Consider the following 55646-nt stretch of genomic DNA (forward strand, 5'->3'; position numbering starts at 1 on the left):
GCTGACGAACGCCATGACCGTCTGGCTGTCGTTCGGCGCATTGGGCGTCGCCGCGCTCTACCCGTTCATGAAGCGCTACACCTACTACCCACAGGTCGTACTCGGCGCGGCCTTTTCGTGGGGCATGCTGATGGCCTTCACCGCCGAACGCGGCGAATTGCCGCCCGAAGCCTGGCTGTTGTTTATCGCCAATGTCGTCTGGACGGTCGGCTACGACACCTACTACGCCATGGCCGACCGCGAAGACGACCTCAAAATCGGCATCCGCTCCACCGCCATTCTGTTCGGCGACGCCGACCGGGTCATCATCGCCACCCTGCAGGGCATGGCGCTGCTGTGCCTGATCCTCGCCGGCGTGCGCTTCGAGCTTGGCCAGTGGTTCCATCTGGGCCTGTTCATCGCCGCGTGCTGCTTCGTCTGGGAATTCTGGAAAACCCGCTCCCGCCAGCCACAGGTCTGCTTCAAGGCTTTTCTGCACAACCACTGGGCGGGGCTCGCGATCCTGGCGGGGATCATCCTCGATTACGCTAATCGATCATAAAAAGCCCGTCGCGGCGTGCCGGGACGGGCTGCGGTTTGGTGACAATGCTCAGCCGTTCACCACGCGCGCGCCGGCTTCTGCGGTCTGGCCGTCTTGGGTCGGATGCATGCCGGACACACCGATCGCGCCAATCAGCTTTCCGTTTTCAATCAGCGGGACGCCACCATCCATGAGGATGGCGTTGTGCATCGACAGCAGCCGCAAGGTAGCCCCGCCAGTCGCAAGCGTTTCCTCGAAGCCTTTGGTGGTGCGCTTGAAGGCCGCTGCCGTGGCAGCCTTGCGCTGCGCCACTTCGACACTCCCGTGCGCGGCGTGGTCCATCCGCAGCAGCAACACGAGATGCCCGCCTGCGTCCGTCACAGCGATGACCATTGCCCAACCGTTTGCCTGTGCATGAGCGCGCGCAGCCTCAGCAACGCGGCTGGCTGCCTCCAGACTGATCGGCGGCCCATAGGCCAACGGAGGAGCTACAACCTGAGTAGTCATGCTGCGCTCCTCAAGGCATCGCCTGGCCGCCGTTGACGTCCAGTGTCTGGCCTGTGATGTAACCGCTGCAGGCATGCGAAGCGAGGAACAGATAAGCCGGGGCCATTTCTTCGGATGTGCCGAAACGGCCGAGCGGAATGGTGGTGTTGACCTGCGCCCTTGCAGCGTCGTCTTTGTCGGCATGGAAGGCAGTGTCGACGGTCCCGGGCGCTACGACATTGAAGCGGATGTTGTCACCGGCGAACTCGCGCACCCAGTTGCGCTGCACGTTATGCAGCCAGGCCTTGGCCGCCGCGTAGAGGCTAGCGCCCGGACCACCGCCGTTGTAGGCAGCGATCGAGCCCGTGGTGATGACAGAGGCGCTCTGCCCGCTGGCCTTCGTCGACGCTCGCAGGTGCGGGATCGCTTCTCGCGTCACCAGCAACGCCGAGCGCAGGTTCACGTCGACCATCGCGTCGAAGAAGGCATCATCAATTTTCTCAAGCCCACGCCGTTCCAGCAGCGCACCCGCGTTATTGACGAGCACATCAAGGCCACCAAAGCGCTCGACGAAGGCCGCAACGGTGTCGATGCAGTCCTGGCTGCGGCTCAGGTCGCCTGCGAAGAAAGCCGCTTCGCCGCCATTGGAAGACAATTCGGTTAGCAGTGAGTCGAGGTTTGCCGGCTGGTTGCGCGCGGTGATGCCGACATGCGCACCGAGCGCGGCGAACGCCTTGGCGGTCGCCAGACCGATGCCCATGGTGGCACCGGTGATCAGGATACGTTTGCCCTTGAGGTCGTTGAAATACATTGGAGACTCCTTAGTCAGTCAGTGCGGGACGGGGAACACGGTGCTCGCGCCAGAGGCGCAGCAGCGGTGGAATCAGCCAGACCGCCAGCGTGGTGAGCGCAAGCACCAGCGAAACGGGCCGTTCAATGAAGGCAACAAAGCTGCCGTTCGAGCGCATCATCGAGGTCACGAAGGTCTCCTCGAGCAGAGGCCCAAGCACGATTCCGAGAATCATCGGAGCCAGCGGGAAGTCGTTTTCCTCGAGGAGGAAACCGAGCACGCCGAACACGAGAATGGTCACTACGGCGAACAGACTGTTTTCGACGGCATAGGCACCGACCATCGCAAACAGCAGAATCGAGGGCATGAGGACGCCCTGCGGTATACGGAGCACCTGTTTGAATAGACGTACCGCAATGAAACCAAACGGGATCAGCAGCAGGTTGGCCAACAGGAACGCCACGAACACCGCATTGATCATCCCCGCGTTGTCCGTGAATATCGTCGGCCCGGGGTTCAGGCCCTTCATGAGCAACACGCCGATGACGATGGCGGTAAGCGAATCACCCGGAATACCGAACACGGTTGCCGGGATGAAGCTGCCGCCGACCGCGGCGTTGTTGGCGGCAGTCGCCGGTGCAATCTGTGAGACCGCGTCGTCGTCCTGCTCAGCGCCAGCTGAACCCTTACGTCGTCCCATCGCATAGGCGATGTAGGCCGCAATATCAGCTCCGGCACCCGGCAGCGCACCGATCAGCGTGCCGGTCACCGAGCCGCGAAGAATGCCGAGCTTATTGCTGAGCGCATCACGCAGAGCCCGCCAATACAATGGTTGCTGCGCAACCTGAGGCAACTCCCTTTCGCTGGCGCTGCGGGTGCAGTAGCGCAGGATTTCTGCCACTGCGAATAGACCGATGATGACCGGTATGAAGCCGAAGCCGCCAAGCAGCGCATCGCTTCCAAAGGTGAAACGGGTCTCGCCAGATACGGGGTCAATTCCGACCGCGGCCACCAACAGGCCAATCAGCAACGACACTGCACTGCGGGTGATCTGCGTGCCGCCGACCATGATTGCGGCGGTGAGGCCTAGGGTTGCCAGCCAGAAATATTCGAACGAACTGAAGTTGAGCGCAAAACGGGCCAGCAGCGGCGCACCGAACATTAGCGCCAGCACGCCAATCGCGCCGCCGATGGCCGAGGTACAGGCGCTCATCCCAAGGATGTACTCACCTCGCCCGGCCTGCGTGAAGCGGTAGGCCTGGTCGGTATAGGCAGCGGACGCCGGCGTACCAGGCATGCGCAGCAGCACAGCGGGCAAATCGCCCGCGAAAATGGCCATTGCAGCCATCGTCACGATGCCGGCAATCGCGGGGACCGGGTCCATGAAGAAGGTAATGGGCACCATGAGGGCCACCGCAAGCGTCGCGGTCAGGCCAGGTATCGCGCCGACCATCAGGCCGTACAGCGCAGCCACGACCATGACGGCCAGCACCTTGAAAGTGAACACCTGGCCAAAGGCATCGAACATTACGTCCATGTCAAAGCCCTCCGAGGCTGGCCAGCAAGCCTTGCGGCAAGGGCACGCCCATGACCTGCTGGAAGAACACATAGAGGAAGGCGACCACACCGACGGCACTGGTCAGCGCCAGCATGGGGCGCCCCGTGAAACGTAGCGCCAGCACAGCGATCAGCAGCAAACCCGTGGGCAGAAAGCCCAACGGCTCGACCAACAATAAAAATCCCAGGAGCCCGCCGATTACCAGCGCCAGGTTGAACCAGCGTGCAGGCTCGCGACACCAGGCACACAGCCCGAGCCAGAGCGGCGCCCGTTCGGCTCGGGCCGCGGCGATTCCCTTGGCCGCTAGCGTCAGTCCGCTGAGCGCGAGTAGCGCTCCGATGATGGACGGGTAGAAGCCAGCGCCGTACTGGAAGTACGGCGACTTCTCCATGCCACTGGCCACCCCGAGCACACCGAGGCCGAGCGCCAGGCAAAGGATTCCCCAAGACAGGTCGGACAGTTTCATTGCTGCGACTCCGTGCCGGCTGCGATCACATGTCCATCTTGGCGAACAGCGCCTGGACGTCACCTGTGTGCTGCTTCAGGTACTCGGCGAACGCCTCGGAGTCTCGCCACTGCGGGTTGAAGCCCCTTGCCTTCATGTCGGCCTGCCATTCGGGATTGGCGTAGATTTCCTTCATCGCCGCTTCGAGCTTAGCGCGCACGTCATCAGGCAACCCGGCCGGGGCTACCAGACCGCGGAAGGAGCCGAGCTCCATCTCCAATCCCGTGGCTTCCTTTAACGACGGTACTTCCGGAAAGTTTTCCTGCCGATCAGGCCCGAACACCGCCAGGCTGCGTACGGTGCCGGTCTTAAGCATGGCATCGGCCTCAGGCAGTGAGCTTGGAACGAAGTCCACTCCACCCGCGGCGAGATCCTGCATGGCGGCGGCCGCCCCTTGCCCCGGAATCATGCGTACCTTGGCCATATCCACACCCCAGCGGTCTAGCAGCGTAGCCACCGCGACCGGCCAAGAGCCGCCGCAGCCACCCGCGCAAGCGATGGTGTATTTGCCTGGCTCGGCCTTGATGGCATCCAATGCTTGGTTAACCGTTTTGAACGGTGAATCGGTACGAACCTGGAATCCCGCCGGATCGAAGTTGTACTGAGCGATGGGGGTGAAATCCGTTAGCTCGAAGTCGGCCTGCCCCATTTCCTTGTAATGCGCGTAATTGAACAGCACGCCAAGGGTATAGCCGTCCGGCTTCGAATTGACGATGCGGTTGATTCCAACGACACCGCCGCCCTGGCCAAGGTTGAGCACATTGAACTGCTGGCCAAACTCGTCCTTAAGGTATTTGGCGAGAATGCGCGCGGTGCCGTCAGAGCCGCCGCCGGCACCGGCCGGGACAACGATTGTAACGGGACGAGTCGGCCACTCAGCGGCCATCGCCGGCATGGCGCTCAGACCCAACAGCAGCGCCATGGCCCGGCAACCTTTACGAACCCAATGCGGGGTAGTCTTAGACATTTCAGCTCTCCTTTTATTGTTGTTGAGTACAGCTGCACGGCCTCACCGGCCTTTTAGTTGCTCCGCTCGATTACTAGCCGCTCCCAGGCCGCCACATACGCAGCAGCGTTTTCTGCGACCTCACCGACTTCAAGGCCCGGCTTGTATAAAGCCGAGCCCAAACCGAAACCTGTAGCACCCGCTTCAACGTAAGCGCCCATGTTTTGCGGCGTAATTCCACCGACCGGGACGAGCGGGCAATCCTTCGGGAAAACGGCCCGCCAGGCTTTCACCACAGCAGGACCGCATTGCTCAGCGGGAAACAGCTTGAGCAACTGAGCCCCGGCTTCTAGCGCAGCGAACCCTTCAGTGGGGGTTGCAACGCCAGGCGCGCTGACCAAACCACCCGCGCGGCTGGCTCGGATGACGGCTGGGTTCATGTTTGGTGACACGACGAGCCGACCACCAACTGCCGCTACCGCTTCCACCTGAGCTACATCCAGCACCGTACCGGCTCCAATAAGGCACTCGGAGCCGAGGTCAGTGATAAGCCTCGAGATGCTGACCGCCGCTTCCGGAGAATTCAGAGGGATCTCGATCAGACGGAAACCTGCGTCATGAAGCGCTCGCCCAACCGGAACGACTTCATCGGGTGTAACGCCTCGCAGAATGGCAATGAGCGGTAAGCGATCCATATAGGCGTCAAACACCTTGCACCCCCTTTGCGTCAACCAGCCCGGCTGCCTCAGCGATCTGCCAGAGACCAGCCGTGCCAGGGTTCTTGATGGGTTCAGCCGTCTGGACATCAAAGAACTCCATGGCCAGGCGATAGCGCGCGCATAGCGATGGATCCCCCAGCAACACCGGTACGGACGCAGACGCTATTCCACCAAGCGCACTGCGCAATTCCTCTCCGATCAGCAGGCCGGATAGGTACTCGAGGCTTTGGTTAGGTTCGAGTTCGTTACAGAGCACCAGGCTGCGCACGCCAAAGAGGCGATCAGCAATCCCGCGATAACCGCTATCACGAGCGGTCTGCACGCCGCGAGCGAAGGTGTCGGCATCGCTGATCGCTCCCGCCTCAAGCGCCGGACGCCCCAGAATTGAGTGGTCCCGCAACACGGCGAAGAGCTCACCGGTCATGAAGGTGGAAAACGCCTGAAGCCGTCCGTCACGAACCTCGACCCATTTGCTGTGAGTGCCAGGTAATAACAGCAACGCGTCGTCAGCCAGTTCAGGTTTGAGCGCTATGGCGCCGACGATTTGTGTCTCCTCACCCCGCAACACGTTGGGCCGGCTGCCGAGTTGCCGGACGCCTGGCACCAGGTGCAAGCGGCCAACGCCGGTTTCGAGGCAGACCATTGCCGCAGCAAGCGCCGAGGCATCTGCCGGGCAATCCATGTACGGCACCTCGCACCAACCCTGGCGGCTGCCGATCATGCCGGATGCGATCGCAGGCAAGCCGGGCCATTGAGCTAGCCAATCTTCCAGCAGTAGCCGGTAGGCGCGGGCAAAATCGCGGTCAGGGGTGTATTGGATCCCCCAGGGTTGCGCCCGAGAGTCGAGCAACGACGCGTCTTGGCCGAGCAGGTAGGCCCGTAAAGACGAAGTTCCCCAGTCAATCCCGATCAGACATGGCTCGCTCATCGCCCCCTCCAACCCAGCTCAGCGGAAACGTCCGCAGCGCAGCGAATCACAAGCGGGCGCAGCTCCTCCAGACGGCTTTCCGGCATATAGGGAATGGCGCTAGCGACACTCAGTGCAGCGACGATCTCGCCGCCTGCGTCTCGTACCGGAGCCGCGACGCAACGTACGCCCAGCTCGTTTTCTTCGAGGTCGAAGCTGAACCCGCCAGCGGCGTATTCAGCCATCTGGGTGTGGTACTCGTGCCAAGGCGTAAATTCTTCACGAAGGCCGCTCTGACCAGCGCGACGCTGCAGACCCTCGTCGTAAAGCATTCGCCATTCCGTCGCAGGCAGATCGAGCATCAGCGACTTGCCGATCCCCGTCAGCGCGAGCGGCATACGCAAACCAATACGAGAGCGCATCTCAAGGCCACGAGTGCTCGCCAGCTTGTCGATATAGAGGACGTCACCACTCTCACGCACACCGAGATGAATGGTGTCCTGCGTCAGGTCCGCAAGCCGCTGCAGATGGGGTCGCGCTAGGTTGATGAGCGGCATTTCGGCGCGAGCTTTGTAGCCGAGCTCGATCAGCCGTGGGCCAAGGCGATAGCCCTGGGCCTCGCTGCGCAAGTAATCCGCCTGAACCAGTGCGGCCACCAGTCGGTGAGTTGTGCTGCGCGTACAGCCAATAGCGCTGCCGATCGCTGCCAGCGAATCCGCTCCTTGAGAAACCGCGTCGATAACGGCCAAACCTCGGAAAAGTGCCTGAGCACCGAGGGGAGCTTCTTTGTTTTTATCTTGGGTCATGAGCATCTCCTACGACCCGTACGATAGGCCGTAATCTTCCTCGTCTCAATATGCGAGTTACACTCCCACATTCTGGGACAAAAACAACGCATGCTCATTTGTCACATCGTTGCAACATTTCCGTTATCTAATGCCGAGCGACAAGAAACGGACTGAGAGCGGACATGAACGGCAAATGCATTTTGATCGTCGATGACGAAGCGCCGATTCGCGAGATGATCGTCGTGGCGCTGGAGATGGCCGGCTACGAGTGCCTGGAAGCGGAAAATACGCAGCAGGCCCACGCGCTGATCATTGATCGTCAGCCCGACCTGATCCTTCTCGACTGGATGCTGCCTGGCACTTCCGGCATCGAGCTGGCAAGGCGCTTGAAGCGTGACGAGATGACGGCCGGCACGCCCATCATCATGCTCACCGCCAAGGATGCCGAGGACAACAAGATCCAGGGCCTGGAGGTCGGTGCCGACGACTACATCACCAAGCCCTTCTCGCCACGTGAATTGGTGGCACGTCTGAAAGCTGTGCTCCGCCGCGCGGCGCCGGCTGACAACGAAACGCCCATCGAAATTGGTGGGCTGCTGCTCGACCCCATCAGCCATCGCGTGACCATCGACGGGACGCCGGCCGACATGGGCCCTACCGAGTATCGGCTGCTGCAATTCTTCATGACCCACCAAGAGCGCGCCTACACCCGCGGGCAACTGCTCGACCAGGTCTGGGGCGGCAACGTCTATGTCGAGGAGCGCACAGTCGACGTGCACATCCGGCGCTTGCGCAAGGCGCTTGGCGAAACCTATGAGAACCTGGTGCAGACTGTGCGCGGCACCGGCTACCGGTTCTCCACCAAGAGCTGAACAAGCCGCAACCGCCAGGTGTCAGTGGGCGTTCATAGTGATTTCCGGTCGGCCACGGGCTGCCTCGAGGAGCGTTAGCGGTGAATCAAGACTGGCAAGGCGCCATGGTGCGCCGCCTGCTTCTGATACTGGCAGGATGCCTGCTGATCGGCCTGATCACGGGTGAATACGCCTGGGCCCTGGTGGCTGGCCTGGGCAGTTACCTCGGCTGGACGCTCTACCAGGCGCGCCGGCTGCTGATCTGGCTCGCCAGCGAACCGGCCGACCAGCCGCCGCCCGACAGCCATGGGCTGTGGGGCGAGATCTTCGATAGCCTCTACAAGCTTCAGCGCCGTGACCTGCGCCTGCGTGGCCAGCTGCAGTCAGTGATCGACCGTGTGCAAGGCTCGACCACCGCGCTGCGCGATGCGGTCATCATGCTCGACAGCGATAGCAACCTGGAATGGTGGAACCCCGCCGCCGAGCGCCTGCTGGGGCTCAAGAAGCCGCAGGATACCGGGCACCCAGTGACCAACCTGGTCCGCCACCCGCGATTCAAGGAATATTTTGACAGCGGCCGCCATGACGAGCCGCTGGAATTGTCTTCGCCGGTCAACGACCGCCTCTGGCTGCAGATCACCATCACCCGCTACGGCAACAGCGAGCACTTGATGGTCGCGCGTGACATCACCCGCCTCCATCAACTGGAGCAGATGCGCAAGGACTTCGTCGCCAACGTGTCACACGAGCTGCGCACGCCGCTGACTGTGATCGCCGGCTATCTGGAAACGATGCTCGAACACAGCGACGAAATGCCGCCGCGCTGGTCGCGGGCGCTCAATCAGATGAATCAGCAGGCCGGGCGCATGCAGCACCTGATCTCCGATCTGTTGCTGCTGGCCAAGCTCGAAGCCACCAGTTCACTGACCACGACACAGCCAATCGACGTCACCGCGTTGCTGCAGTCGATCAAGGGCGATGCGCAGGCGCTGTCAGGCGAACACAACCACCGGATCAGCCTCGAAGCCGACCCGACTCTGCTGCTCAAGGGCGCCGAGTCCGAGCTGCGCAGTGCCTTTTCCAATCTGGTCTTCAACGCCGTGAAATACACCCCGGATGGCGGCGAAGTGCATATTCGCTGGTGGTGCAATGAGCATGGCGCTCATCTGTCGGTCCAGGATTCAGGCATCGGCATAGAGGCCAAGCACTTGCCACGCCTGACCGAGCGCTTCTATCGGGTCGATTCCAGCCGCGCCAGCCGCACCGGCGGCACCGGCCTCGGACTGGCGATCGTCAAACACGTGCTGCTGCGTCACCAGGGCCGGCTCGACGTCAACAGCACCCTTGGCAAGGGCAGCACGTTCACATGCCACTTCCCGCTGTCCCAGGCCACGGTGCGCTAGGGCAGTACGACCAATCGGCGCCGGCATTTGCCATCGCCTTGAAATAACCCCGACCCGGCCTCATCCTTGGGGCCGTCTTCGACTACCCGACGCCTCAATGGACCCTTCCCCCGCGTTATCTCAAAGCTACGCCGCTTCTTCCTACTTCGCCGATGTCGGCATGATTCTCTTCGCTCTCTTCCTGGTGCTACTCAACGGTTTCTTCGTGGCCGCCGAGTTCGCCATGGTCAAGCTCCGCGCGACCAAGGTGGAGGCCATCGCCAAGCAGCACGGCTGGCGGGGGCGCATCCTGCGCACCGTGCACGAGCAGCTCGACGCCTACCTCTCGGCTTGCCAGCTCGGTATTACCCTGGCCTCGCTGGGCCTCGGCTGGGTGGGCGAGCCGGCCTTCGCGCACCTGCTCGAGCCGGTGTTGGCGGCTGCGGGCGTGCAATCAGAAGCCATCGTCCATGCCGTGGCCTTCTTCACCGCGTTCTTCATCATTTCCTACCTGCACATCGTCGTTGGCGAACTGGCACCTAAATCGTGGGCGATTCGCAAGCCGGAGCTGCTGTCGCTGTGGACGGCGGTGCCGCTGTACCTGTTCTACTGGGTGATGTACCCAGCCATCTACCTGCTCAACGCCAGCGCCAACGCCATCCTGCGCATCGCAGGCCAGGGCGAGCCCGACAGCCACCACGAGCACCACTACAGCCGCGAGGAGTTGAAGCTGATCCTGCATTCCAACCGCGCGCTCGACCCGGGCAATAGCCATATTCAGGTGCTGGCCTCGGCGGTGGAGATGAGCGAACTGGAAGTGGTCGACTGGGCCAACTCACGCGAGGACCTGCTGCAACTCGACCACGACGCCAGCCTGGCGGAGATCCTCGAACTGGTGCGCCGACACAAGTACAGCCGCTATCCGGTTTATGACGCCGAACAAGGTGAGTACATCGGCCTGCTGCACATCAAGGACCTGCTGCTGGCCCTGGCCGGGGACCCGCAACTCGCCGAGCATTTCGATCTCGACCATCTGCTGCGCCCAATGGAGCGCGTGTCCAAGCACATGCCGCTGAGCGAACTGCTCGACCAGTTCCGCCAGGGCGGCGCTCACTTCGTGTTGGTCGAAGAAGGCGACCACAAGGTCATCGGCTTCCTGACCATGGAAGACGTGCTGGAGGTGCTGGTCGGCGACATTCAGGATGAACACCGCAAGACCGAGCGCGGCATCCTCGCCTACCAGCCCGGCAAGTTGCTGGTCCGCGGCGACACGCCCCTATTCAAGCTCGAACGCCTGCTCGACCTGGACCTCGATCATATCGAGGCCGAGACGCTCGCGGGCCTCGTCTACGAAAGCCTCAAGCGCGTGCCGGAGGAGAACGAAGTCATGCAGGTCGAGGGCCTGCAGATCGTGATCAAGAAGATGCGCGGACCGAAGATCGTGCTGGCCAAGGTGTTGAAGCAATAAGCGCCAGCTGGTGCAAATCGAGGGTGAGGATCACCCTCAATCGCCACCAACCGCGAAGTTCGGCAGGCTGTTTACCGGCTGGGCGAAGTCGAAGGGGATCGACTCGACAGCCAGGCCGACGTTGCGCTGAACCACAAAGTGCAGGTGCGGGCCGGTGCTGTTACCGGTGTTGCCGGAGCGCGCCAGCAGGCTGCCCGTCTCGATACGTTGCCCTTCGCGGACGCTGACCGAACCCTGCATCAGGTGCAGGTAGACGCCCATGGTGCCGTCGTCATGCAGCACGCGGACGAAGTTGCCGGCGGGGTTGTTACCACGACCGCTTTGGGCGTTCTCGACCTTGACCACCATCCCGCCGCGCGCCGCGACGATAGGCGTACCTTCGGGCATGGCGATGTCGGCCGCGTAGCGGCCTTTCGGAGTGAAGTGGCTGTACTTGCCGTTGGCGCCCTGGGTCAGGCGGAACGGGCCGCCACGCCAGGGCAGCGGGTACTTGTAAGGCTTGGGCAGCAGGCGCGGGTCGCCAAGGGCGTGGCGCAGCTTCGGGGTGTATCGGAGCGGCTTGGAGGGGTCCAGCGGGGCCAGTGTCGCCAGGCGGATCTGGCTGCGCGGCGGCAGCACCCAGCGGATCGGCTTGTCCGGCGCGCCGACGGCATTCTGCACACCGCTTAGCTTGAGCTCGATGTCGACCGGGGCAAAGAGGTCGTTGCGCACCATCAGCGTCTCGCCCGCGGCGTGCTTGCGCGTTTCCAGCTTCACCTGGTTGTCGAGCTTCTCGACCATGCGGTCGCTGAAGGTAAACACCTTCGCGCCCGGAGCGGCCTGGTCGCTGTAGGTGACCACGCCGTTGGCGTCGGTGTACTTGTAGATGGTCAGGGCCGAGGCGGACGTGGCCAGCCAGAACGACCCGAGAGCAAGGAGGATGCGCCCGAACATAACCGCAAACTTCATGAGTTCAGAGGCCGGCAGACTAGCAGTGCAAGCACACAGGCGCGAGTCACCGACTGTCGGCCTGTGATTTTGTTCCTCACCTGACGTCGCTTTCTGACAAGCGGCAGGCCAGGCCTGCCTTGCTGGCCTCAGGCGCCGGGCGAGAAGTGCCGCTGGGCGGTGCCGCGCGCGATCAGGCGCGACAGGTAATCGAGCTTCTGCGGGTCACGGTCGACGAAGCGGAAGGTCAGCTGCAGCCATTCGCTGTCCGGCTTGGGCTCCAGCGCGGCGACGGCATGCAGGTAGCCGTTCAGTCGCGCCACTTCCCCTCCCTCGCCCTGCTCCAGGTCGAGCACGGCACTTTCCAGTACCTGCGGCAGGGTATCGCTGCGCTTGACCACCAGCAGAGCTTCCTTGAGGCTCAGCGCCTTGATTACGCAGGCCTGAGTACCGGAGGCCAACCGCAGCTGCCCCTGCCCGCGCCCACCGCTGGCCGCGTTGGGCTTGGCGGCCGATGGCTGGACCAGCGGTGCGGCAGGCGCCGCTGCCTGGGGCGCCGGCTTGATGACCTCGGCCTTGCCGCCAGTCAGCGCGGCCAGTGAGTCGTTGGCCATGCCGGTGACAACGTTCTTCACCGGCGCGCTCGCGGCCAGAGCGTCGAGCTTGCCGGCACGCGCCAGGGCCTTGCGCACCTTGGTGGTCAATTGTTCGTTGGAGAAGGGCTTGCCGATGAAGTCCGACACGCCGGACTGGATCGCCTGCACCACGTTCTCCTTGTCGCCCCGGCTGGTCACCATGATGAAGGGCACGGTCTTCAGGCGCTCCTGTGCACGGCACCAGGTGAGCAGCTCGAGGCCGGACATCTCCGGCATTTCCCAGTCGCAGAGGATCAGGTCGAAGCGTTCGCGGTCGAGCATTTGCTGGGCCTTGCGCCCATTGACGGCGTCCTCGATGTTGATGCCTGGAAACTGGCTGCGCAGCCCCTTCTTCACGAGATCGCGAATGAAGGGCGCGTCATCCACCACCAGCACGTTGACCTTGCTCATTGATAGCTCCTGACTGTCTGGTCGCCAGCATAGCGGCAGCGGCGCGATTAAAAAAAGCGCAGGTGATCGGCCAATCCGGTTTTTTACTGCCTCAGATCACAGCGCTCATCCCGGCGGTTTGCATGCTAGGCGGCACGACACGCCATCTAACGGCGCGCATACTGCCCGCTCGCTACCAACCTGAGGCCCGCCATGCATTCGCTACTCGTTGCGCACGACCTGAGCCCCGAGGCCGACCTGGCGCTGATGCGCGGTGCGGCCCTGGCACGCCTGCACGGCCTGCGCCTGGACGTCGTGCACGTGCTCGACGAGGACGCCGGGGACGACCAGGCGCAGCAGGCCCACGACGCGCTTGAAGGCCAGCTCGACACGCTTGGCCTCGGCGAGGTGCAGCCCTGGATACGTCGAGGGCGCGTGGTGGAGGCGATCCTCACCCAGGCGACAGGACTGCAGGCCGGCCTGCTGGTGCTCGGACGCCACCACCGGCATTCGCCCAGCGGCTTCGCTGGCACCACGCTCGAGCGCATCCTGCTGGCCTGCCCAATGCCCGTGCTGCTCGTTGTCGACACTCCGCAGCCATACACCCGCGCGTTGGCCGCACTGGACTTTTCACGCTGCGCCAGCCGTGCCCTGCATAGCGCCTGGCAGCTGATGGCTCCGAGCGGCGAGCTGACCGCGCTGAACATCCATGAAGTGGCCGAAGTGCTCGGTGCCGACCCGGCGGACTTGGCGTTGCAGCAGGAATTGTTCGACCAGTTGCTTGCCGACCTGCGCCACGAATTGCCGGCCAATGGCGCCCGCCTCGTCAGCTGCCTGCGCCAAGGCGAGCGCAGCCTGCGGCTGGATGCCGCCATCGCCGAATTCCGTCCTCAGCTGTTGGCGTTGGGCGGGCACAGCCGAGGCGAGATCAGCGACGCGCTGCTCGGCAGCCTGACCCGGGCGTACCTCGACCAACCTCCGTGCGACGTGCTCATCGCACGCTAAGGCCGGATCTCGCAGCCCCTCGGCCGGTTGCGCATGGCCAAACCCCTGCTAGGGTTAGTTCAACAATAAGAATTAGATGAACGCCCCATGCCCCCCAAGCGATCGATACGCCCAGTCCGGCCCCTAACGCCCCGCGTCGGCGCGATGCCGTTCCGCTTTGATCGCCTGGCCATTACAGCCCCTTCCCATTTCATTCGCACCGGGTTACCCGACCCGATCCGTTCCGTCCCCCTCGATAACCGCGGCCGCCCGCCGCGGGCGAACTGCCCGCGTCGTGCTGGCGGTCGACACCTGCAAGGAGATAGGCGATGAAGCGTCTGGCAATTGCAACGGCAGTACTGAGCGCAGCGACGGCGATACCCGCGTCAGCCGCGGAGATATCCGACGGCAAGGTGAAGATCGGTATCCTCAACGACCAATCGGGCGTGTATGCCGACTTCGGCGGCAAATGGTCCTACGAGGCGGCGAAGATGGCGGCCGAGGACTTCGGTGGCAAGGTGCAGGGCGCGCCGATCGAGATTGTCACGGCCGACCACCAGAACAAGCCGGACATCGCCTCGAACATCGCGCGGCAATGGTATGACCGAGAGCAGGTCGATTCGATCATGGAGCTGACCACCTCCTCCGTGGCGCTGGCCGTGCAGGGCATTTCGAAGGACAAGAAAAAAATCGATCTGGTGACGGGCGCGGCCACCACCGAACTGACCGGCAAACAATGCTCGCCCTACGGATTCCACTGGGCTTATGACACCCATGCACTCGCTGTCGGCACCGGTGGCGCACTGGTATCGCAGGGCGGTGACAGCTGGTACTTCCTCACCGCCGACTACGCCTTCGGCTATTCGCTTGAAGAGCAAACCAGCGAGTTCGTCAAAGCCAAAGGCGGCGAAATCAAGGGCTCGGTGCGCCATCCGCTGGCAACCAACGATTACTCGTCCTTCCTGCTGCAGGCGCAATCCTCTGGCGCGGAAGTGATCGGACTGGCTAATGCCGGCCTGGACACCGCCAATGCCATCAAACAGGCGGCGGAATTCGGCATCGTCGCCAGCGGCCAACGCCTGGCCGCGTTGCTGTTCACCCTGTCTGAGGTCCATGGGTTGGGCCTGGAAGCGGCCCAGGGCCTGACGCTGACCGAAAGCTATTACTGGGACCGTGACGACAAGTCCCGCGAATTTGCCAAGCGCTTCTTCGAGCGCACCGGGCGGATGCCGAACATGGTTCATGCCGGCACCTATTCCGGCGTCATGCAGTATCTCAAGGCGATCGACAAGGTGGGCACCGACGAAACCGAGGCCGTCGCCAAGGCCATGCACGAGATGCCGGTGGACGACATGTTCGCGCGCAATGCCAAGGTCGGCGCCAACGGCCGCCTCATCAGCGATGTGTATCTGATGGAAGTGAAGAAGCCGGACGAGAGCAAGGAGCCGTGGGACTACTACAAGGTGCTCGCCACCGTGCCCGGCGCCGAAGCCTACATCGACCCCGCCAAGAGCGGCTGTGACCTGGCGAAGTGACCGACATGGCGCCTAACGGCCACAACGCAGCCGCTGCCGAAGCACCCCGCGTGGTGCTTTCGGCGCGCGGCCTGCGCCGCGACTTCAAAGGCTTCGTCGCGGTGAACAACGTCGACCTGGACGTCCATCATGCGCGTGTCCATGCGCTGATCGGGCCGAACGGTGCAGGCAAGACCACTGTGTTCAATCTGCTGACTAAGTTTCTCCAGCCATCGGCGGGCACCATCACGCTGCTCGATCAGGACATCACCCGCACCGACCCGGCGCGGGTAGCGCGCATGGGCCTGGTGCGCTCGTTCCAGATATCAGCCGTGTTTCCCCATCTGACCGTACTGGAGAACGTCCGCGTGGCGCTGCAACGCCCGAGCGGGCTGGCGACGCAGTTCTGGCTTCCGCTGCGCTCGCTCGAGCGCCTCAACGAGCGGGCCATGGCGCTGATCGAATCGGTCGGCTTACAGGATGCGCGCAACAGCGTGGCGGCGGACCTGTCCTACGGCCGCAAGCGGGTACTGGAGATCGCCACCACCCTGGCGCTCGAACCGCGGGTGCTGCTGCTCGACGAACCCATGGCGGGCATGGGCCACGAAGACGTGCATATCGTTTCCGAACTCATCCGCGAAGTCGCCCGTGAGCGCGCCGTGTTGATGGTCGAGCACAACCTCAAGGTGGTCGCCGACCTTTGCGATCAAGTCACGGTGTTGCAGCGCGGCGAAATCCTCACCTCCGGCGACTACCGCAGCGTGAGCCAGGACGCCCGGGTACGTGAGGCCTATATGGGGACCGAACATGAGTGAGGCCACGCCCCTGCTGCGCGTACGCGAGCTGAACGCCTGGTACGGCGAGAGCCACGCTTTGCACGGCATCGACCTGGACGTGCACCAGGGTGAGACGGTGACGTTGCTCGGCCGTAACGGCGTAGGCAAGACCACCGCGCTGCGCTCGATCATGGGCATCATCCGCTCGCGCAGCGGCACCATCGAATTCGACGGCCGCGACATGATGCGCGTGCCGCTGCACCGCACCGCACATACCGGCATGGGTTTCGTGCCGGAAGAGCGCGGCATCTTCGCGACCTTGACCGTGGACGAAAACCTGACCTTGCCGCCTGTCGTTGCCAAGGGCGGGATGAGCACGGAGGAGATCTACACGCTCTTTCCGAACCTCAAGGAACGCCGCCACAGCCCGGGCACCAAGCTATCCGGTGGCGAACAGCAGATGCTGGCGATTGCCCGGATATTGCGTACCGGGGCAAAGCTGCTCTTGCTCGACGAACCCACCGAAGGGCTCGCGCCTGTGATCGTCCAGCGCATCGGCGATGTGCTGCTCACGCTCAAGGAACGCGGCATGACCATCCTGCTGGTGGAACAGAACTTCCGCTTCGCCAGCAAGGTGGCCGATCGTTTTTACCTGGTCGACCACGGCCGGATCGTCGACAGTTTTCCGATCGACGCGCTGGCCGACCGCATGGCCATCCTCAACGAAACCCTGGGGGTCTGATGACGGAGATCTTCGGCGTACCCATTCAGGCTTTCCTCGGGCAACTGCTGATCGGCCTGATCAACGGCTCGTTCTACGCAATGCTCAGCCTGGGGCTGGCTATCATCTTCGGGCTGTTGAAGGTGATCAACTTCGCCCACGGTGCGCAGTACATGACCGGTGCCTTCGCCGGCTACCTGCTGCTGGCGGTGCTCGGCATCGGCTACTGGCCGGCGCTGATCCTGGCGCCGCTGATTGTCGGGCTGGCCGGCGCGGCGGTCGAACGGTTGGCGCTGTCGCGGCTGTACAACCTCGATCACCTTTACGGACTGCTGTTCACCTTCGGCCTGGCGCTCGCGCTGGAGGGCGCCTTCCGCTACTACTACGGCTCGTCCGGCCAGCCTTACGCGGTGCCGAGTCTGCTGTCCGGCGGCTATAACCTGGGCTTCATGTTCCTGCCGAAGTACCGCGCCTGGGTGGTGGTAGCGTCGTTGCTGATCTGCCTGAGTACCTGGCTGCTGATCGAGAAGACCAAGCTCGGCGCCTACCTACGCGCCGCGACCGAAAATCCGACGCTGGTACGCACCTTTGGCATCAACGTGCCGCTGCTGCTCACCTTCACCTATGGCCTCGGCGCCGGGCTGGCCGGGCTGGCCGGCATCCTCGCGGCGCCGATCTATCAGGTCAGCCCGCTGATGGGTTCGAACCTCATCATCGTGGTGTTTGCCGTAGTGGTGGTTGGCGGCATGGGCTCGATCCTCGGTGCCATCATCACCGGGTACATGCTCGGCATCCTCGAGGGGCTGACGAAGGTGTTCTATCCCGAGGCGTCCAATATCGTGATTTTCGTGATCATGGCGATCGTACTGTTGGTGCGCCCCGCGGGCCTCATGGGAAGGGACGGCTGACATGCAGCGAACAACCGCAACCCCGGCAACCGAACGCAAGCGCTGGAACACCGAGACGACGCTGATCCTGCTCGGCGTCCTCGCCCTGGCGCTCGCCCCCCTGTACTTCTATCCCGTGTTCCTGATGAAGGTGCTCTGCTTCGCACTTTTCGCCTGTGCCTTCAACCTGCTGCTGGGCTACACCGGCATCCTCTCGTTCGGCCATGCGGCGTTTTTTGGTGGCGCGGCTTATTTCACCGCTCATGCCGTCAAGGAATGGGGACTGACGCCCGAGCTGGGCATCCTGGTCGGCGTGGCCGGTGCCGCGCTGCTCGGGCTAGTGATCGGCTTTCTGGCGATCCGCCGCCAGGGCATCTATTCGACGATGATCACGCTGGCTCTGTCGCAGATGTTCTTCTTTTTCTGCCTGCAGGCGCCCTTCACACATGGCGAGGATGGCATCCAGGGCATCCCGCGCGGCCACCTGTTCGGCCTGATCGACCTGAAAGAGCCGTTGAACATGTATTTCTTCGTGCTGACGGTGTTCCTGCTTGGCATGCTGGCGATCTGGCGGATCATCAACTCGCCCTACGGCATGATCCTCAGGTCGATCCGCGAGAACGAAAACCGCGCCATTTCGCTGGGGTACACGGTTTCGCGATACAAGCTCGGCGCATTCGTCATGTCGGCGGCGCTCGCCGGGCTCGCTGGCGGGCTCAAGGCGCTGGTGTTCCAGTTCGCGACCCTCACCGATGTCAGCTGGCAGATGTCCGGAGAAGTGGTGTTGATGACCCTGCTAGGAGGCATCGGCACGCTGGTCGGGCCGGTGTTCGGCGCCGCGCTGGTGACCACGCTGGGCAATTACTTCGCGACCTCGGAGCTGCCGGTAACGCTGGTCACCGGCATCATCTTCATGGCGTGCGTGCTGATCTTTCGCCGCGGCATTCTTGGCGAGTTCTATGCCTCTCGCCTCGGCAAACGTCTTGCGCGGTCCCGTACCGGCTGATCAGGCACTTTCCAGATGCCCGTGTAGCTCGACAAACTGCTGGCTGAGCTTGTGTCTGGGATCGAAATGAATGAGCGGCGTGCAGGCCTGGTGGGACTCGCGCATGCGCACCGAACTCATCAGGTGCACCGGTAGCACCGGCAACCCCTCGGCAATCAATTCATCGATCATCTGTTGCGGCAAGGCGGCACGCGGTTGGAACTGATTGACGACGATGCCCTCGACTTCGAGTGCTTCGTTGTGGTCCTCCTGCAGTTCTTCGATTTCATCGAGCAAGCTGTACAGGGCCTGGCGCGAGAAGCTGTCGCAATCGAAGGGAATCAGGCAACGGTCGCAGGCGATGAGCGCGGAGACGGTATAGAAGTTCAGCGCAGGGGGCGTGTCGACATAGATCCGCTCGTACTCTTCGGAGAGCGTCAACAGCAGCTTTCGCAGCTTGTTGATCTTGTGCTTGGCCTCAAGCTTGGACTGCAGGTCGGCGAGTTCAGGCGTCGCGCCGATCAAATGCAGATTGTCGAAGCGCGTTTCGCTGATCGGCGGCCGCGCTTTCTTGCCGCCAAGGCCACCCGTGAGGATCTGTTTGAAGTAGTCGGCCATGCCGGTGGGCAATGCGTCGCCGCTCAGGCCGGTGAGGTAATGGCTGGAATTGGCCTGGGCGTCGAGGTCGATCAACAACGTTCGATAGCCCTGCGCAGCGCTGACCGCGGCCAGGTTCGAGGCGATGCTGGACTTGCCCACACCGCCCTTCTGGTTGAACACCACCCTTCGCATGGTCCGTCCCTTCTGTCTGGTCTCGCTGGAGTCTATACAACGCACGCGGCAAGGGTATGACTACTTTCGGCGAGGCCGTTCGGTGGCGCTTTGCTACCCTGCGCCAAAAGAAACGACCCAGGAGTACCCCATGGCCCGACTGTTCATCGGTTTGCTGATCACCCTGCTCGCCTCGCCATTGCTGGCCCAGCCGGCACCCGAGGTGCTACGCGTGGGCATCACCGAAGTGCCGCCCTTCGTGATACAGGAAGCCGACGGCGGCTGGAGCGGCATCAGTATCGAACTCTGGCAGCAGGTTGCCGAACGCAATGGCTACAACTACGAATTCGAACCCCGAGCGTTCGACCAGTTGCTGCCAGGGCTACAGGGCGGCCAGTTGGATCTCGTCGTTGGCGCGCTGACGATGACCGCCGAACGCGAGGAGCAGATCGACTTTACCCACCCGTTCTATCGCACCGGGCTGGCGATTGGTGTGCCAGCGCAGTCAGGCAGCGGCTGGGCCGCCCTGCGTGCGCTCGTCTCGTGGCAGTTTCTCAGCCTGGTCATGGGGCTCGCCGCGCTGTTGCTCGTCGTCGGTACCGTGCTCTGGCTGTTCGAGCGTCGGCACAACCGCGCACAGTTCGGCGACAGTTCACTCCACGGTATGGGCAACGGCTTCTGGTGGGCGGCAGTGACCATGACCACGGTCGGCTATGGCGACAAGTCGCCGGTGACGTTCGGTGGGCGGCTGGTGGCGATCATCTGGATGTTCACGGCCTTGATCATGGTCTCGACCTTCACCGCGGCGGTGACGACCACCCTGACGGTCGGCAACCTGCAAGGCGGGTTGGAAGGCCCGGACGACCTGCGTCGCGCCCATGTGGCGACGGTAACCGGCACGGTCAGCGAACGCTACCTGGACGGCGAGCGCATCCGCGCCAGCCGCTACCCTGACCTGAGCCAGGCCATGCGCGCGGTGCAGGCCGGCGAAGCCGAGGCGGTGGTCTACGACCTGCCGATCCTGCAGTTCCGCAACGGTGAGCTGAACAACGGCGGGCTGCGCCTGCTACCCGGCACCTTCGAGAACCAGTCGTACGCCTTTGCAGTGCCTGGCGGGAGCCGATTGCGCGAGCCAGTCAGCCAGGCGATTCTCGAGATCACCGCCGGGCCGGCCTGGCAGCGATTGCTGGAACGCTACCTCGGCAAGCCTTAGCGGTCAGACGGCGACAGGTGCCTTGATGTGAGGATGGGCTTCGTAGTCAACCAGCTCGAAATCCTCGAAGCGGAAGGCGAACAGGTCCTTCACGTTCGGGTTGAGCTTCATGGTCGGGAGCGGCAACGGCTCGCGGGTGAGCTGCAGGTCCGCCTGCTCGAGGTGGTTGGCGTAGAGATGGCAGTCACCACCGCTCCAGATGAACTCGCCGGGCTCCAGGTCGCAGACCTGAGCGACCATCAGCGTCAACAGCGCATAGCTGGCGATGTTGAAGGGCACGCCGAGGAAAATGTCCGCCGAACGTTGGTAGAGCTGGCAACTGAGCTTGCCGTCGGCGACGTAGAACTGAAACAGCGCATGGCACGGCGGCAGGGCCATCTGGTCGACCAGTGCCGGGTTCCAGGCCGAGACGATCAGCCGCCGCGAATCGGGGTTCTTTTTGATCATCGCCAACAGGTTGGCAATCTGGTCGACCGACTCGCCGTTGGGCGCCGGCCAGCTGCGCCACTGATAACCATAGACGGGCCCGAGCTCGCCGTTTTCGTCAGCCCACTCGTCCCAAATGCGCACGCCATTTTCCTTCAGGTAGCCGATGTTGGTGTCGCCCTGGAGGAACCACAGCAGCTCATGAATGATGGACTTGAGGTGGCACTTCTTGGTCGTCACCAACGGGAAGCCATCGGCCAGATCGAAGCGCATCTGGTAGCCGAACACGCTATAGGTGCCAGTGCCGGTGCGGTCGCTTTTGAAGGTGCCGTGCTCACGCACGTGGCGCATCAGGTCGAGGTACTGTTTCATCGCGGGCTCGTCGATCAGAAGTGGCGCAATAGTAAAGGCTCGCCGCCCGGCTTGTCGCGCCGGGCGGAGCAGCGGTCAGGCGGCCGCCTTGCGCGGCTCACGGCGGTAGGCCCACAGCATCATCCCCAAGCCGATCAGGATCATCGGCACGCACAGCAGTTGGCCCATGGTCAGCCAGCCAAACGCTAGGTAGCCCAATTGCGGATCCGGCACCCGGACGAACTCGACGATGAAACGGAAGATGCCGTAGCAGATGGCGAACAGGCCGGAAACGGCCATCGTCGGCCGCGGCTTGCTCGAGTAAAGCCACAAGATGACGAACAGCGCGACGCCTTCAAGTGCGAACTGGTAGAGCTGGGATGGGTGACGCGCCAGCTGCTGCGGGTCGGTGGGAAACACCATCGCCCAGGGCACGTCGCTCGCCTTGCCCCACAGCTCCGCGTTGATGAAATTGCCAATGCGCCCGGCACCCAAACCGATCGGCACGAAGGGCGCGATGAAGTCCATCAGTTCGAAGAAACGCTTGCCGTTGCGACGGGCGAATATCCAGGTGCACAGAAGCACGCCGATCAGCCCGCCATGAAAGGACATCCCGCCCTTCCAGACCTGGAAGATCAGAGTCGGCTCGTTGAGATAGGCCGCCAGGTCATAGAACAGCACATAGCCCAGTCGCCCGCCGACGATGACGCCCATCGCCACCCAGAAGACCAGGTCGGAGAGCTTGTCTTTGTCCCAGGTCGGGTCGAAGCGGTGCAGCCGGCGCGAGGCCAGCATCCAGGCGCCGCCGATGCCGATCAGGTACATCAAGCCATACCAGTGGATTTGCAACGGCCCCAGCGACACGGCGACGGGGTCAATCTGCGGATAAGGCAGCATCCAGGTTCCCTCAGATCAAGAAATTGATACCTACGCCCAACAAGAGCAGCGCGAACAGCCTGCGCAGCACCTGAGGTGACAGGCGATGCGCGAGCAGCGCGCCGATGCGGGCGAAAAACATGCTGGTGATGGCAATGCCGGCCAGCGCCGGCAGGTATACGAAACCGACACTCCACGCCGGCAGATGCGCATCCTGCCAGCCCACCACGGCGAAACTCAACGCACCGGCGATCGCGATGGGTAAACCACAGGCGGCGGATGTCGCGACGGCTTGCTGCATCGGCACACTGCGCCAGCTGAGAAAGGGCACCGTGAGCGAGCCGCCGCCGATGCCGAAGATCGCCGATGCCCAGCCAATCACCACGCCGGCGAGCGTTAGCACCGGCTTGCCGGGCACGCCCGCGCTGGCTTTGGGCTGCAGTGAGAAACCCATCTGCACGGCCATGGCGATGGCGAACACACCAATGATCTTTTGCAGAAGCGGGCCCTGTATTGCCGCCGCGGTCAGGCTGCCAAGCGCCGCGCCGACCAGGATGCCGACCGTCATCCACAGGACGACCGGCCAGCGCACCGCACCCTTGCGATGGTGCGTCTGGATCGAGTTGAGCGAGGTGAAGACGATGGTTGCCAGCGATGTCCCGACCGCGAGGTGGGTCAGCACCTGCGGGTCGAAGCCCTGCGCGGTAAAGCTGAACACCAGCACCGGCACGATGATCAGCCCACCCCCGACACCAAACAGCCCCGCCAGCACGCCCGCGAAGCCGCCCAGCAGCAGATAAAGCGCGAACTCCATCGGACCACCCTGAAAACAAAGCGGCATGGTAGCGGAAAACAGCGCGGGAGGCTGACGCGGGCCGCGACCGGAGGTGACACGGCCGCGACTAAGGGATCGCCCGCAAGCGATGGCGGTCAGACCTGATAGGTGTCGGCTCGCTTGCTTGTAGGCAGGCCGGCCTTTCGTCTAGCCTCGAATCTCAGCTGCCTACCCGACCGCCTATGTGTCTTATCGTTTTTGCCTGGCGCCCTGAACACGCGGTGCCTCTCATCGTCGCGGCCAATCGTGACGAATTTTATGACCGCCCCAGCCTGCCACTCGGACACTGGCAGGACGCGCCTTACGTCGTTGGCGGCATCGATCTACAGGGGGGCGGCACCTGGACGGCCGTCACCGAGAACGGCCGCTTCGCCGCCCTGACGAACATCCGCGACCCGAGCGCCCCGACAGGAACGCGTTCACGCGGCGAGCTGCCCGCTCAATTCCTGCGTGGCGACCTGTCACCAGAGGCCTACCTGAACGAAGTCTCGGGCTTTATCGAGCATTACTCAGGGTTCAACCTGCTGGTCGGCAACCGCGACGCGCTGTGGTATCTCAATTCCTGCGAGGCCACGCCGCGCCAGCTTTCACCCGGAGTCTATGGCCTCTCCAACGCAGCGCTGGACAGCCCCTGGCCGAAGCTACGTCGGGCACGTGCGGCATTGCACGGCTGCCTCGACACGGCCAGTTGCGAAGCGCTGCTGGAGTTGCTCAGCGATCCGCACACCGCCGAGGATGAGGAATTGCCCGAAACAGGCGTCTCGAGAGAACTGGAGCGGTTGCTGTCGAGCGTCTTCATCACCAGCGACGACTATGGCACGCGGGCGAGTACGGTGATCATCCGTCACGCCAATGGCGCAGCAGAAATGGTCGAACGCAGCTTCAACGCTCAAGGGCCAGCAGGGGAAACCCGCATCGTCCTGCCGCCGTTTCGCGACTGAACGAGACACCGCGCCGCTAGATCGCCGCGGCGGGGTTCACCATGCGGTCCAGCCCGAGGTTGCGCAACGTCAGCTGTACGGTGGCGTGGATGACCTGCGGGCTGTCCATTTTCATGACCTTGGCCAGCAGCTCGCGGCCGGTGGCCGAGCTGATCTGGCGCAGCATCCACTTGACCTTCGGCAGGTTGGTGGCGTTCATCGACAGGCTGTCGAAACCCATCGCGAGCAGCAGGATGGCCGCCCCGGGATCGCCCGCCATCTCGCCGCAGATGCTCACCGGCTTGCCCTCGTCGTGCGCTTCGCGAACGATGCGCTGCAGGGCCTCGAGCACAGCGGGATGCAGATAGTCGTAAAGATCAGCGACGCGCGGGTTGTTGCGGTCCACGGCCAGCAGGTACTGCGTCAGGTCGTTGGAGCCGACCGAAATGAAGTCGACCTGGCGCGCCAATTCGCGCGTGAGATACACGGCGGCAGGCACTTCGATCATCACGCCGACCGGCGGCATCTCGACATCGGTGCCCTCGTCGCGCACCTCGCCCCAGGCGCGGTGGATCAGGTGCAGCGCTTCTTCCAGCTCGCGCGTGCCAGAAATCATCGGTAGCAGGATGCGCAGGTTGTTCAGCCCGGCGCTGGCCTTGAGCATGGCACGGGTCTGCAGCAGGAAAATCTCCGGGTGATCCAGCGTCACGCGGATGCCGCGCCAGCCCAGGAACGGGTTCTCTTCCTTGATCGGGAAATACGGCAGGCTCTTGTCGCCGCCCACGTCCAGGCTACGCATGGTCACCGGCAGCGGATGGAAGGCTTGCAGCTGTTCGCGATAGATCGCCATCTGCTCCTTCTCGCTGGGGAAGCGCTCCTTGATCATGAAAGGCACTTCGGTACGGTACAGGCCTACGCCCTCGGCTCCCCGCTCCTGCGCACGCACCACGTCGGCGAGCAGGCCGGTATTGACCCACAGCGGAATGCGCACGCCATCGGTGGTCTCGCAGGGCAGCTCACGCAGCACGTCGAGCCCTTCGGACAGCTGCCGCTCCTGCTCGGCAAGCACCAGATACTGCTCACGCAATACCTTGGCCGGGTTGGTGATGATCTCACCGCGGGTGCCATCGATGATCATCTCGATGCCGTCGACCTTCGAGTACGGCAGGTCGACCGCGCCCATGACCGTCGGGATCCCCATCGCGCGCGCCAGGATCGCCACGTGCGAGTTGCTGGAGCCAAGCACCGAGACCATGCCCACCAGCTTGCCCTCCGGCACCTCGCCGAGCATCGCCGGTGATAATTCTTCGCTGACCAGAATGGTGTTGTCGGGGTAGGTAAGCGTCTGCTGGTGGGCCTGCTGCAGGTAGCCGAGCAGGCGGCGACCGATGTCCTTGACGTCGGAGGCGCGCTCGCGCAGATAGGCGTCGTCCATCATCTCGAAGCGCGCAACGTGGTCGCCGACCACCTGGCGCAGCGCACCCTGCGCCCACTGGCCGGTGCGGATAACCTTGGTCACCTCGCCGCCGAGGGCGGAGTCGTCGAGCATCATCAGGTAGACGTCGAACAGTGCACGCTCTTCCTTTCGCATCTGGTGGGCGAGTTTTTCCGAGAGCGTTCGCATGTCGGCACGTACCGACTCCAGCGCCGACTCGAACAGCGCCAGCTCGGCGGGGATGTTATCGACGGTCTTGTCCGGCACCACATCCAGGTCGGCGGGCGGCAGCACCACCACGGCCTTGCCGACCGCAGCGCCCGGCGCGCCGGGGATACCAATGAAGCGCGTCTCCTGAATGCCCTTACCCTGCCGGCCGAGCCCGCGAATGGAGCCGGTGGCCTCGGCATGCGCAATGACGCCGGCGAGCTGCGCGCTCATGGTGACGAGGAAGGCCTCCTCGCCCTCGTCGAACAGGCGCTGCTCCTTTTGCTGAATGACCAGAACGCCCATCACCCGGCGATGGTGGATGATCGGCGCACCGAGAAAGGAGGCGTAGCGTTCTTCGCCCGTCTCGGCGAAATAGCGATACCGCGGGTGCTCGGAGGCGTGCTCGAGGTTGAGTGGTTCTTCCCGCGTGCCGACCAGGCCGACCAGACCCTCGTTGGGTGCCATGCTGACTTTGCCGATGGCCTTCTTGTTCAGACCCTCGGTAGCCATCAGGACGAAACGGCCGGTCTCGTGGTCGAGCAGGTAGACGGAGCAGACCTGGCTGCCCATGGCTTCCCGGACCCGCAACACGATAATGCCCAGGGCCGTCTTCAGGTCCTTGGCAGCGTTGACTTCCTGGACGATCTTGCGCAGCGTGCCGAGCATGCTCAGGGGCTTTCTCCCGTCAGTCCCGCACCAACAGGCGCGGGGCGAGTTCTTTTAACGCGCGACGGTAGACCTCGCGCTTGAAGGTGACCACCTGGCCTAGCGGGTACCAGTAGCTGACCCAGCGCCAGCCGTCGAACTCGGGCTTGCCGGTGACGTCCATGCGCACTCGCTCCTCGGCACCCGTCAGGCGCAGCAGGAACCATTTCTGCTTCTGACCGATGCACAACGGCTGGCTGTGCGTGCGCACCAAACGCTGCGGCAAGCGGTAACGCAGCCAGCCACGGGTACAGGCGAGGATCTTGACGTCCTGCTGTTCCAGGCCGACTTCTTCGTTGAGCTCGCGATAGAGCGCTTCTTCGGGTGTTTCGCGCGGATTGATGCCGCCCTGTGGGAATTGCCAGGCGTCCTGATTAATCCGCCGGGCCCAGAGCACCTGGCCGATGTCATTGGTCAGGATGATGCCGACATTGGGGCGAAAACCATCGGAGTCGATCACGGCATACAACCTCGCAAACGCATGTCGCGGCATTGTTCCACAAAAAACAGAAAAGCAGAAAGCACGCGTGGTGGCCGTTGATCCAGCGCCTCGAACAGCACCCTGGCAGGTGCCGCCGCGGTGCTAATCCCGCTATGCTGCGCCCCCACCCTCAGCCCGGAGGACGCAGCGTGCGCCTGGCTCTTTTCGATCTCGACAACACCCTCCTGGCCGGCGACAGCGACCATGCCTGGGGCGAATTCCTCTGCCAGCGCGGTCTGGTCGATGCCAGCGATTACCGCGCACGCAATGATGCTTTCTATCAGGACTACCTGGCCGGCACGCTGGACGTGAAGGCCTACCAGGACTTCTGCCAGGAACCACTGGGCCGCAACGAACTGGCGCAGCTGCAGCTGTGGCACGCCGAGTTCATGCGTGACCACATCGAACCCATCGTGCTAGCCAAAGGCGAGGCGCTGGTGCGCCAGCATCACGAGGCTGGCGACCGGGTGGTGATCATCACCGCGACCAACCGTTTCATCACCGGACCCATCGCCAAGCGCCTGGGTGTCGACACCCTGCTAGCGACGGAATGTGAAATGCAGGACGGCCGCTACACTGGCCGGATGATGGACGTCCCCTGCTTCCAGGAGGGTAAGGTCACGCGGCTCGAGCGCTGGCTGGTCGAGAACGACCAGAGCCTGGACGACAGCTACTTTTACAGCGACTCGCGCAACGACCTGCCACTGCTCGAACGCGTCAGCCATCCGGTTGCCGTCGACCCGGACCCAACGCTCCGGCAAATCGCCGAGCAGCGCGGCTGGAAAGTCATTTCGCTGCGCTGAGCGGCGGGCACCGGTGGCCCAGCGTAACCCACCAGCCTGGCGAGACCCGCCAATAGCAGCACGCGCATGATGCCAGGCGAAGCCGCTGGGGACGGTCAGCAAGAAACTGCTGTCCCCTGACAGGCTGCGCATCAGACCGGCTTGGCGCCCATCAGCCCCATGATCGCCACCAGAATCAGCAAAATCAGCCCGGCGTAGACCAGCGCGAAGCGCGGCAACTTCGCCGGCGCCGGGGTGTCACCCAGCGCCTGCCAGGCGCGCAGACGGCCGCCGAGCAGCAAGGTCAGCGGCACCAGGATCAGGAAGAGGATCGAGCTGGCCAGCAACCATAGCTGGCCCAAGGGGAAGCCTGCCAGGTGCGCCAGCCACCAGCCAGTGACCGGCAGCAGCAGCCCCAACGCCGCGAGCAATGGCAGCGACATCGTGCGAGTCCGGCGCAGCTTTTTCTGCAGCACGGCCGGGTCCGCCTTGCGCCACGCCTTCCAGAGCATCACGACGTGGGCGATCAGCCCGAGCGTGAGCAGAATTGCCAGGGCGGCATGAACGATATTGAGCAGCGTGTAGTGTTCCATCGAGCCTCGCAGTGCGGCAGTCAGCCGAGAAAAAGTCGGTAGGCAGGGTTGTCCGTCTCATCCCAGTAGCGGTAGCCGATCTTGTCCAGCGCGCCGGGTAACAGATGACGCTCCTCGGCGGGTACTTGGAGGCCAGCGACCACACGCCCGTCCGCCGCACCATGGTTGCGGTAGTGGAACATGGAGATGTTCCAGCGTCCGCCGAGGTTGTTGAGGAAGTTGAACAGCGCGCCTGGCCGCTCCGGAAACTCGAAGCGATAAACCACTTCGTCGCTCACGCCCGAGGCATGCCCGCCCACCATGTGGCGGATGTGCAGCTTGGCCAGTTCGTTGTCGGTCAGGTCAAGCACCGGAAATCCCTTAGCCCGGAGCCCATCGACCAGCGCCGCGCGCGGGTCGTTCTCCGGGTGGGTCTGCACACCGACGAAGATGTGCGCTTCACGATCCTGGTGGTAGCGGTAATTGAATTCCGTGATTTGACGTTTTCCGATGGCCTCGCAGAACGCTTTGAAGCTGCCCGGCTCCTCGGGAATGGTCACCGCGATGATCGCTTCACGTTTCTCACCCAGCTCGGCGCGCTCGGCGACATGGCGCAAACGGTCGAAATTGACGTTGGCGCCCGAGTCAATGCCCACCAGCACCTGGTTTTCGATCCCCTCGCGCTCGACGTAACGTTTGATGCCAGCCACGGCCAGGGCACCGGCTGGCTCGGTGATCGAGCGGGTGTCGTCGTAGATGTCCTTGATCGCGGCGCAGATCTCGTCGGTACTGACCGTGATGACTTCGTCGACATGATCCTTGCAGATGTCGAACGTGTGCTGGCCGATCTGCGCCACGGCCACGCCATCGGCAAAGATGCCGACCTGAGGCAACACCACGCGCTCGCGGGCGGTCAGCGCCTGCTGCAGGCAGTTGGAGTCGTCCGGCTCGACACCGATGACTTTAGTTTCCGGGTGCAGGTATTTGACGTAGGCAGCGATCCCTGCAATCAGGCCGCCTCCGCCGACCGGAACGAACACCGCATGCAGCGGCCCCTGGTGCTGACGCAGGATTTCCATGGCCACGGTGCCCTGCCCGGCGATCACGTGCGGGTCGTCGTAGGGATGGACGTAGACCAGGCCCTTCTCCTCGACCAGCTTCAGCGAATGCGCCAGCGCTTCGGGAAACGAATCCCCATGCAGCACGACCTTGCCGCCCCGCGAACGCACGCCCTGCACCTTGAGCTCCGGCGTGGTGCGTGGCATCACGATGGTCGCCTTGACCCCCATGTGCTTGGCCGCCAGCGCCAGACCCTGGGCATGATTGCCTGCCGATGCGGTCACCACACCGCGCGCCAACTCCTCGGCCAACAGCTGCGCCAGCTTGTTATAGGCGCCGCGAATCTTGAAGGAAAACACCGGCTGCAGATCCTCGCGCTTGAGCAGAATCTGGTTACCGAGCCGCTCGGACAACTGGCGCGCGGGCTGCAACGGGGTTTCCACCGCGACGTCATAGACGCGCGAGGTGAGGATCTTCTTGACGTAGTTTTCGAGCATCGTGGGCTGGTCTGCGGGCATTGCGGGGCCAACGAGTCTACCCCGCAGGGCTGGCGCCGACCACAGACAATCGGCCGCGCCAGGCACCGGTACAGTTGCCCGCACAAGACCCGCCGACGAGGCCCCGCTATACTTCGCCCCCTGTCTCCGCCCGGACCCATGCCATGACCCAGGACCAACTCAAGCAGGCCGTTGCCCAGGCCGCTGTCGACCTCATCGTTCCGCAGCTCAACGACCGCAGCATCGTCGGTGTGGGCACCGGCTCCACCGCTAACTTCTTCATCGATCTGCTGGCCAAGCACAAGGGCATCTTCGACGGCGCCGTCGCCAGCTCCGAAGCGACCGCCGAGCGTCTCAAGGGTCACGGCATTCCCGTGTATGACCTGAATTCAGTGGCGGAACTCGAGTTCTACGTCGATGGCGCGGACGAAGCCAATAGCCACCTCGAACTTATCAAGGGCGGCGGCGCAGCCCTGACGCGCGAGAAAATCGTCGCGGCCGTTGCCCGGACCTTCATCTGCATCGCCGACGGCAGCAAGCTGGTCGAGCGCCTTGGCGCCTTTCCCCTACCGGTCGAGGTCATCCCGATGGCGCGCAGCTACGTCGCGCGCGAGCTGGTGAAGCTCGGTGGAGATCCGGTCTACCGCGACGGCGTGATGACCGACAACGGCAATGTCATCCTCGACGTGCACAACCTGATGATCGGTTTCGCCCCGGAACTCGAAGCGCAGATCAACAACATCGTCGGCGTGGTCACCAACGGCCTGTTCGCCATGCGTCCGGCCGACATCCTGTTGCTCGGCACCAAGGATGGCGTTCAGTCGCTCAAGCGCTGAGGCCGGTCAGCCGCCCTTGCGGAACCGGTAAAACAGGTTGGGCTCGCTGACCAGATAGAGCGTGCCGTCCGGCGCCATGGCGACGCCCTCCGCCTGTGGCACGTCAGCGTCCAAGCCGTGGTCTCCGGCTCGCAGCGACAGGGTGCTGATGGGCTTGCCGTGAATGTCGAGTTCGACGACCAGCCGCGACTCGTCGGACAGTGCTAACAGGTGCCCGGTCTGTTCGTCGTACTGCAGGCTGGAAAGGTCGCGCACGAACAGGTCGGCGTCGCGCTCGGGGTCTTCGGTGACGTGCACGGCGAGCGGCTGATCGCCCCGGGCGTAAGGGAAACCCTGCACTTCATAGATGCGCACCGGGTCGCGCTCCTTCGCTACGAAGAGGCGCTTGCCGGCCACGTCATAGGCCAGGCCCTCGAATCCCTTGTTACCGTTCTGCCCGATGCCCAGTGAAAGCTGCTGGCTGGCAGCCGCGTCGATCTGCCGGGTTTGGTCGTTCACCTCGATGCGAAGCAGTCGCTGAGGGCGCTCGTCACTCACCACATAAACGCCGCGTGAGACGTACTCGATGGCCTCGGGGTCGCCGAAGCCCACCAGTGGGATGGCCCGGAGCAGCTTGCCATCCAGATTGAGTTCGAGCAGTTGCGGGTTGGCGTTGGTGATGGCGATCAGGGTATTGCGGTCTGGGTCGAAGGCCAGGGCCGACAGATCGTCTTCGATGCCCTCGACCGGTTTTGCCTGGATATCCGCTTGGTAATCCGGCAGCCAGAGCGAGGCGGCCTCACGCGCGTCGGCCTCTCGCCACTGGCCGAAATGAAACCAAGTCTGTTCGAAGAAGCGAAAGTACTGGCCGGCCGCGACGGCCAGGATCACGGCTACGCTGACCATCACGGCCAGTGTCCATTTGTAAGCAAGGCGCATCATGCACTCTCTAAAAGCCCGGGGAGCGACAGGGTGCACGGCCAACCTTAGCCGAAACTTAACAGCGTGCGCCTTCGCGCAGGCATGGACAGCGACCGGCGTGGATCGTTACCGCTTGCGACGGAACACATAGAGCAGGTTTGGCTCAGCGATCACATAGATATCGCCACGCGCGTCCATCGCCACCCCCTCGGCCTGATCAATGCCCTCCACCAGGCCATTAAGGCCGCCGAATAGACTGATGAAACTACGCGGCCGCCCGAGTAGATCAAGTTCGACCAGCAGACGGGATTCGTCCGACAGCATCAGCGTGTGGCCGGTGGTCGGATCGATGGTTACCGAGGAGATGTCGCGCACCAGTAAAGGCTGGCTAGGCAAGGCCTCTAGCACGCCGGCGGCGCCGTCTTCGCCGGGGAACGGCAGTTCGTACAACCCCTGCGGATCGCGCTCCTTGGCCAGCAACATGCGGTGGGTGCGTGGGTTCCAGGCCAGCCCCTCGAAGCCTTTATTCCCGGCGGACGGGAAGCCCAGGTCGTAGGCCGCCATTTGGTCCAGATCGAGCGACTCGACACCCGGCGGCAAGTTGAACACCGCGACCAGCCGGCGACGTTCGTCGACGATACCCAATCGACCGTCGCTTAACGCCTCGACCGCCTCGGGGTCGGAAAAACCAGTCAGGCGGACGCGCCGGAGCACCACGCCGCCCGGCGTCAGTTCGATCAACTGGGGATTCTGGCCGGTGACGGTGAACAAGGTGCCGGTCGCCGGGTTCCAGGTCAGGCCGGAGGTTTCATCTTCCTCAAGCCCCAGCAGCCGCGCCTGGAGCACCAGCTCGTAGTCGGGCAACCAAACGCTCGCGGCGCGTTGCTCGACGCTGGTGCGCTGTTCCTGCCAGAGGAGCCGCAATTGGTCGTCCCAATGCAGCAGCGTGCCGGCGACGAACACGAGGAGCAGAACAAAACTAAACAGGCCGAACAGGGCAAAACGCAGGCGGGAACGCGAATGGGGCTTGGCTGACATGCGAGAGAGGATCCGGAAGCGGAGCCGGATTACACCACGAGCGGGTGTTGGAGGATACGGCTCGGGCGTGCTGAGGCACCCGAGCCGACAGGCTTAAAGTACGCGGCTTTCGAAGCGCGACAGGCCAACCAGCTCCAGCACCAGCGAGGCGCCCTGCTTCAGCGGACCGACGCCGGCCGGCGTGCCGGTCAGTACCACGTCGCCCGGTTGCAGACTGAAGTGCCCGGCGATGTGCTGCAGCAGCGGCAGAATCGCGTTGAGCATCTGGCTGCTGTTGCCGTCCTGACGCACTTCGCCGTCGATGGTCAGGCGAACGTCAATGTCGTTCAGGTCGCTGACCGCATCGCCCGGCACGAACGGCGCCAGCACCAGCGCGCCGTCGAAGCTCTTGGCCAGCTCCCACGGCTGGCCGTTCTCCTTCAGCTTGGCCTGCACGTCCCGAAGGGTCAGGTCCAGCGCCGGAGCGAAACCGGAAATGGCATCCCGCACTTCTTCCTCGTTCGGCTTGCGCGAGAGCGGCTTGCCGATGAGCACGGCGATCTCGGCCTCGAAATGCACATCGCCACGGTCAGCCGGTATCGAGAAACCACCGGCCAGCGGCACAGCGCAGCTGCCGGTCTTGATGAACAGCAACGGCTCGGTCGGCACCGGGTTGTTCAGCTCCTTCGCATGCTCGGCATAGTTACGGCCGATGCACACGGCCTTGCCCAGCGGGAAATGAATCGGGGTGCCGTCGGTGTACTGGTGCTTGTAGGTCATCGCGAATCCTCAGGGGCGTAGCAAGAACGGGGGCGACTCATCATGGCGCCGGCTCGCCGGCGCCTACAAAACGCATCAGGCAGCAAAGATCTTGCCCGGGTTCATGATGCCGTTGGGGTCGAATGCCGCCTTGATCGCCTTCATGTAGGCGATCTCGGCCTCGGACCGGCTATAGGTCAGGTAGTCACGCTTGGTCATGCCGACGCCATGCTCGGCTGAGATGGAACCGTTGTATTTCTCGACCGTCTCGAATACCCACTTGTTGACCGCGGCGCACTTCTCGAAGAACTCCTCCCTCGGCAACGCCTCGGGTTTGAGGATATTCAGGTGCAGGTTGCCGTCGCCAATGTGGCCGTACCAAAGCACTTCGAAGTCCGGGTAGTTCTCGGTGACGATCGCGTCGATGTCGGCGAGGAAGGCCGGCACCTTGGAGACGGTCACGGAGATGTCGTTCTTGTAGGGCGTCCAGTGCGAGATGGTCTCGGAAATGTACTCGCGCAGCTTCCACAGGTTTTGCAGCTGCTGCTCGCTCTGGCTCATCACGCCATCGATCACCCAACCCTCGTTAACGCAATGCTCGAAAGTCGCCAGCGCCTGCTCGGCGCGCTCTTCGGTGGTCGCCTCGAACTCCAGCAGCGCGTAGAACGGCGCACGCGTCTCGAAGGGTGCGGGGATATCGCCGCGACCGAGGATCTTGTCGAGGCACTTATCCGAGAAGAATTCGAATGCGGTGAGGTCGAGCTTGTCCTGGAAGGCGTGCAGCACTGGCATGATCGAATCGAAGTCCGGCGTGCCGAGCACCATCGCAGTGAGATTGGTCGGCTGGCGTTCCAGGCGCATGGTGGCCTCGACGACGAAGCCAAGCGTGCCTTCGGCGCCAATGAACAGCTGGCGCAGGTCATAGCCGGTGGCATTCTTGACCAGGTCCTTGTTCAGCTCGAGCAGGTCACCCTTGCCGGTGACGACCTTCAGACCCGCGACCCAGTTGCGGGTCATGCCGTAGCGAATCACCTTGATGCCGCCAGCGTTGGTGCCAATGTTGCCGCCAATCTGGCTGGAACCGGCCGAGGCGAAGTCCACTGGGTAATAGAGCCCTTTGTCTTCGGCGAACTGTTGCAGCTGCGCGGTGACCACGCCCGGCTGACAGACAACGGTGCGATCGGTCACGTTGAACTCGACGATCTGGTTCATGTAATCGAAGGAAACCACCACCTCGCCGTTTGGCGCCACCGCTGCGGCGGACAGGCCGGTGCGGCCGCCCGATGGCACGAGCGCGACCCTGTGCTGATTGGCCCATCGCACGATGGCCTGCACCTGCTCGACCGTCTTCGGAAAGACGATGGCGCTCGGCGCCGGCGCATATTGCTTGGTCCAGTCCTTGCCGTAGGTAGCGAGCGAATCGGCATCGGTCAGCACCTTGCCAGGCTCGACCAGGGTCTTCAGCTCGTCGATCAGGGCGTGGTCGGTCATCATGGGAACTCTCATTCGATTCATGGTCACCCTGAGAACGCTTCAGCTCAGGACATGGGGTGTTTCGAGGGGCCTGTATGCTAGCATACGCACCCCTTTGAAACGTGCCTCGGCAGACTCCCGACACCGGTGCAAACCGGGTCGGCCAGCCTTCGCTGGACACTTCAGTCCAATCCTTCGGCCTTAAGGTTTTAACGCAGATGAGCCAGACCTCTCTCGACAAGAGCAAGATCAAGTTCCTTCTTCTCGAAGGCGTCCACCAGAACGCTGTCGACACCCTCAAGGCCGCCGGCTATACCAACATCGAATACCTCAAGACGGCGCTGCCGGAAGATGAGCTGAAGCAGAAGATCGCGGACGTTCATTTCATTGGTATCCGCTCGCGCACTCAGCTCACCGAGGGCGTGTTCGAAGCGGCCAAGAAGCTCATCGCCGTTGGCTGCTTCTGCATCGGCACCAACCAGGTCGACCTCAACGCCGCCCGCGAACGCGGTATCGCAGTCTTCAACGCGCCTTACTCCAATACCCGCTCGGTCGCCGAACTCGTTCTGGCCGAAGCCATCCTGCTGCTGCGCGGCATTCCGGAAAAGAACGCGTCCTGCCATCGCGGTGGCTGGATCAAGTCGGCGGCCAATTCGTTCGAGATTCGTGGCAAGAAGCTCGGCATCATCGGCTACGGCTCGATCGGCACCCAGCTGTCGGTACTCGCCGAGAGCCTCGGCATGCAGGTGTTCTTCTACGACGTGGTGACCAAGCTGCCGCTGGGCAACGCGACGCAGGTCGGCTCGCTGTACGAATTGCTGGGCCTGTGCGACATCGTCTCGCTGCACGTCCCCGAGCTGCCATCTACTCAGTGGATGATCGGCGAGAAGGAAATCCGTGCGATGAAGAAGGGCAGCATCCTGATCAATGCTGCACGCGGCACCGTGGTCGAGCTGGACCATCTGGCGAACGCGATCAAGGACGAGCACCTGATCGGCGCGGCCATCGACGTCTTCCCGGTCGAGCCCAAGTCCAACGACGAAGAGTTCGAAAGCCCGCTGCGTGGCCTGGATCGCGTCATCCTCACCCCGCACATTGGTGGTTCGACCGCCGAGGCGCAGGCCAACATCGGCCTGGAAGTCGCCGAGAAGCTGGTCAAGTACAGCGACGTCGGCACCTCGGTCTCCTCGGTCAACTTCCCGGAAGTCGCCCTGCCGTCGCACCCGGGCAAGCACCGCCTGCTGCATATCCACCAGAACATTCCAGGTGTGATGAGCGAGATCAACAAGGTCTTCGCCGACAACGGCATCAACATCTGCGGCCAATTCCTGCAGACCAACGAGAAGGTCGGCTACGTGGTCATCGACGTCGACGCCGAATACTCGGACCTGGCGCTGGAAAAACTGCAGCAGGTCAACGGCACCATCCGCAGCCGCGTACTTTTCTAAGGCTCACCGCGGTGAACAAGGGAGGCCTCGGCCTCCCTTTTTGTTTTCCGTTCAGCCGGAAGAGGCGTTACCCGCTCCGGTCGCCTCGCCTGGCGGTGGCGGCGTCGTATCGCCTGGCTGGCGCCGCTCCGTCGGCTCCGGTGGAGGAACCGCAGGCGGAGCCTCCAGGGTGGGCGGCCGCGGCGACGATGCCTTGTCACCAGGCTGCTCGATGACGTCCTGTCGCGGCTCGCGGGTATCAAGGGGATGGGTTCGACTCTTTTCGGGATGGGTCGGCCCGGTGCCTTCAGCCAGTACGCTGCCGGTGACCGACAGACCGATGCTCAGTAAAAGAACACGCATATCCATGATCTTCTCCAACGCTGACCAGTCCTGAGCCGCCTCGCGACAACGGACCCGTGGGCGCTCAATGCTGCAAGAAAAAGCCCCGACCAGGGCCGGGGCTTCTCATCTGGCTGAGGCAGTAATCAATTGCTGCCGCCGGAGCCACCTGCGCCGCCGCCGGTGCCGGAGCCAGTCGCACTGTTGCCGGTGCCGGTGGTATTGCCCACGCTGGTTCCAGTGCCGGCACCCGGGCCGGTTTCGGCGCCAGCGCCAGTCGCGCCGCCGGTCCCGGTGCCCATGCCGCTACCGGTGGTAGTTCCGGTTCCAGTTGCCATCCCGTTACGGTTGGTGTCGTCAGTGGTGTGACCATCCATCATCGTGTCTTTCTTGTGATCATCACCATGCATGTCGCCCGAGGTTCCGGCGGCGAACACGCCGGTGGACATCAAACCTGCCAGGGTCAAAGCCGCGAATTTGCTCGTGTGCATTTTGCGCTCTCCTGTTTCAGTGGACTCATAAGTTCGGGCACCACCCGCACGCAGGGGTTTCACGGTGCGGGTTACGAAATCTTTCCATCGGGCATCGGACAGCCTGGCGCGTGGCCTTCACGGCCACACCGTTCGTCGCGGCCCGTACCGTTTGACCGTTCATCGGCGCCATCGCCGAGCACATCTTCAATGTAGAGCCTGCGCACCAACACCATGCCCACTGCCGCCAACGGCGTCGCCAGCAGTAGCCCGAGCGTGCCAGCGAACAGGCCGAACAGCAGCTGAACGGAGATCGTCAGCGCGGGCGGCACGGAGACGATCCGCTTCTGCATCCAAGGCGTGAACACATAGCTCTCGAGCATTTGCACCACCGTGTAGAGCCCGGCCACGTAGAGCATCGTCCGCGTGCCTTCGAGCGATGCCAGCAACAGCGCCGGAATGACCGAGAGCACCGGCCCGATATTGGGAATGAACGACAGAAGGCCGGCGATCAGACCCAGCACCAGTGCCAACTCGATGCCCAGCAACCAGAGCCCGAGCGTAGTCAGCACGCCGATCAGCAGCATCTCGTAGAGCTTCGCAACCAGCCAGGACTGCATCGTCGAGCCAGTTTCGACCAGCACCTCACGCAACCGCACCCGGTAACCAAGCGGGATCAGTTTGATGAAGCCATCCAGATAGATGCGCGGGTCAAGGGCCAGGCACACGCCAATAGCGAAGGCCACGACTGTGCTCGTCAACGCACCGGCTAGCGAGGACAGCACCGCCGTGACGACGCTGAAGCCATCCCCGGCCGAGAGGCTTTCCTTGAGGCTGCCCTGGTACTCCATGAGCCGACTGACCCAGGCCGAATTGTCGGCACGCTCGCGCAATCGCTCGACCGCTTCCGGCAGTGCCTCGGACAGCTTGTCGATCTGATCGCTGATGCTGGGTGCCACCAGCCAGCCGAACAGGCCGGTGGCGGCGATCAGCACGACGAAAAACAGCGCCATCGCGACGTTTCGCGACAGTGGCGTCTTTTCGCTGATCCAGCGACTGACACCATGAATGAGCACGCCGAACAGGAGAGCGGCGAACAGCAGCAGAAGGAAATCGAAGGCCATCCACACCAGCAGCACCAGCACCGCAACCGCCGCCAGCACGCTGACCCGGACCATGGCGCGACGGGCCACTTTCTTTGTGCTCGCCCCTTCCGCTTCGCCGTCGCTCATGCCGCCCTCCCCTGAACCTGTCATGCAGTTTCGGACCGGACGGGGCTGGAGAAATTCAGGTGCCGCCCTGGCCAAGCAGCTGCCAGAGCGAGATGCCCACGCCCGCCATGCTTTCGCCCGCAACCAGCCCTGCCGCGGCCACGATCACGAAACGCTCGGCCAGCCCACCCCAGCGCGCCGCGACGAGCCAGGCAAGTACCGCACCGAAGGCCATCATCAGCGAAATCGACGCAGGGATGATGCAGGCCAGCCCCAACGCTGCGGAGCTCGGCAACCAGCGCATCCGCCTGGCAGGCAGCGTGGCCTCGAGCGCGCCCAGAACGACGCCCAGCAGCGCCCCGACCAGCATGGCCCAGCGGATATCCAGGCTGATCGAGCCGAGCCCGCCCGTCAGCGCCTCGGCCACCGCCTTCCAGGTTGCCACGGCCGGCGCTGGCCACTCGGGCGTGATCAGCATCGCCTCCGGATCGGGGATTAACAGCTGGTAGACCAGTACGCCAACCAGGCTACCGGCGAAGATGCCCAGGCACTGGGCAACGACCTGACGCGCCGGCGTCGCGCCGATCGCGTGGCCCACCTTGAAGTCGTTGAGCAGGTCGGTGCACTGCCCTGCCGCACCGCCCGCAGTGTTGGCGCTCATCAGGTTGATCGCCACCTGCCCCGGCGCAATCGCACCGAAACTGAGTTGCGACAGTTGGCCAATAGCGCCGATTGGCGGGATGCCCGTCGCACCCACAACACGCGCCGCGACCATCGCCAGCAGCACGGCCAACGGAATCGACAACAGCGCCATTCCCGGATGAATGCCGAACAACCTGACCTGCAACGCCACCACCAGCGCCGCGGCCAGCGCCAAGCCGGCCGCGGGCATCAGCGCCGGGCGCCGCAGCGACAGGCTACGCGACGCCTCCTCTCGCCGCGCGGCGAGCATGCGCAGGCCGAGCGACGTCAGCGTGGCACAAACCATCAGGCTCACCCCCGGCCACAGCAGCCACTCGATGAGCAGGGCGAACTGCGGCCCCGGGGCATCGCCCGGCATGCGCACCAGGCCTTGATCGACCAGCCAAGGTGCCAGCATGCCCCACGCCAGCACCGCACCGAGCAGCAGCGACAGGCCGACCCGCAGACCGATGATCCCACCAAAGCCCACCAGCAGCAGTGAGGGCTCCAGAGTGAAGGTGAGCCGCTCCAGTTGCGCCGTCGGCGCCCAGCGCGGCAAGGCCCAAAGCAGACTATCGACCAGCTTGACTGCCGCCGCCGCGACTGCCGCCGCGCCCAGCACGGCAAGGCGGCGAAGCGCCTCGGCGCCATGGCTGTAGATCTGCTGCATGGTCGCCAGCGTGGCCATGCCTTCCGGGAAGCGCAGCTGGGCCTGAACGATCAACGAAGGGCGTAGATACCACGCGATCCAGATGCCGAGGAAACTGACCGACAACACCCACGCGATCAATGGCAGGGTATCGAGCTGCACGCCGGTGATGAGCGTGTACGTCGGAATCGGGGCGACCAAGCCGCTGGAGATGATCGAGGCGGCCGAGGAGGCGGCGGTCTGGTTGATGTTGCTCTCGTGCAGCGTCCAGGCCGGCGCATGCCAGACGCGCGCCAAGCCCTGCCAGAAGGCGAAGCCCACCAGTAGCGCGATGATCGACATGTTGAACGACCAGCCGATCTTCAGCCCGGAGTAAACATTCGACGGCGTAAGCACCGCGCCCAGCAGCACGCCAGTAATCAGCGCGCGGACGGTCAGTTCGCGAGGGGCTCTGCTCATGCCGACTCCATCGAATGGGTGATTGACTCACCTTAGTCCATTCATTCCATTTACCGTTGCGCCGACCGTCCGTCGGCAGTTTTGGATTAGTCCGCAGATGCCGGCCCATTCGCTACCGCTACGCTGAACTTCACCCCGCTGCGCCGGTCGTTTAGTAACTTTTCCACGCTAGTACTCAACGCTAGTAAACGGGCATTCAGCCAAAGGAACGAACATGGACGACGCGGACCTCAACCTACGGGACCCCAGCCAACCCTCTGTCACCCTTCTGACCGGCAACGAACTGCTGGGATTGTTCTTCCGCCACTTTCTCGGCGAACAGGCTCACCTGGACGTCTCCCTCGCGCGCCTCGACGAGGCGGGCCGGACCACGGCTGACCTCTACCTCGTCGATGCCGGCAATAGCCAGGCCGAGCAGTTGTCCGGCCTGCTCGACCAGCTCGATGAAGCCGCCCCGGTGGCGCTGGTCAACATCGCGCCCGACCAGGCCGAGCGGCTGGTCGACAAACACCCCGGCATTCGCGGCGTGTTCTACAGCCACGCTACCCGCGAGCACCTGCTCGATGGCATCCAGGTATTGCTCGACGGCGGCGACTGGCTGCCGCGCGTGCTGACCGAGCGGCTGCTCAGCCAATGGCGGCGGATGCGGCAGATGGCTGGCAGCAAGCCCTCGCTGACCCTGCGCGAGCGCGAAATTCTCAGCCTCGCCGGCAACGGGTTGTCGAACGCCGAGATTGCCGAACAGCTGTGCCTGAGCCCGCACACGATCAAGAGCCACATCCACAACCTGCTGCGCAAGATCGGTGCCTCCAACCGGGCCGAAGCGGCCTTCCTGCTGCGCGGCCGGCTGGACTGGTCCGAACCGTGTCACGCCTGACGTTGGGAGCGGTACTGCTGCTTACGCTACTGACGGCGCAGGCCCAGGACGAGCCCATCGAATCCCCTCAAGCGAAAGGCGAGGCCGAGCTCAGCGGCCTGATCATCGACAATGCGATTACCCGCTTTGGCCATGACTTCCACCGCTACCTCAGCTTCGCGCTGCAGGACGCGACCGACCTGGACGGCGACCTGGTGGTGCGCGAACGGCCTTCAGCCCGCTGGGGCAGCCTGGTGTGGGTCGAGCATGGCCAGCGCATCGTTTATCGACGGTTCCTGCAGCCCAACGTGGCGGAAATCGAGACCATCGCCAACGAGGCGGCCGTGCAGATTCGAGAGGACATCAGCCGCAACAAGCTGCAGAGCCTGATGCTGGACACCTTCGATATGGATCGCGACGAGCTGTAACGCCGCGATGGCTTAATCCGTTCCATACGACGGGCCGTAGGGTATTTGCACCATTGGATGGATGTTCAGCCCCGCTTCGCCCGTGAAGAATCCCAGCACTATCCAGAGGTGCCCCGCATGGATCGTCTATCGCTCGTTCGCCGCGGCCTGCTCGCCGCCCTCCTGCTCACCGCGCATGCCGCCCACGCCAATGACCTGATGGACAACGCCGACCTAGCCGGCGGAGCCGTGGCCGCCACAGGCCCGGCCGTGCAGGCCTTGCAGTTGCCGGACGGCCAGACCGCCCAGGTGCTCCAGCAAGGCAGCGACAATTTGGCCGACGTCAGCCAGGTCGGCACCCACCAGCTCGCCAATATCCTTCAGCAGGGTAGCGAACAACAGGCATTCATCCTCCAACAGGGCGACAACCTCTACGCCACGATCCTTCAGATCGGCCAGGGCAACACCGCCGATATCACCCAGGTCGGCAGCGACAACCAGGCCGCCATCGCCCAGATCGGTAACGACAACAACGCCAGCATCGAACAGCTCGGCAGCGGGCTGAGCAGCAGCGTCGTCCAGTATGGCAACGGCCAGAACGTCGAGATCATCCAGTACTAGCTCCAACAAAAGGACACCCCATGCGCAGTCTGCCCGCCCTTGTATTCACCGGTCTGCTGGCTACTGCCATCGGTGCCCACGCCGACAGCACCGCCAAGGTCGATCAGACCGGCGACAGCAACACCGCCAACATCGAACAAAGCGGGCCGCTCAACGAGGCGCTCATCAGGCAGAACGGCGACGGCAACAATGGCTCGATCTACCAGGCCGAAAACGCTGAATCGAACGTCGGCACCATCGTCCAGCTGGGGAGCGGCAACGAGGCCTCCATCTACCAGTCTCCCGACAGCTATTTCGCCACCGCCACCGTCTATCAGCAGGGCACCGGCAACCGCGCAGAAGTCGAGCAGACCTGGTACGCCAATGACCTGCAGCTGAGCAGCGTCGGCGACGGCAATTTCATCGCGGCGACCCAGCGCGGGCTCGCCCAGGCCGAGGCCTACCAGATCGGTAACGATAATTCCGTCACCCTATCGCAGGACGGCATCTACCACGGCACCCGGCTGGCCGTGTACCAGGTCGGCGACGAGAACCTGGCCGCGCTGGTACAGGGCGACTCGGGCAACCTGCAGCTGGCGCAAAATGGCAACCTGAATACCGCACGCATCGACCAGAACGCGCTCTTCGGCGAGGTCGTCTTCAACCAGGCAGGAGACGGTAACCTTCTGGCCGTGGTGCAGAGCGGGCGCGGCCACGCCTTCCGCGGCTCCTCGACCGGTAACGACAACCGCGTCGAGCTGGTTCAGGCGTTCGAAGGCAACCAGGCGAGCGTGGTCCAGGTCGGTGACGCCAACCTGGCCGACGTCCGTCAGACCGGCGAATACAGCGAGGCGCGCATCACCCAATCCGGCGATGCCAACGCGGCCTACATCAACCAGGCTGCGGCCACGGTGAGTGCAATCATTCAGCAGACCGGTAGTGGCAACCTGGCGACCATCAACCAGCAATGATCCGTTAGCGCGCCAGGGCGATACCGGAGCGGAGCCTCGCGATGATGAGCGTCGTCACTCTGGCCGGCGTGCTGCTCGCCGCCGGCAACCCACCGGTCACCGCCCGCCTCGAACTCGCACCCGACGGCGACGACCGACTAGCCCTGCGGCTCTGTTTCAGCGGTGCTGAGGCGCATCAGCTGAGCTATCGACTGGAGGTTCGCAGCAGCGGCAAGGCCGGCACCAGCCGCAGCAGCCAGTCGGGCGAGCTGACCTCCGGCCCCACACCGCAATGCCCGCTGAACAACCGCCTCGGCCTGAACCCGGACACCCAGATCCAGGCAACCCTGGAGTGGTCGCTCGACGGCCAGCCGCAGCCGCCCATTCAGCAGCAATACCCGACGGCACAGCCGGCCGGCCCGACTCCGCCCGAACCGGCACCTGGAGAGCCAACGCTTCCCGGCATCGAAGCGCCTGCGGAAGACGGCGAGTTGATGGCCCGCCAGCGCGATGCCGGCCGCCCGTCGGACACCAACGGGCGGCCGGGCCCGCACGCCGTCTAGACGCGCGCCCTGCTGTCAAACACGAGACAACCGCAACGGCTCGTTACGCGCCAGCCGCCGCCCCCACTCGATACCTTTCAGCTCGATGCAGTGATAGGTCAGCGTCGAGACTGCAAAGACCATCGCCAGCTCCAGCAGGGTCAGTAGTTCGTCGACGATCCGGTTGCCGGAGCTGATGTAGCGCATGATCTGATCAGTGCCCGGCTTGTCGAGTATCACGGTGTAGCTCGTCCCGGTGACCTTGGACAGCACCACCGCCGCGCTGGTGAAGGCAAAGATCACTGCCGCATGGGTCAGGTAGATCGAGAACGACAGTTCTCCGAGGCGCGTAAACAGCTTGCGCCGGAGCAACACCGACACGGCGCCCCGCTCCCCGGCGAACACCAGCACCACTGCGCAGAACAGCAGGCTGGCGACGATGCCCTGGTGCGCGCTGGGGTGGGTCAGGGTGCGGTAGACCAACAACAGGCAGAGCGCCTCGAGCCCAGTGAAGAACAAGCGGTCGTCGAACCGGGAACAAGCTGGCTCGAGCGCCCGGTACAGGCGGTAGGTCAGCGCCCCGGCGAAAAAGCAGGACACCCCACGCCAGATGAACGGCTTGATCACGTCCAGCTCGACATAGAGCGCACTGAAGGACACCAGTGTCGCCAGCGCCAGAATCGGCCCGCAGTAGCGCGGCGCCACCAGCAGCACCAGCGCCAGCAGCAGGTACAGGTAGTACTCGATGCTGATGCTCCAGGCCGGCGTGTTGAATGACAGGCTGTTGAAATCGCCGATCCAGGACTGCAACAGCAGCGCGTTGGGCAGTATCTCGCTCGGCGCCGTCTTGCCGGTGAACGCCGGATCGTTGAAGGCGAAGCCGTGATGCTCGGCCCACAGCTTGCCGAACTCCAGGCCAATGAAGACCAGCAGCATCACCAGATGCAGCGGGTAGAGGCGAAAGGTCCGGCTGATCAGAAAGCGCCGGAGCACATCGCTATCGAATGTACGCGTGCCGTAGGCGTGGTACATGACGAACCCGCTGAGCACGAAGAAGAATTCGACGAACAGGTCCGCGTGGCGGAGGAAAGCAAGCTCCGAAAAGCTCAGAAGGATTTGCGTGTGAAACAACACCACCGCGACCGCACAGATACCGCGAAAACCATCGAGTACAACGAAACGTTTCATTCCTGCACCTTGCTAGACATCCAGGCATGTCAGCTGCGCCACTGCGCAGGCCGTCCTGGCCGAGGATTTGTTACCGGGCATTACTGACTCAAATGAGAGCAAGTGGCCATCAAACAAGTTCCGTCTCGTCGATCACGGTGTACGCACCAGGCTGGACGTGCCTCGCCTGGGCCTTTAGGGTGCGAACAACCGATACGCCCCGCGCCAACCGAGGTGCTTAGTGCCGCGCTGGCTACATCCCTCCAACCTGCTTCGCATCGTCGTATTGCTGGCTGTCGCCGGGCTGCTGGCGTGGGCCGTCAGCGCCTTCCTTGCACGCAATACCTTTGTCCGGTTCGACGCGCTTCACGGTCCTGCCAAGCCCAGCCAGGTCGCGCCTGACACGCGCACCGACTGGCGCCGCTATGCAGGCGGCGAGACCTCGCGGCTGGCGATCCTGCTGACCGACGAGAATTCGGCGTGGTTGGGGCTGGCGCACGGGCTGAAGAGTATCGGCGTGCCTTTCACCATCACTCGTGACGCCGCCGAAGCGACCCGGCACACCGTGGTCTTCGCGTATCCGACGCTCTCCGGGCGGCACTTGGACGAGCCGGCGCTGCTCGCGCTGCGCAAACACGCCGAACAGGGCGGCACGCTGGTTGCCACCCAGGTGCTAGGCGGCGGCATGGAGGATCTGTTCGGCTTCGACCGGGTCAGCGAATCGCGGCACCAGCGCATCGACTTCGACCAGGCCGCGGCGACGACCGAACCCACGCTGGCCTGGCTCGAACATCCCAACGAGCGCTCGGTCTTGCTCGGCAACCCGGCCAACCCCGACAGCTGGATCGGCACCCAAACCTACGAGGGCGCGCGAACCGCACTGGCTCGTTTCGAGGACGGCGCACCGGCGCTCACGCGCCAGCAGCACGCCAGTGGCGGCCTGACCTATGCAGTGGGCCTGGACCTGGGCTTTTTCATCATGCGCGCTCACGGTGACCGCAATGACCAGGGCTATCGCAGCTATGCCAATGGCTACGAGCCGGCCGTGGACGTCTGGCTTCGCTGGCTGCAGGCGCTGTATCGCCAGCGTGAGCCGCTCGCCGTAACGCTGGACACGGTCCCGCAGGGCAAATCGCTCGCCGCGGTGGTGACCTTCGACGTCGACTATGTGCAGTCGATGGAGCACCTGGCGGTCTATCGCGACCTGCTCCTGCGCCTGGGCGTGCCGGCAACCTTCTTCATCCAGACCAAGTACTACCGTGATTTCCAGGACGAAGGCTTCTTCAACGACCGCACACTGCAGGCGATCGACGGGCTGCGCCAATCCGGTATGGAGATCGCCAGCCACTCGGTAAGCCATTCGGACATGTACGCCACGGTACCGCTCGGCGACGGCCTGGAAACCTACCCGGACTACCAGCCGCGCGTGCGCACCCGGGGCGACACGCGCGATGCCAGCGTGCTAGGTGAACTGCGCGTCAGCAAATTTCTGCTCGACCAGCCGGGCGAGGCCGAAGTCGTTTCATTTCGCCCAGGTTACCTGGCGACACCGCAGAGCCTGCCTCAGGCCATGGAGGCCGCCGGCTACCGCTTCGGCTCCTCGGCAACGGCCGGCAACCTGACCACCCACCTGCCCTACCGCGCCAACCACGATCGGCTCTATGCGCGTGAAACGGCCGTGTTCGAGTTTCCGATCAGCATCGAGGACGAGATCCCACCGCAGATGGACCAGCGTGTCGACGATGCCATTGGCCTGGCAGAGCAACTGGCCCAGTACGGCGGCAGCTTCGTCATTCTCGTGCACCCCAACGAAGCCGAGCACAAATACCGCTTCCTGGAGGCGGCGATTCCCCGGCTACAGCCGTTCGCCTGGTTCGGAACGCTGGCGCAGCTGGGCGACTGGTGGGCTGCCCGCGACGGTCTCGAACTCGATGTCACGCGTGATAAACGCAAAACCGTCCTGAACCTCACCACAGCCGTCTCTATCGACGGGCTAAGCCTGCGGTTGCCGGCCGGCTTGGCCCTCGCCGAGCCGGCGGGCGTCGATGCACAGCTCGAAGGCGACCGCCTATTGCTCAGCCACTTGCCGGCTGGCACCACCCGAATCGAATTGCGCTGACACCACCCATCGCCTCCTCGGAACCGCAAGCGGCGCACGGGCTTCTACCGAGCCCGGCTACGTTTTCCAATTACCGAGGAGCTCTCGATGCGCATATCCCTGAAACCCATGCACGAACAGGTCATCGTCATCACCGGCGCGTCCAGCGGCATCGGCCTGGCGACCGCGCGCCTGGCTGTCGAGCGCGGCGCGCGGGTCGTGCTGGTGGCGCGCAACGAAGACGCACTAACGGACATCAAGCAGCAGCTGAACGCAGGCGAACGCGTCCTGCATGTGCAGGCTGATGTTGGCGACCGCGCCCAACTCGAGCACGTCGCCAGCGAAACCATTGCGCACTTTGGCGGCTTCGACACCTGGATCAACAATGCCGGCAGTTCGGTGTGGGGACGTTTCGATGAGGTCAGCGATGAGGACCATCAGCAAGTCATGCAGACCAACTTCTGGGGCACCCACTACGGCTGCGCCATTGCTCTCAAGCATCTGCGCGACAAGGGCGGTTCGCTGATCAATATCGGCAGCGTCGAGTCGGCCAATGCGCTGCCCTTCCATTCCAGCTACAGCGCCAGCAAACACGCGATCAAGGCGATGACCGACGTGCTGCGCGTCGAGCTGCAGAAATCCGGTACACCGGTCTCCGTGACCCTGGTGCGCCCATCCTCGACCGATACGCAGTTCATGGACCATTCCAAGAACTACCTGTCCAGCGCGCCGGTCTTCCCGCCGCCGGTCTACGCGCCGGAAGTGGTGGCGCACGCCATTCTCGACGCCGCCGAGCATCCGCAGCGCGACGTCTACATCGGCAATGCCAAGCTGCTCTCCAAGCTGGCGCAGAACGCGCCGCGCCTGGCCGACTGGATCAACCGCACCTTCGTCTACGATGCCATCCAGAGCGGCCGGCCTGATCGCCATCCGCGTGGGGCGCTGCATGCCAGTGACGTCGGCCGTGCCGGCGACGGCCAGGCCAGCGGCCGCTATCCGGGCCGGGTGCTGAAGCACAGCCTCTATACCCAAGCGACGCAGCACCCCGTCGCGACCACAGCCGCCGTGGCGGTCGGCGCTGCAGCATTGGTCGCCTTGTTCGGCCGCCGCGGGCGCTGACTCCGGTTCGTTCAGCCCAGGTTCAGGCTGGGTTCAGGCGATGTTCAGGCGCCCCTAGGCACGATGGATGCGTCACTTATCCATCGCTGCACAGGAGCGACACCATGAAAACGCTGCACTCTCTGGCAATTGCCACCAGCCTGAGCCTCATCACCCTGGGCGCCCACGCCGCCGACAACTTCGCCGGTCTGACCTGGGGTAAAAGCACCTCCAACATCGACCGGTCGAGCACGCTCAAGCAGAACATGGCGGGCCCCAACCGCTTCGATGACGTGATCAAGAACAGCGGCACCTGGGGCGTTCGCGCCGGCCAGATGACCGACGAGGGGCGTTACTACGCCACCTACGAAAACGTCTCGGATGACTACGGCAACGGCCTTAAGCTGCGCCAGCAAAACCTCTTCGGCAGCTACGACCTGTTCCTGCCGATCGGCGACACCACCCGCCTGTTCGGCGGTGCCAGCGCCGGCCTGACCAAGCTGGAGAATGAATCCAGCGGCTACCGCCGTGACAGCGACATCGGCTATCTGGTCGGCCTGCAAGCCGGCGTGCTGCAAAAGCTCAACGAAAACGCGTCGGTCGAGGCCGGTTACCGCTATCTGCGCAGTAACGCTGGCACCGAAGTCGCCGAGCGTGGCGTCGGCAAGGTCGGCTCGATCGATCTGCACAGCACCGGGCAGGCTTATCTCGGTGTGAACTATCATTTCTGAGCCGTTTTCCCGTGCTGAAGCACGCGGCTTGGGCTAACAAGGAAACGCGGCCGGGACCTGGGTCCCGGCCGTTTGCATACAGGAGCCGTCAATGAAAGTGCTGGTGGTGGAAGACGAGGCGCTGCTGCGCCACCACCTCAAGACCCGCCTGGGCGAGAGCGGCCATGTGGTCGATGCGGTAGCCGATGCCGAGGAGGCGCTGTATCAGACGCGGGAGTACAACCATGACATAGCGATCATCGACCTCGGGTTGCCCGGCCTGAGCGGGTTGGACCTCATCCGGCAGCTGCGCAGCAACGGCGAGGTGTTCCCGATCCTTATTCTCACGGCGCGCGGCAATTGGCAGGACAAGGTCGAAGGCCTCGCTGCCGGGGCGGACGATTATGTCGTCAAACCTTTCCAGTTCGAGGAGCTCGAAGCCCGCCTCAATGCACTGCTGCGGCGCTCGTCCGGCTTTACCCAGGCCAGCATTGAGGCCGGCCCGCTAAAGCTCGACCTCAACCGCAAGCAGGCGACGGTGGCCGGCGAGCCATTGGCCTTGACCGCCTTCGAATACCGCATCCTCGAATACCTCATGCGGCACCAGCAGCAGGTCGTGGCAAAAGAGCGGCTGATGGAGCAGCTCTACCCAGACGACAGCGAGCGCGACATCAACGTCATCGAGGTATTGGTCGGGCGACTGCGGCGCAAACTCGAAGCCCAAGGTGGGCTCAAGCCGATCGACACCGTGCGCGGGCTCGGCTACCTGTTTACCGAGCGCTGCCGGTGAGGCGCCGCTGCTTGCGCGGGCTGGCGAAGCTTCGCGGCAGGCGCAACGGCGGCCTGTCGCTGCGCCTGCGGCTGATGCTGGGCGCAACCACCCTGGCCGTGCTTTTCATGCTGGCGTTGCTGCCAGTGCTGCAAGCGGCGTTCAGCGTGGCGTTCGAGCGCGTCATCGCGCAGCGGCTCGCTGCCGACGCCAATACCCTGATCACCGCGGCGCGGCTGGAGCGCGGCAGGCTGGTCATGCCCGAACGCCTGCCCGACGAGGAATTCGACCTGCCGGACGCCGGCCTGCTCGGATTCATCCACGACCCCACCGGGGCGCGGGTCTGGCAGTCGCGCTCGGCCGACGACGAGCACATCGACTATCAGCCGCGCTATGACGGCGGCGTCACCGAGTTTCGCCGCATGCACGACCGCGACGGGCGCGAGTACTTCGTCTATGACGTCGAGCTGCGCCTGCCCAGCGATTCGGACGAAGGCTACAGCTTCATCACCATGCAGCCCACCAGCGAATACCGCAGCATGTTCGATGAATTTCGTCGCCAGCTGTACGGCTGGCTGGGCGGTGGGCTGATGGTCCTGCTGGGTCTGCTCTGGCTTGGCCTGACCTGGGGCTTCCGTTCGCTGAAGCGGCTCAGCCGCGAGCTCGACCAAGTCGAAGCCGGCCGGCTGGACCGCCTCAGCGACCATCACCCGCACGAATTGCTGCGCCTGACCCGCTCGCTCAATCGCCTGCTCGATGGCGAGCGGCGCCAGCGCGAACGGTACCGCAACTCACTGGGCGACCTCGCGCACAGTCTGAAGACGCCACTGGCGGTGCTGCAGAGCGTCGGCGAGACGATCAGTGCGGCACCCGGCAGCCGCGAGCATGCGCAGGTGATGCATGCGCAAATCGAGCGCATGAGCCAGCAGATCGGCTACCAACTTCAGCGCGCCAGCCTGGGCCAGAGTGGCCTGGTCCGGCACCGTGTGGCGCTCGACCACCTGCTCGAACGGCTCTGCTCGACACTGGACAAGGTCTACCAGGACAAGCGCGTCCGGGTCGACAGCCAGCTGCCGCCCGGCGCCACGTTGCCACTTGAACAGGGCGCACTCATGGAGCTGCTCGGCAATCTGCTGGAAAACGCCTACCGGCTTTGCCTGGGTCGGGTCCGCATCCGGTTCCACCAGGACGGCGACATGCGCGTGCTGAGCATCGAGGACGACGGCCCTGGAGTGCCGGCCCACCAACGCGCGCGCATCTTGCGCCGCGGCGAGCGCCTCGATGCCCAGCATCCGGGTCAGGGGATCGGCCTGGCGGTGGTCAAGGACATCCTCGATAGCTATGGCGGCGAGTTACGCCTCGATGACTCGAGCCTTGGGGGCGCCGCCTTTCATGTCCGCCTGCCGGCAGACTGAGCCGACGAAGGGCAGCGCGCCCTGCTGTCCGCGCCTCCTGCGCCGCTGGTAGAGTGCAGTCCTCCCCTGCAACGGACGCATCGGTATGTCACTGGAAGAGCGAAAACGGCTGGTCCGACACCACGTCGACCTCACCTGGAACCGCGGGCACATGGCCCTCGCCGAACAACTGCATGGCAAGGATTTCCTCTACAAGAGCTCGTTCGTCGGCCATGCGCTAGACAGCAGCGCCTTCATCGCCTTGGTCCGGCAGATCCGCACGGCGATGCCTGACCTGGAAGTGGTCATCGAGGAGTGCGTCGCGGAGGGCGACAAGGTCATGACCTGGAGCACCCTGATCGGCACCATCGAGACGCCCGCGCTCGGCTACCCCCCGAGTGACAAGGTGCTGAGCATTTCCGCGATGGCGTTCTGGCTGCTTTCACCGAGCGGGCAGATCCGCGAAATCTGCACCATGTTCGACATGGAAAGCTTTCGCGCGCAGCTGGGCCTGCAAACCCGTACCTACGCCGAAAAGGCGCTGCCCTAGACGTCAGCGGTGTGCCGCTCCGCTGCGCGCAGTCATCCGGCGTGATTCAGGGTCTACCGTGCATTCGCCCCGTTAACTAAGGCAGGTTGAATGCTTCGGCCGTTGTTGCTCACCACGCTGGTTGCTCTCATTGTTTTCGCGCTGATCCTCTCGGCCGTCGACCCGCATGACCGCACCACCTGGCTGCTGGAGGTGCTACCAGCAGCCGTACTGCTGCCCCTACTGATTTACAGCCACCGACGCTTTCCGTTGAGTTCGCTGCTGTACCTGTTGCTCGGCATCATGGCGCTCGGGCTGATCGCTGGCGGCCACTACAGCTTTGCACGTGTTCCGCTGGGGTTCTGGCTGCAGGATTGGCTCGATCTGGCACGCAATCCCTATGACCGGCTCGGGCATGTCTTGCAGGGGGTCATTCCGGCGCTATTCGCACGTGAATGGCTGATACGCGGAAACCGCGTCAACGGCCGTCACTTGCTGCCGTTCCTCTGCGTATGCGTGGCACTGATGGTCAGCGCCGTGTATGAGCTGGTCGAGTGGGCTGCCGCCCTCGCGCTAGGTCAGGGCGCTGATGAGTTTCTCGGCATGCAAGGCGACGAGTGGGATACCCAGGCCGATATGTTCTGTGCCCTGCTCGGCTCTATCGCGGCCATGACCGTGCTGGTGCCCCTGCACAACCGCAGCCTCGCCGCGCTGGCTGCCCCCTGCAACACGCTGAACCAGCGAGCCGGCGAACGTCTAGTGGACTAGCTAGGCCACGCCAGCCGCGGCCCGCAGCGGTATCAAGACGGTCGATGAGCACTATCGACACGCTCGCGTTTGCCACCTTGGAACGTCCTCGTAGCATAGGTCCCGTACCCCGCTAAACAGAGGAGACCTCTCATGAAAACGCTATTCGCGAGCCTGATTCTCGCCAGCATCGCCTCGACCGCCCTCGCCGTGCCGCCGAGCCATCCGCAGCCGATAGTGGGCGAAGCCCATAGCGCCGCGACCGTGCGCAAGGGCGTTGTTGCCGACCCGACGCTGGCCGAAAACGGCTTCGAGCACACACCGCTCGGCCAACTGCTCGCCGAAGACGGCTTTGACCTGACGCCACAGGCTGACCGCGTCGCCGATGACGGTTTCGACCGCACCCCACTCGGCCAGCTGATTGCCGAGGACGGCAGCGACCGTACCGGACTAGGCACTGTTTAAGTTCCGCTCCACCTTCAAGGCGCCGTTGGCGCCTTTTTTTTGCCGGAAAAAAGACCTAACAGCGCTGCGAAACGGGTGCGGTCCGATGTCGCGCCACGGCATGATCGCCCGAGAGCTAGCGTCGAAGCTGCTGACCGAGCGCACCGTGTCCGGCGTTGACGACATGGGGGCGGCTGTGGTCCTTGCTCACCACAACCACCCCAGCCACAACAGCGCGGCGAGTAGCCACGCGCTGAGTGCCAGCGTCTGAGCATTCCAAGCGCGGTTCCAGCGGCGCTCACGGTGCCGCCAGCGGCCTCTATCGGGCGTTGCGTTTGGCACTGGGATGGGTGGCCATTGCGATACGCGCTTGAGCGCGAGCGAGGGCGGCAGCGCGCGTTCAGGTAGGCGCGTCAGCCAGGCGGGAGCACGGAGGCCAGTGCGAAGCGCCGCTGTGGCGATGCCGAGCGCCAGCAGCAACGGCCACGTCGATGCCCAGATGCCTTTCGGATAGAAACCGTGCAGCAGCGGCTCACGCATAGCCGGCCAGGCCCAGGGCAACAGCAGCGACAGGCCGCCAAGCAGCGCCCACGGCCCCAGCTGCAGGGTTGGCGGTGACTCGGCGGGTGCGTGCTGCGCTTCGCGGCGCATCAGCCAGAGCGCGCGGAGGAGCAACAGTGCGGTCGTGAAGCTGGCGATCGTCAGGCCCACCTGCCAGCGGGCAAACATCCCCTCGCTCCACACCTCTTTCATGGCCGTCTTGACCGCCCCGCCACTGGTCAGAGGCAGGCCGGCAAGCGCCAGGGCCGGCACCAACAGCCACAGCCAGCCGAAGCGCGACAACCGCCCCGCATGCACCAGCCCGGCTGCCAGGAACAAGGCCCCCTTGGCGAACCCGTGATGCACGCCATACAGCATGAGCACGGCGGTGAGCACAGCCTGCTGTTCTGGATGGCGCCAGAGCAATGCCAACAGGATGACCAGATAGCCCATCTGGCTCACCGAGGAATAGGCCAGCGCGGCCTTGGCCTTGCTGCTGCCCAGGCCAAGGAGCGCCGGGTACACGGCACCGAACAGGCCAACGATCAGCAACCCCTCGGCCCAGCTCGCCAGCAACGGGTCGCCTTCGGGCATGCAGCGCCAGATGCCCAGCATGCCTGCCTTGAGCATCGCACCGGACAGCACGGCGCTCGCCGGTGCCGGTGCAGCCGGGTGGGCCAGCGGCAACCAGATGTGCAGCGGCCAGAAACCGGCTTTCAACCCAAGGCCCAGCAGCAAGAGCAGGAGCGTCAGTTCATCCATTGGCACCTGCTGCCAGGCAGCGAACGCAAAGTCCCCCGCGGCGGCATGGGTGCGCAACATCAACCCGGCCAACAAAGCCATTTCGCCCGTTATCGCCAGCTGAAGATAGAGCCGCCCGGCACGCCGCGGCCCCGGTCCGCCCTGATGAACGATCAGCCCATACGCCGACAGGCTCATGGCGCTAAAACCGAGGTAGAAACTCAGCGCATCGGTGGCGATGATCAGCAGCAGGTTGCCGGCCAGAGCCAACTGCCAGAAGGTCCAGAAGCGCAGACGCGCCGGGTCGTCCCGCTGGCTACTGCTGGCATAGATCCCGGCGCAACCCCAGAGCAGCGCGGTGAAACCAAGCCAGGCGCGACTCAGCTCATCTGCCGCGCCCCAGCGCACCCCTTCCCAGAGCATCGGCATTTCCAGCAGCGGCTGCGGCCATGCCGCGACGACCAAGGCAGGCACGCAGCCCAGCCAGAGCCAGCTGACCACCCGCCGCGGCATGGTGCCCAGCAAGGCGAGCATGAGCAGCGGTGCCAACGGCACCAGTAACCAGAGCCAGGCGCCGCTCATATCCGGAACTCCCGATCTACGATCAGTTGCGCCCAGCCAAGTGGGCTCAGTGCGGTACCAGCCAGCAGACCGACCAGCACCGCCAGCGCCGCCGTGAACAACGCTGGAAACAGCAGCATCCAATGCGTTTCCCAACGCTCGTCGCGCCAATTGTCCTCGTGCCAGTGCGCCGGTTCGGCGAACCAGCCGCGCCAGAGCAGCGGTAGGAAATAGGCTGCATTAAGCAGCGCCGAGCCCATCAGCACCAGCAATACCCAGTCCTGCCCCACTTCCAGCGCGCCCATGCCCAACGCCCATTTGCTGACGAAGCCGGCAATTGGCGGGATGCCGATCATTCCCAGCGCACCGATGCTGAACGCGGTCATCGTCAACGGCATGCGTCGCCCGACGCCGTCCATTTCGCGGATGCGGTGGATACCTAACGTTTCGGCGAAATTGCCCGCGCAATAGAAGAGCGTCACCTTCATCAGCCCCTGGTGCACCAGATGAACCAGCCCACCAACCGCGGCAATCGGCCCGAGCAGGGCGACCCCGAGGGTGACGTAAGACACCTGGCTGATGGTCGAATAGGCCAGGCGTTTCTTCAGCTCCTGTTGTTGCAGTGCGCGTAGCGATCCATAGAGGATCGTCGCCGCGGCCAGCCCAAGCAGCGGGCCGGCTACGTCCAGCTCGGCAAGGGCCTCGGCGCCGAACACGTCATAGACCACCCGGACGATGCCGAACGCTCCGGCCTTGACCACTGCCACCGCGTGCAGCAGGGCACTGACCGGCGCTGGCGCGACCATCGCCTGCGGCAACCAGCCGTGCAGCGGGATCAGCGCCGCCTTGACGCCGAGCCCAGCTACCAGCAGGACGAAGGCTACGCGCAGCGCCAGGTCGTGCTCACCAACGGCATCGAGCAAATAGCCGCCGGGCTGGAAGTCGGGACCGCCGGCAAGGCTGTGCAGCAGCGCCACGCCCATCAGCACCAACGCACCGCCCCCCACGGTATAGGCCAGGTATATGCGCCCAGCCCGCAGCGATTCCGGCGTGCCGCGGTGTACCACCAGCGGAAAGGTCGCCAGGGTCAGCATTTCGTAGAACAGCAGGAAGCTGACCAGGTTTCCGGCCAGCGCGAGGCCTACCGTCGCGCTGACGCAAAGGCTGAAATAGCCGAAGAAGCGCGAGCGCAGGGGGCTTTTTTCCAGGTAGCCAATGGCATAGACGGTGGTCGCCATCCACAGCACGGAGGACAAGGCAACAAATAACAGCGAGAGCGCATCGCCCTGCAGCACCAGAGGCGCACCGGGCAGAAACGGCAGGCTGAAGCGGAACTCGAGACCCCGGCTAACGCCCCAGATCATCGCTGCGACCAATGCCAGCTTTACGACCACACC

The 55646-nt window shown here is 63.9% G+C and carries 57 protein-coding genes (2 of these 57 cut by a window edge); 28 read left to right on the top strand and 29 right to left on the bottom strand.

Going from position 1 to position 55646, the window contains the following annotated elements; translation table 11 throughout:
* Positions 1 to 541, top strand: partial view of a 4-hydroxybenzoate octaprenyltransferase gene (ubiA, locus tag KXR72_RS13095; protein WP_437421531.1) — the 3' portion only. 353 nt of this gene lie to the left of the window's left edge; 541 of the gene's 894 nt are visible here — the last part of the coding sequence; its start codon lies beyond the left edge, outside the window; it ends in the stop codon at positions 539 to 541.
* A gap of 48 nt (positions 542 to 589) precedes the next feature.
* Here ubiA and KXR72_RS13100 read toward each other — a convergent pair whose 3' ends face one another.
* From KXR72_RS13100 to KXR72_RS13135, 8 genes are read right to left on the bottom strand one after another with little or no spacing between them, the layout of a single operon-like run.
* Positions 590 to 1027 carry a GlcG/HbpS family heme-binding protein gene (locus KXR72_RS13100; protein ID WP_243606871.1) on the bottom strand — a complete coding sequence of 146 codons (438 nt, stop codon included), beginning with the start codon at positions 1025 to 1027 and terminating at the stop codon, positions 590 to 592.
* A gap of 10 nt (positions 1028 to 1037) precedes the next feature.
* A complete protein-coding gene (locus KXR72_RS13105) occupies positions 1038 to 1817 on the bottom strand; it encodes an SDR family NAD(P)-dependent oxidoreductase (RefSeq protein ID WP_243606872.1) in 780 nt (259 codons plus the stop codon).
* Between the two features lie 10 nt (positions 1818 to 1827).
* Positions 1828 to 3333 (bottom strand): tripartite tricarboxylate transporter permease, encoded by a 1506-nt coding sequence (locus KXR72_RS13110; protein WP_437421532.1) that lies wholly within the window; start codon positions 3331 to 3333, stop codon positions 1828 to 1830.
* 1 nt (position 3334) lies between these two features.
* The gene (locus KXR72_RS13115; protein ID WP_437421533.1) at positions 3335 to 3820 is read right to left on the bottom strand and encodes a tripartite tricarboxylate transporter TctB family protein; all 486 of its coding nucleotides are present in this window, start codon (positions 3818 to 3820) and stop codon (positions 3335 to 3337) included.
* Between the two features lie 25 nt (positions 3821 to 3845).
* Positions 3846 to 4826 (bottom strand): Bug family tripartite tricarboxylate transporter substrate binding protein, encoded by a 981-nt coding sequence (locus KXR72_RS13120; protein WP_437421534.1) that lies wholly within the window; start codon positions 4824 to 4826, stop codon positions 3846 to 3848.
* A 53-nt stretch (positions 4827 to 4879) separates the two neighbouring features.
* Positions 4880 to 5500, bottom strand: a complete 621-nt coding sequence (locus tag KXR72_RS13125) for a 2-dehydro-3-deoxy-6-phosphogalactonate aldolase (protein ID WP_437421977.1) — start codon at positions 5498 to 5500, stop codon at positions 4880 to 4882.
* Between the two features lie 7 nt (positions 5501 to 5507).
* Complete coding sequence (locus tag KXR72_RS13130; RefSeq protein ID WP_437421535.1) at positions 5508 to 6452, bottom strand: 2-dehydro-3-deoxygalactonokinase; 945 nt, start codon at positions 6450 to 6452, stop codon at positions 5508 to 5510.
* Positions 6449 to 7237 carry an IclR family transcriptional regulator gene (locus KXR72_RS13135; protein WP_437421536.1) on the bottom strand — a complete coding sequence of 263 codons (789 nt, stop codon included), beginning with the start codon at positions 7235 to 7237 and terminating at the stop codon, positions 6449 to 6451. Before KXR72_RS13135 ends, KXR72_RS13130 begins: the two co-directional genes overlap by 4 nt.
* 164 nt (positions 7238 to 7401) lie before the next feature.
* Here KXR72_RS13135 and phoB point away from each other — a divergent pair, with 164 nt between their 5' ends.
* From phoB to KXR72_RS13150, 3 genes are all read left to right on the top strand, one after another.
* Positions 7402 to 8091 (top strand): phosphate regulon transcriptional regulator PhoB, encoded by a 690-nt coding sequence (phoB, locus tag KXR72_RS13140; protein WP_437421537.1) that lies wholly within the window; start codon positions 7402 to 7404, stop codon positions 8089 to 8091.
* 80 nt (positions 8092 to 8171) lie between these two features.
* On the top strand, positions 8172 to 9473 hold the full coding sequence (gene phoR, locus KXR72_RS13145) for a phosphate regulon sensor histidine kinase PhoR (RefSeq protein WP_437421538.1): 1302 nt from the start codon (positions 8172 to 8174) through the stop codon (positions 9471 to 9473).
* A gap of 97 nt (positions 9474 to 9570) precedes the next feature.
* Entirely contained in the window at positions 9571 to 10920 is a 1350-nt protein-coding gene (locus KXR72_RS13150) for a hemolysin family protein (protein WP_437421539.1), read from the top strand.
* 36 nt (positions 10921 to 10956) lie between these two features.
* Here the strand turns inward: KXR72_RS13150 and KXR72_RS13155 are convergent, their stop codons facing one another.
* Both KXR72_RS13155 and KXR72_RS13160 read right to left on the bottom strand, forming a co-directional pair.
* Positions 10957 to 11853, bottom strand: coding sequence for a peptidoglycan DD-metalloendopeptidase family protein (locus KXR72_RS13155; RefSeq protein ID WP_437421978.1), 897 nt, complete (start codon positions 11851 to 11853; stop codon positions 10957 to 10959).
* Positions 11854 to 11996: 143 nt separating this feature from the next.
* On the bottom strand, positions 11997 to 12893 hold the full coding sequence (locus KXR72_RS13160; protein ID WP_437421540.1) for a response regulator: 897 nt from the start codon (positions 12891 to 12893) through the stop codon (positions 11997 to 11999).
* Positions 12894 to 13085: 192 nt separating this feature from the next.
* On the opposite strand from KXR72_RS13160, the gene KXR72_RS13165 reads away from it, so the two are divergent.
* The 6 genes from KXR72_RS13165 (at position 13086) to KXR72_RS13190 (ending at position 18760) form a co-directional block, all read left to right on the top strand.
* Complete coding sequence (locus KXR72_RS13165) at positions 13086 to 13877, top strand: universal stress protein (protein WP_437421541.1); 792 nt, start codon at positions 13086 to 13088, stop codon at positions 13875 to 13877.
* 308 nt (positions 13878 to 14185) lie between these two features.
* A complete protein-coding gene (locus KXR72_RS13170; RefSeq protein ID WP_437421542.1) occupies positions 14186 to 15391 on the top strand; it encodes an ABC transporter substrate-binding protein in 1206 nt (401 codons plus the stop codon).
* 5 nt (positions 15392 to 15396) lie between these two features.
* Positions 15397 to 16185 carry an ABC transporter ATP-binding protein gene (locus KXR72_RS13175; RefSeq protein WP_437421543.1) on the top strand — a complete coding sequence of 263 codons (789 nt, stop codon included), beginning with the start codon at positions 15397 to 15399 and terminating at the stop codon, positions 16183 to 16185.
* Positions 16178 to 16888, top strand: coding sequence for an ABC transporter ATP-binding protein (locus KXR72_RS13180; protein ID WP_437421544.1), 711 nt, complete (start codon positions 16178 to 16180; stop codon positions 16886 to 16888). Before KXR72_RS13175 ends, KXR72_RS13180 begins: the two co-directional genes overlap by 8 nt.
* A complete protein-coding gene (locus KXR72_RS13185) occupies positions 16888 to 17775 on the top strand; it encodes a branched-chain amino acid ABC transporter permease (RefSeq protein ID WP_437421545.1) in 888 nt (295 codons plus the stop codon). The genes KXR72_RS13180 and KXR72_RS13185 overlap by 1 nt, the downstream gene beginning before the upstream one ends.
* Position 17776: 1 nt before the next feature.
* Positions 17777 to 18760: a branched-chain amino acid ABC transporter permease gene (locus tag KXR72_RS13190; protein ID WP_437421546.1), complete on the top strand. Its 984-nt coding sequence runs from the start codon at positions 17777 to 17779 to the stop codon at positions 18758 to 18760.
* Here KXR72_RS13190 and KXR72_RS13195 read toward each other — a convergent pair whose 3' ends face one another.
* On the bottom strand, positions 18761 to 19531 hold the full coding sequence (locus KXR72_RS13195) for a ParA family protein (protein WP_437421547.1): 771 nt from the start codon (positions 19529 to 19531) through the stop codon (positions 18761 to 18763).
* A 130-nt stretch (positions 19532 to 19661) separates the two neighbouring features.
* On the opposite strand from KXR72_RS13195, the gene KXR72_RS13200 reads away from it, so the two are divergent.
* Positions 19662 to 20723: a transporter substrate-binding domain-containing protein gene (locus KXR72_RS13200; protein WP_437421548.1), complete on the top strand. Its 1062-nt coding sequence runs from the start codon at positions 19662 to 19664 to the stop codon at positions 20721 to 20723.
* A gap of 3 nt (positions 20724 to 20726) precedes the next feature.
* Here KXR72_RS13200 and KXR72_RS13205 read toward each other — a convergent pair whose 3' ends face one another.
* From KXR72_RS13205 to KXR72_RS13215, 3 genes are all read right to left on the bottom strand, one after another.
* Entirely contained in the window at positions 20727 to 21521 is a 795-nt protein-coding gene (locus KXR72_RS13205; RefSeq protein ID WP_437421549.1) for a thymidylate synthase, read from the bottom strand.
* Between the two features lie 75 nt (positions 21522 to 21596).
* Positions 21597 to 22397 (bottom strand): prolipoprotein diacylglyceryl transferase, encoded by an 801-nt coding sequence (gene lgt / locus KXR72_RS13210; protein WP_437421550.1) that lies wholly within the window; start codon positions 22395 to 22397, stop codon positions 21597 to 21599.
* 10 nt (positions 22398 to 22407) lie between these two features.
* The gene (locus tag KXR72_RS13215; protein ID WP_437421551.1) at positions 22408 to 23190 is read right to left on the bottom strand and encodes a sulfite exporter TauE/SafE family protein; all 783 of its coding nucleotides are present in this window, start codon (positions 23188 to 23190) and stop codon (positions 22408 to 22410) included.
* A gap of 203 nt (positions 23191 to 23393) precedes the next feature.
* Between KXR72_RS13215 and KXR72_RS13220 the strand changes: the two genes are divergently transcribed.
* Entirely contained in the window at positions 23394 to 24152 is a 759-nt protein-coding gene (locus tag KXR72_RS13220) for an NRDE family protein (RefSeq protein ID WP_437421552.1), read from the top strand.
* Between the two features lie 16 nt (positions 24153 to 24168).
* Here KXR72_RS13220 and ptsP read toward each other — a convergent pair whose 3' ends face one another.
* Positions 24169 to 26442: a phosphoenolpyruvate--protein phosphotransferase gene (gene ptsP / locus KXR72_RS13225; protein WP_437421553.1), complete on the bottom strand. Its 2274-nt coding sequence runs from the start codon at positions 26440 to 26442 to the stop codon at positions 24169 to 24171.
* A gap of 19 nt (positions 26443 to 26461) precedes the next feature.
* Positions 26462 to 26941 carry an RNA pyrophosphohydrolase gene (locus KXR72_RS13230; RefSeq protein WP_437421554.1) on the bottom strand — a complete coding sequence of 160 codons (480 nt, stop codon included), beginning with the start codon at positions 26939 to 26941 and terminating at the stop codon, positions 26462 to 26464.
* Positions 26942 to 27111: 170 nt separating this feature from the next.
* Between KXR72_RS13230 and KXR72_RS13235 the strand changes: the two genes are divergently transcribed.
* Complete coding sequence (locus KXR72_RS13235; RefSeq protein ID WP_437421555.1) at positions 27112 to 27765, top strand: HAD family hydrolase; 654 nt, start codon at positions 27112 to 27114, stop codon at positions 27763 to 27765.
* A 131-nt stretch (positions 27766 to 27896) separates the two neighbouring features.
* On the opposite strand, the gene KXR72_RS13240 is transcribed toward KXR72_RS13235, so the two are convergent.
* Positions 27897 to 28337 (bottom strand): DUF2269 family protein, encoded by a 441-nt coding sequence (locus tag KXR72_RS13240; protein ID WP_437421556.1) that lies wholly within the window; start codon positions 28335 to 28337, stop codon positions 27897 to 27899.
* 20 nt (positions 28338 to 28357) lie between these two features.
* Positions 28358 to 29872, bottom strand: a complete 1515-nt coding sequence (gene ilvA / locus KXR72_RS13245) for a threonine ammonia-lyase, biosynthetic (RefSeq protein ID WP_437421557.1) — start codon at positions 29870 to 29872, stop codon at positions 28358 to 28360.
* A 164-nt stretch (positions 29873 to 30036) separates the two neighbouring features.
* On the opposite strand from ilvA, the gene rpiA reads away from it, so the two are divergent.
* On the top strand, positions 30037 to 30708 hold the full coding sequence (gene rpiA, locus KXR72_RS13250) for a ribose-5-phosphate isomerase RpiA (protein ID WP_437421558.1): 672 nt from the start codon (positions 30037 to 30039) through the stop codon (positions 30706 to 30708).
* 6 nt (positions 30709 to 30714) lie between these two features.
* On the opposite strand, the gene KXR72_RS13255 is transcribed toward rpiA, so the two are convergent.
* From KXR72_RS13255 to KXR72_RS13270, 4 genes are all read right to left on the bottom strand, one after another.
* Positions 30715 to 31629 (bottom strand): SdiA-regulated domain-containing protein, encoded by a 915-nt coding sequence (locus KXR72_RS13255; RefSeq protein ID WP_437421559.1) that lies wholly within the window; start codon positions 31627 to 31629, stop codon positions 30715 to 30717.
* A 105-nt stretch (positions 31630 to 31734) separates the two neighbouring features.
* A complete protein-coding gene (locus KXR72_RS13260; RefSeq protein ID WP_437421560.1) occupies positions 31735 to 32646 on the bottom strand; it encodes an SdiA-regulated domain-containing protein in 912 nt (303 codons plus the stop codon).
* A gap of 93 nt (positions 32647 to 32739) precedes the next feature.
* Positions 32740 to 33405: a fumarylacetoacetate hydrolase family protein gene (locus KXR72_RS13265; protein WP_437421561.1), complete on the bottom strand. Its 666-nt coding sequence runs from the start codon at positions 33403 to 33405 to the stop codon at positions 32740 to 32742.
* Between the two features lie 75 nt (positions 33406 to 33480).
* A complete protein-coding gene (locus tag KXR72_RS13270) occupies positions 33481 to 34875 on the bottom strand; it encodes an FAD-binding oxidoreductase (RefSeq protein ID WP_437421979.1) in 1395 nt (464 codons plus the stop codon).
* 200 nt (positions 34876 to 35075) lie between these two features.
* On the opposite strand from KXR72_RS13270, the gene serA reads away from it, so the two are divergent.
* Positions 35076 to 36305 carry a phosphoglycerate dehydrogenase gene (serA, locus tag KXR72_RS13275; protein WP_437421562.1) on the top strand — a complete coding sequence of 410 codons (1230 nt, stop codon included), beginning with the start codon at positions 35076 to 35078 and terminating at the stop codon, positions 36303 to 36305.
* Between the two features lie 51 nt (positions 36306 to 36356).
* Here the strand turns inward: serA and KXR72_RS13280 are convergent, their stop codons facing one another.
* The 4 genes from KXR72_RS13280 to KXR72_RS13295 form a co-directional block, all read right to left on the bottom strand.
* Complete coding sequence (locus KXR72_RS13280) at positions 36357 to 36653, bottom strand: hypothetical protein (protein ID WP_437421563.1); 297 nt, start codon at positions 36651 to 36653, stop codon at positions 36357 to 36359.
* A 119-nt stretch (positions 36654 to 36772) separates the two neighbouring features.
* Positions 36773 to 37117 carry a hypothetical protein gene (locus tag KXR72_RS13285; protein WP_437421564.1) on the bottom strand — a complete coding sequence of 115 codons (345 nt, stop codon included), beginning with the start codon at positions 37115 to 37117 and terminating at the stop codon, positions 36773 to 36775.
* Between the two features lie 71 nt (positions 37118 to 37188).
* The gene (locus KXR72_RS13290) at positions 37189 to 38328 is read right to left on the bottom strand and encodes an AI-2E family transporter (RefSeq protein WP_437421565.1); all 1140 of its coding nucleotides are present in this window, start codon (positions 38326 to 38328) and stop codon (positions 37189 to 37191) included.
* A 55-nt stretch (positions 38329 to 38383) separates the two neighbouring features.
* Positions 38384 to 40096, bottom strand: a complete 1713-nt coding sequence (locus KXR72_RS13295) for an OPT family oligopeptide transporter (RefSeq protein WP_437421566.1) — start codon at positions 40094 to 40096, stop codon at positions 38384 to 38386.
* A gap of 292 nt (positions 40097 to 40388) precedes the next feature.
* On the opposite strand from KXR72_RS13295, the gene KXR72_RS13300 reads away from it, so the two are divergent.
* The 5 genes from KXR72_RS13300 (at position 40389) to csgH (ending at position 43472) form a co-directional block, all read left to right on the top strand.
* On the top strand, positions 40389 to 40973 hold the full coding sequence (locus KXR72_RS13300) for a LuxR C-terminal-related transcriptional regulator (RefSeq protein ID WP_437421980.1): 585 nt from the start codon (positions 40389 to 40391) through the stop codon (positions 40971 to 40973).
* On the top strand, positions 40961 to 41380 hold the full coding sequence (locus KXR72_RS13305) for a CsgE family curli-type amyloid fiber assembly protein (RefSeq protein ID WP_437421567.1): 420 nt from the start codon (positions 40961 to 40963) through the stop codon (positions 41378 to 41380). The genes KXR72_RS13300 and KXR72_RS13305 overlap by 13 nt, the downstream gene beginning before the upstream one ends.
* 117 nt (positions 41381 to 41497) lie before the next feature.
* Positions 41498 to 41980 carry a curli production assembly protein CsgB gene (locus KXR72_RS13310; RefSeq protein ID WP_437421568.1) on the top strand — a complete coding sequence of 161 codons (483 nt, stop codon included), beginning with the start codon at positions 41498 to 41500 and terminating at the stop codon, positions 41978 to 41980.
* 20 nt (positions 41981 to 42000) lie between these two features.
* A complete protein-coding gene (locus KXR72_RS13315) occupies positions 42001 to 42930 on the top strand; it encodes a hypothetical protein (protein WP_437421569.1) in 930 nt (309 codons plus the stop codon).
* A gap of 44 nt (positions 42931 to 42974) precedes the next feature.
* Positions 42975 to 43472, top strand: a complete 498-nt coding sequence (csgH, locus tag KXR72_RS13320) for a curli-like amyloid fiber formation chaperone CsgH (RefSeq protein WP_437421570.1) — start codon at positions 42975 to 42977, stop codon at positions 43470 to 43472.
* Positions 43473 to 43487: 15 nt separating this feature from the next.
* On the opposite strand, the gene KXR72_RS13325 is transcribed toward csgH, so the two are convergent.
* Entirely contained in the window at positions 43488 to 44639 is a 1152-nt protein-coding gene (locus tag KXR72_RS13325; RefSeq protein WP_437421571.1) for an acyltransferase family protein, read from the bottom strand.
* A gap of 220 nt (positions 44640 to 44859) precedes the next feature.
* Here KXR72_RS13325 and KXR72_RS13330 point away from each other — a divergent pair, with 220 nt between their 5' ends.
* From KXR72_RS13330 to KXR72_RS13365, 8 genes are all read left to right on the top strand, one after another.
* A complete protein-coding gene (locus KXR72_RS13330) occupies positions 44860 to 46737 on the top strand; it encodes a polysaccharide deacetylase family protein (protein WP_437421572.1) in 1878 nt (625 codons plus the stop codon).
* An 87-nt stretch (positions 46738 to 46824) separates the two neighbouring features.
* On the top strand, positions 46825 to 47835 hold the full coding sequence (locus tag KXR72_RS13335) for an SDR family oxidoreductase (RefSeq protein ID WP_437421573.1): 1011 nt from the start codon (positions 46825 to 46827) through the stop codon (positions 47833 to 47835).
* Positions 47836 to 47939: 104 nt separating this feature from the next.
* On the top strand, positions 47940 to 48545 hold the full coding sequence (locus tag KXR72_RS13340; RefSeq protein WP_437421574.1) for an outer membrane protein: 606 nt from the start codon (positions 47940 to 47942) through the stop codon (positions 48543 to 48545).
* 91 nt (positions 48546 to 48636) lie between these two features.
* Positions 48637 to 49314: a response regulator gene (locus KXR72_RS13345; RefSeq protein WP_437421575.1), complete on the top strand. Its 678-nt coding sequence runs from the start codon at positions 48637 to 48639 to the stop codon at positions 49312 to 49314.
* Positions 49311 to 50708 (top strand): ATP-binding protein, encoded by a 1398-nt coding sequence (locus KXR72_RS13350; RefSeq protein ID WP_437421576.1) that lies wholly within the window; start codon positions 49311 to 49313, stop codon positions 50706 to 50708. The genes KXR72_RS13345 and KXR72_RS13350 overlap by 4 nt, the downstream gene beginning before the upstream one ends.
* An 85-nt stretch (positions 50709 to 50793) precedes the next feature.
* The gene (locus KXR72_RS13355; protein ID WP_437421577.1) at positions 50794 to 51237 is read left to right on the top strand and encodes a ketosteroid isomerase-related protein; all 444 of its coding nucleotides are present in this window, start codon (positions 50794 to 50796) and stop codon (positions 51235 to 51237) included.
* A 90-nt stretch (positions 51238 to 51327) separates the two neighbouring features.
* Positions 51328 to 51984, top strand: a complete 657-nt coding sequence (locus KXR72_RS13360; RefSeq protein WP_437421578.1) for a DUF2238 domain-containing protein — start codon at positions 51328 to 51330, stop codon at positions 51982 to 51984.
* Between the two features lie 132 nt (positions 51985 to 52116).
* On the top strand, positions 52117 to 52428 hold the full coding sequence (locus KXR72_RS13365) for a hypothetical protein (RefSeq protein WP_437421579.1): 312 nt from the start codon (positions 52117 to 52119) through the stop codon (positions 52426 to 52428).
* Between the two features lie 186 nt (positions 52429 to 52614).
* On the opposite strand, the gene KXR72_RS13370 is transcribed toward KXR72_RS13365, so the two are convergent.
* Together KXR72_RS13370 and KXR72_RS13375 are read right to left on the bottom strand one after the other, a co-directional pair.
* Positions 52615 to 54270, bottom strand: coding sequence for a proton-conducting transporter transmembrane domain-containing protein (locus KXR72_RS13370; RefSeq protein ID WP_437421580.1), 1656 nt, complete (start codon positions 54268 to 54270; stop codon positions 52615 to 52617).
* Positions 54267 to 55646, bottom strand: partial view of a complex I subunit 5 family protein gene (locus KXR72_RS13375; RefSeq protein WP_437421581.1) — the 3' portion only. Its footprint extends 117 nt past the window's final position; 1380 of the gene's 1497 nt are visible here — the last part of the coding sequence; its start codon lies off the right edge, out of view — the gene reads right to left on this strand; it ends in the stop codon at positions 54267 to 54269. Before KXR72_RS13375 ends, KXR72_RS13370 begins: the two co-directional genes overlap by 4 nt.

The organism is Stutzerimonas chloritidismutans (genome assembly GCF_051486945.1).
Taxonomy (GTDB): domain Bacteria; phylum Pseudomonadota; class Gammaproteobacteria; order Pseudomonadales; family Pseudomonadaceae; genus Stutzerimonas; species Stutzerimonas chloritidismutans_B.

Bases quoted from the DNA above. Each gene is read 5' to 3' on its own strand.
- KXR72_RS13100 (WP_243606871.1), bottom strand. From the start codon at position 1,027: ATGACTACTCAGGTTGTAGCTCCTCCGTTGGCCTATGGGCCGCCGATC.
- KXR72_RS13105 (WP_243606872.1), bottom strand. From the start codon at position 1,817: ATGTATTTCAACGACCTCAAGGGCAAACGTATCCTGATCACCGGTGCC.
- KXR72_RS13110 (WP_437421532.1), bottom strand. From the start codon at position 3,333: ATGGACGTAATGTTCGATGCCTTTGGCCAGGTGTTCACTTTCAAGGTG.
- KXR72_RS13115 (WP_437421533.1), bottom strand. From the start codon at position 3,820: ATGAAACTGTCCGACCTGTCTTGGGGAATCCTTTGCCTGGCGCTCGGC.
- KXR72_RS13120 (WP_437421534.1), bottom strand. From the start codon at position 4,826: ATGTCTAAGACTACCCCGCATTGGGTTCGTAAAGGTTGCCGGGCCATG.
- KXR72_RS13125 (WP_437421977.1), bottom strand. From the start codon at position 5,500: ATGGATCGCTTACCGCTCATTGCCATTCTGCGAGGCGTTACACCCGAT.
- KXR72_RS13130 (WP_437421535.1), bottom strand. From the start codon at position 6,452: ATGAGCGAGCCATGTCTGATCGGGATTGACTGGGGAACTTCGTCTTTA.
- KXR72_RS13135 (WP_437421536.1), bottom strand. From the start codon at position 7,237: ATGACCCAAGATAAAAACAAAGAAGCTCCCCTCGGTGCTCAGGCACTT.
- phoB (WP_437421537.1), top strand. From the start codon at position 7,402: ATGAACGGCAAATGCATTTTGATCGTCGATGACGAAGCGCCGATTCGC.
- KXR72_RS13150 (WP_437421539.1), top strand. From the start codon at position 9,571: ATGGACCCTTCCCCCGCGTTATCTCAAAGCTACGCCGCTTCTTCCTAC.
- KXR72_RS13155 (WP_437421978.1), bottom strand. From the start codon at position 11,853: ATGTTCGGGCGCATCCTCCTTGCTCTCGGGTCGTTCTGGCTGGCCACG.
- KXR72_RS13160 (WP_437421540.1), bottom strand. From the start codon at position 12,893: ATGAGCAAGGTCAACGTGCTGGTGGTGGATGACGCGCCCTTCATTCGC.
- KXR72_RS13165 (WP_437421541.1), top strand. From the start codon at position 13,086: ATGCATTCGCTACTCGTTGCGCACGACCTGAGCCCCGAGGCCGACCTG.
- KXR72_RS13170 (WP_437421542.1), top strand. From the start codon at position 14,186: ATGAAGCGTCTGGCAATTGCAACGGCAGTACTGAGCGCAGCGACGGCG.
- KXR72_RS13175 (WP_437421543.1), top strand. From the start codon at position 15,397: ATGGCGCCTAACGGCCACAACGCAGCCGCTGCCGAAGCACCCCGCGTG.
- KXR72_RS13180 (WP_437421544.1), top strand. From the start codon at position 16,178: ATGAGTGAGGCCACGCCCCTGCTGCGCGTACGCGAGCTGAACGCCTGG.
- KXR72_RS13185 (WP_437421545.1), top strand. From the start codon at position 16,888: ATGACGGAGATCTTCGGCGTACCCATTCAGGCTTTCCTCGGGCAACTG.
- KXR72_RS13190 (WP_437421546.1), top strand. From the start codon at position 17,777: ATGCAGCGAACAACCGCAACCCCGGCAACCGAACGCAAGCGCTGGAAC.
- KXR72_RS13195 (WP_437421547.1), bottom strand. From the start codon at position 19,531: ATGCGAAGGGTGGTGTTCAACCAGAAGGGCGGTGTGGGCAAGTCCAGC.
- KXR72_RS13200 (WP_437421548.1), top strand. From the start codon at position 19,662: ATGGCCCGACTGTTCATCGGTTTGCTGATCACCCTGCTCGCCTCGCCA.
- KXR72_RS13205 (WP_437421549.1), bottom strand. From the start codon at position 21,521: ATGAAACAGTACCTCGACCTGATGCGCCACGTGCGTGAGCACGGCACC.
- lgt (WP_437421550.1), bottom strand. From the start codon at position 22,397: ATGCTGCCTTATCCGCAGATTGACCCCGTCGCCGTGTCGCTGGGGCCG.
- KXR72_RS13215 (WP_437421551.1), bottom strand. From the start codon at position 23,190: ATGGAGTTCGCGCTTTATCTGCTGCTGGGCGGCTTCGCGGGCGTGCTG.
- KXR72_RS13220 (WP_437421552.1), top strand. From the start codon at position 23,394: ATGTGTCTTATCGTTTTTGCCTGGCGCCCTGAACACGCGGTGCCTCTC.
- ptsP (WP_437421553.1), bottom strand. From the start codon at position 26,442: ATGCTCGGCACGCTGCGCAAGATCGTCCAGGAAGTCAACGCTGCCAAG.
- KXR72_RS13240 (WP_437421556.1), bottom strand. From the start codon at position 28,337: ATGGAACACTACACGCTGCTCAATATCGTTCATGCCGCCCTGGCAATT.
- ilvA (WP_437421557.1), bottom strand. From the start codon at position 29,872: ATGCTCGAAAACTACGTCAAGAAGATCCTCACCTCGCGCGTCTATGAC.
- rpiA (WP_437421558.1), top strand. From the start codon at position 30,037: ATGACCCAGGACCAACTCAAGCAGGCCGTTGCCCAGGCCGCTGTCGAC.
- KXR72_RS13255 (WP_437421559.1), bottom strand. From the start codon at position 31,629: ATGATGCGCCTTGCTTACAAATGGACACTGGCCGTGATGGTCAGCGTA.
- KXR72_RS13260 (WP_437421560.1), bottom strand. From the start codon at position 32,646: ATGTCAGCCAAGCCCCATTCGCGTTCCCGCCTGCGTTTTGCCCTGTTC.
- KXR72_RS13265 (WP_437421561.1), bottom strand. From the start codon at position 33,405: ATGACCTACAAGCACCAGTACACCGACGGCACCCCGATTCATTTCCCG.
- KXR72_RS13270 (WP_437421979.1), bottom strand. From the start codon at position 34,875: ATGACCGACCACGCCCTGATCGACGAGCTGAAGACCCTGGTCGAGCCT.
- serA (WP_437421562.1), top strand. From the start codon at position 35,076: ATGAGCCAGACCTCTCTCGACAAGAGCAAGATCAAGTTCCTTCTTCTC.
- KXR72_RS13280 (WP_437421563.1), bottom strand. From the start codon at position 36,653: ATGGATATGCGTGTTCTTTTACTGAGCATCGGTCTGTCGGTCACCGGC.
- KXR72_RS13285 (WP_437421564.1), bottom strand. From the start codon at position 37,117: ATGCACACGAGCAAATTCGCGGCTTTGACCCTGGCAGGTTTGATGTCC.
- KXR72_RS13290 (WP_437421565.1), bottom strand. From the start codon at position 38,328: ATGAGCGACGGCGAAGCGGAAGGGGCGAGCACAAAGAAAGTGGCCCGT.
- KXR72_RS13295 (WP_437421566.1), bottom strand. From the start codon at position 40,096: ATGAGCAGAGCCCCTCGCGAACTGACCGTCCGCGCGCTGATTACTGGC.
- KXR72_RS13310 (WP_437421568.1), top strand. From the start codon at position 41,498: ATGGATCGTCTATCGCTCGTTCGCCGCGGCCTGCTCGCCGCCCTCCTG.
- KXR72_RS13315 (WP_437421569.1), top strand. From the start codon at position 42,001: ATGCGCAGTCTGCCCGCCCTTGTATTCACCGGTCTGCTGGCTACTGCC.
- csgH (WP_437421570.1), top strand. From the start codon at position 42,975: ATGAGCGTCGTCACTCTGGCCGGCGTGCTGCTCGCCGCCGGCAACCCA.
- KXR72_RS13325 (WP_437421571.1), bottom strand. From the start codon at position 44,639: ATGAAACGTTTCGTTGTACTCGATGGTTTTCGCGGTATCTGTGCGGTC.
- KXR72_RS13335 (WP_437421573.1), top strand. From the start codon at position 46,825: ATGCGCATATCCCTGAAACCCATGCACGAACAGGTCATCGTCATCACC.
- KXR72_RS13340 (WP_437421574.1), top strand. From the start codon at position 47,940: ATGAAAACGCTGCACTCTCTGGCAATTGCCACCAGCCTGAGCCTCATC.
- KXR72_RS13345 (WP_437421575.1), top strand. From the start codon at position 48,637: ATGAAAGTGCTGGTGGTGGAAGACGAGGCGCTGCTGCGCCACCACCTC.
- KXR72_RS13355 (WP_437421577.1), top strand. From the start codon at position 50,794: ATGTCACTGGAAGAGCGAAAACGGCTGGTCCGACACCACGTCGACCTC.
- KXR72_RS13360 (WP_437421578.1), top strand. From the start codon at position 51,328: ATGCTTCGGCCGTTGTTGCTCACCACGCTGGTTGCTCTCATTGTTTTC.
- KXR72_RS13365 (WP_437421579.1), top strand. From the start codon at position 52,117: ATGAAAACGCTATTCGCGAGCCTGATTCTCGCCAGCATCGCCTCGACC.
- KXR72_RS13370 (WP_437421580.1), bottom strand. From the start codon at position 54,270: ATGAGCGGCGCCTGGCTCTGGTTACTGGTGCCGTTGGCACCGCTGCTC.